The following is a 56,211-nucleotide window of genomic DNA, read 5'->3' on the forward strand; positions in this document are numbered from 1 at the left end:
CCGGCGGCAGGGCCGCGGACCGCAAGGAGCCGAAGAAGGCCGCCCCCAAGGCGTCCTCCGGCGCGAAGGCGCAGCAGGCCCAGCGCAAGAAGCCGACCGCCGACGACGCCATCGAGGTCGCCCGCGACCAGGTCGGCATCTCCGAGAACGGCGACGGCCAGACCAAGTTCCAGGACTGGTACATGTCCACCGAGCGGGCCCAGCAGACCGTGCAGCGCGACGGCGGCTCCATCAAGGGCTACGACGACGCCCAGTGGTGCAGCATGTTCATCTCCTGGATCGGCGAGCAGATCGGCTTCACCGACCAGATCGGCAGCGACGCCTGGACCATCGCGCACGCCCGCTGGTTCCAGGACAACGACCGGTGGGGCGACGAGCCCGAGCCCGGCGCCATCGTCTTCTTCGCCTGGGACGGCGGCAAGGGCCTCGGCGACATCCAGCACGTCGGGATGGTCGTCGAGGACCTCGGCGACGGCCGGGTGCGGACCGTCGAGGGCAACACCAGCAACGCCGTCAAGGTCCGGGAGCGGTCCGCCGGCCAGATCGTCGGCTACGGCTACCCCGACTACGCCAAGTGAGGCGAGCACCCGTGAGACGAACACCGTGAGACGAGCCCTGTGAGGCGCTCACTCCGGGCGCGAGCCGTGCGCGGGGCTCAATAGGATCGCGCGCATGGACGAACGGCGCGTACGGGGCGTCCCGCGGCGCAGGACCCTGGCGGTCCTCGCCGCGGGCGCCGCCGCCTGCGTGCTCGCCGGGCTCGGCCTGACCGCCGCTCGTTCCGGCGATACCGGTTCCGGCACGCCGTCCTCGGCCTCCGCATCGGCGGCGGATGTCGGGCGCCCGGACGAGCGGGCCATCGCGACCGTCCTGGCCAACCGGGCCGACGCCGTACGCAAGCGCGACCGGGCCGCCTTCATGGCCACGGTCGCCACTGCCCCAGCCGCCTACCGGCAGGCGCAGTCCACGATGCTCGACAACCTGCTCAAGCTGCCCCTGGACGGCTGGCGGGAACGCTTCGAGCGGGTCGAGTCCACCACCGGCGGCGCCGCTCTCGTCCAGGTGAACCTGCGGTACCGGCTGCGCGGCCACGACGACGCCCCGCTGACACGGACGCGCCATCTGGCGTTCGCACCGCGCTCGGGGCTGTGGGTCATCGCCGGCGACGGTACGTCCCGGGGCCGCCCCGACGACGCCGCGATCTGGGACGGCGGCCCGCTCACCGTCGTCAAGGGGCGGGCCGGCCTGGTGATCGGGGACGCCCCGGGGCTGGACGAGATCGCCCGCCGGCTGGACGAGGCCGTCCCCGCCGTCTCCAGGGTGGCGGGTCCCCTGGCCGGCCGGGACTGGTCCCGGCGGGCCGTCGCGCTGGTACCCGCCGACTCCGCGCGGGCCGGCGCGCTCGCGGGCGGCGGCGGCCTGGAACTGGGTGAGATCGCCGCGCTGGCCACGGTCGTCCCCACCGCAGGCGGCCCGGGCGCCGACCGCATCGTCATCGCACCGGACACCTTCGGCCGCCTCAACGACCTCGGCCGCGACGTCGTCCTGACCCACGAGCTCACCCATGTGGCCACCGGCGGTGCCCGCGACGGCCGCACCCCGCTCTGGCTGATCGAGGGCTTCGCCGACTACGTCGGCTACAAGGGCCGGGCGGTGAGCGTACGGTCGGCGGCCCGCGAGCTGCACCGCGACGTGGCCGCCGGGCGGCTGCCCGCCGCGCTGCCCGGCCGCGCCGCGTTCGACGGCGGCTCCGGACGGCTCGCGCAGTCGTACCAGGAGGCCTGGCTGGCCTGCCGGATGATCGCCGACCGGTACGGTGAGGCGGCGCTGGTGCGGCTCTACCGGACCGCGGGCGAGCGCCCCGAGGCCGCCGCGCTGCGCGAGGTCCTGGGCCTGAGCCCGGCCGGTCTCACCGCCGCCTGGCGCGACCACCTGCGGAAGGAACTGGGATGACCGGAGCGGGACCCGACGGGCGGTCCAGGAAGGCGGCCGCGTTCACCGCCGTCGCGCTGTTCGCGGCCGTGGGCGCGGTGCTGGCCCTGACGACCCCGTGGAACCCGCTGGAGGGCGACGTCCCGGGCGGGTCCGTACCGGTGGACCCGGCCCGCGACTTCAGCGCCTCGGAGATCGCCCGGTCCCGCGCGTTCGACGCCGCGCTCGCCCCCCGCGCGTACACGAGCCTGTTCACCGGCCTCGCCGTGGTGCTGGTGCTCGGACTCACCCCGCTGGGCGCGCGCCTCATCTCCTGGTCCACCGCGCGGGTACGGCGCCGCCCGCTCCGGGTCGCGGTGGCGGCCGTCGTGCTGACGACGGTCGTCCATCTGGCCGGGCTGCCGTTCGCCGTCTGGGGCGAGGTCATCCTGCGCCGGTACGGCCTTTCCACCCAGTCCTGGCCCGCCTGGATCGTCGACGACCTCAAGTCGCTCGCCATCACGTGGGTCATCTGGTCGGTGGCTCTGCTGCTGCTCTACTGGGTGCTGCGGCGCTTCCCCCGGTACTGGTGGACGGGCGCGGCGGCCGGCGGCTTCCTCCTGGTCGTGACGATCTCGTTCCTCTATCCGGTCGCGTTCGAGCCGGTCTTCAACAAGTTCCACTCGCTGCCGCGCGGGGAGCTGCGCACCAGCCTGCTGGCGATGGCCGAGCGCGACGGCGTGCCGGTGAAGGACGTCCTGGTCGCCGACGCGTCCCGGCGCACCACCGCGCTCAACGCCTACGTCTCCGGGTTCGGCTCGACGCGCCGGATCGTCGTGTACGACACGCTGCTGAAGTCGACCCCGCGCGCCCGGATCGAGACGATCGTCGCGCACGAGCTGGGGCACGCCAAGAACGGGGACGTGCTCTCCGGGACGCTGATCGGCGCTCTCGGCGTCTCCGGTGCCGTCTGCCTGTTCTACCTCATGCTCGGCTCGCCGCGCCTGCTGCGCCGCGCAGGTGTCCCCGCCGAACCGGGCGAGAAGGCACCGAACGCGGCCGACCCCCGCTCGGTGGCGCTGCTGGTGGCGATGGTGGCGGTGGCGATGCAGATCGGCGGGCCCGTCCAGAACCTCATCAGCCGGCGGATCGAGGCCCGCGCGGACGCCCACGCCCTGAACCTGGCGCGCGATCCCGCCACGTTCGTGTCGATGCAGCACGAGCTGTCGGTACGGAACATCTCCGACCTCGATCCGGACATCGTCGAGCGCGTCCTGTGGATGAGCCACCCCTCGGCTCCCGAACGGATCGCCCTGGCGCGCGAGTGGGCGCGACTGCACGGCGTCCCGGAGCCTCCGCCACTGCGTCCTTAGGAGGCACTGCGTCCCTAGCAGGCGGCTAGGCGGCGGGCAGCGGGACCGAGCCCTGCGGTCCGATCTTGAAGCCCTGCTTGAGGGCGCTGCCCTTCACCCAGTCCTTCCAGGACAGCTGCCAGTAGCCCCAGCCGTTGTCCGGTTCGAGCTCCCGCTTGCTCCCCGTCACCTCGTACGGGTCGCCCCGGTGCGAGAAGTTGTAGAACCACTTCGCGTGGGACGGGCTGATGTTGATGCACCCGTGGCTGACGTTGTCGCTGCCCTGCGAGCCCACCGACCAGGGCGCGCTGTGCACGTACTCGCCGCTGTTGGAGATGCGGACCGCGCTGTAGACCGTCAGGCTGTAGTAGCCGGGAGAACCGGGCCCGATCCCTTCCCAGTCCGACGACATGGTGACCGGGCTGCCCTTGTCCATCGTGAGATGGACGCCGTTGGTCGTCGTGTACTTGGTGACCCCGCCCTTGCCCATGCTGACCGGGATCTTCCGGACGACCTTGCCGTTCTTCTTCACCACCATCTTGTGCGTGTTCTCGCTGGCCGTACTGATGTGCGAGTCCCCGACGCGGAACTTCAGCGACTGGTTCTTCGTCCCGTACACGCCCTTGGCCCCCTGCACGCCGGTCAGATGCGCGTTCACGGTGACGTCGGTGTGCGCGGGCCAGTACTCCTTGGTACGGAACACGACGCTCGGACCGAGGTAGTCGTCCTCGAACCAGTGCCAGGCGCCCTCGACCGGCTTGCTCGACCGGACCTCCAGGGCCCGCTCGACCGCCGCCTTGTCGGTGATCTCCCGATCGAACCGCAGGATGACGGGCATCCCGACGCCGACGACCTCCTTGGCGTTCGGAGCCTCCATCTTGGTGGCCAGCTCCTTCTTGGCCTCGGCCGTGGTGAACCTGGTGCTCACCGTACGGGTGCGCCCGTCCAGGCCGACCGCCGTCGCGTGCACCGCGTACTCGGTGCCGGGCGCCAGCGTCCAGCGCGAGCGCCACTGGGTCCGGTCGGCGTTCAGCGCGCCCTCGACCGCATCCCCCTTGGTCGTGACCGTGACGTTCGCGATCGTTCCCCGCTCCGCCTGCACGGCGATCGGGCTGTCCGGCCGTTGCGGCTCCGCGCCGCCCACCGGGGTGACGGCCACGTTCACCGCGCCGCCCCCGGGTACCGTCGTGGCGTCCGAGGAGCAGCCCGCCAGGCCCGCCCCCGCCGCCACCGTCACGCCGAGCAGCGCCGCACCGGCGCGCCCGCCCCGTTCTCGTCCCCCTGCCACACCGAACCGCACGTCGTCCCCCCCGCTCGTCGTGTGATCCACGCCGTTTCCTCCGGATGAGGAGTGCCGCGTCCGATGTGCCCCTACAAAGACGCACCTCGTGTAAAAGACGCACCTCATCCGAAAGGGCCGGTACCCGGGAAATTCCCTGGTACCGGCCCTCTGGGGGTTCTTTTACCGATCAGTGGGCGAAATGCCCCCGGTAGTACTCGAAGACCAGCCCGATGGTGGACATCAGGATCGCGAACGTGCCGAGGATGACCATCCACCAGCCGAACACCACGCCGAGCGCGATGCAGGCGGCCGACAGCCCCACGAACAGCGGCCACCAGCTGTGCGGGCTGAAGAAGCCCAGCTCGCCGGCCGCGGACGCGATCTCGCCCTGGGGGTCGTCCTCGTAGAGCGGACCCTGGTTGGCCTTCTCCAGCCGGCGGACCGTGAAGTGGACGTAGAAGCCGATCAGGCCCGCCAGGCCGACCGACAGCGACAGCGCGGTCGTACCCGTCCAGTCACCCGACCAGAGCCAGTAGACGACGGTGGTGGCGAGGAAGAAGACCGCACACCCGTAGAACAAGAACGCCTGTACGCGCATCGGCTACCCCTTCGTCCCGGTGAGTTCGCCCTTGGCCCCGACATGCGGATGGTGCAGGTCGAAGGCCGGCCGCTCGGAACGGATCCGCGGAATCGAGTTGAAGTTGTGCCGCGGCGGCGGGCACGACGTCGCCCACTCCAGCGACGCCCCGTAGCCCCACGGGTCGTCCACCTCGACGCGCTTGCCCTTCTTCCACGTGATGTACACGTTGTAGAAGAACGGCAGCATCGAGAGGCCGAGCAGCAGCGAGAACACCGTCGACACCTGGTTCATGCCGGTGAACTCGCTGGCGTAGTCGGCGTACCGGCGCGGCATGCCCGCGGCGCCCAGCCAGTGCTGGATCAGGAACGTGCCGTGGAAGCCGATGAACAGCATCCAGAAGTGCACCTTGCCGAGCCTGTCGTTCAGCATCTTGCCGGTGAACTTCGGCCACCAGAAGTAGAAGCCGGCGAACATCGCGAACACCACCGTGCCGAACACCACGTAGTGGAAGTGCGCGACCACGAAGTAGGAGTCCGACAGCTGGAAGTCCATCGGCGGCGAGGCCAGGATGACACCGGTCAGGCCACCGAACAGGAAGGTGACCAGGAAGCCGATGGACCAGAGCATGGGTGACTCGAACGTGAGTTGGCCCCGCCAGATGGTTCCCACCCAGTTGAAGAACTTCACCCCCGTGGGCACCGCGATCAGGAAGGACATGAACGAGAAGAACGGCAGCAGTACCTGGCCGGTCACGAACATGTGGTGGGCCCAGACGGTGATCGACAGGCCGGTGATGGAGATGGTGGCGAACACCAGGCCGATGTAGCCGAAGACCGGCTTGCGGCTGAACACCGGGAGGATCTCGGTCACGATGCCGAAGAAGGGCAAGGCGATGATATAGACCTCCGGATGCCCGAAGAACCAGAACAGATGTTGCCAGAGCAACGCCCCGCCGTGCGCCGCGTCGAAGACGTGCGCGCCGAGCTTGCGGTCGGCCTCCAGCGCCAGCAGCGCGGCCGCCAGGACCGGGAACGCCAGCAGCACCAGGATCGAGGTCAGCAGGATGTTCCAGGTGAAGATCGGCATCCGGAACATCGTCATGCCGGGAGCGCGCATGCACAGGATCGTGGTGATGAAGTTGACCGCGCCCATGATGGTGCCGAAGCCCGACATGGCCAGGCCCATCACCCACATGTCGCCGCCGATGCCTGGCGAGCGGACCGCGTCCGACAGCGGGGCGTAGGCGAACCAGCCGAAGCTGGCCGCGCCGCCCGGCGTCAGGAAACCGGCGATCACGATCAGGCTGCCGAACAGGAACAGCCAGTACGCCAGCATGTTCATCCGCGGGAACGCCACGTCCGGCGCGCCGATCTGCAGCGGCATGATCACGTTGGCGAAGCCGGCGAACAGCGGCGTCGCGAACATCAGCAGCATGATCGTGCCGTGCATGGTGAACATCTGGTTGAACTGCTCGTTGCTCACCACCTGCAGCCCGGGCTGGAACAGCTCGAGCCGCATCACCAGCGCCATCACGCCGCCGAGCAGGAACATCATGAACGAGGTGATCAGGTACATGTACCCGATCACCTTGTGGTCGGTGGACGACATCCAGGAGGCGATGATGCGCCCCTTGCTCGTCCGCGCCCCGGCAACCGACAGGCTGCCCGGAGCCTCACTGACCGTGGTCATCGGGCACCCCCTGCGGCCTTGGCCTTGGCATCGGCGATGAACTTCTCGTAGTCCGCGACGGAGACGACCTTGAGCTGGAACAGCATCCGGCTGTGGTCGACGCCGCAGAGCTCGGCGCAGCGGCCCTCGTACGTACCGAGCTTGCGCGCCGTGAACTCGAACTCGTTGGTGTAGCCCGGCATGACGTCCTTCTTGTACAGGAGCGCCGGAACCCAGAACGAGTGGATGACGTCATTGGCGTGCAGCCGCACGCGGACCGTCTTGTCCTGCGGGATCGTCAGCACGGGCTTGGCGCCCGTGGTGGCGTTCGGGTCGACCGGAGTGCCGACGACGGACGCGACGGTCTTCTCCTGCCCCGCGGCGTCCTTCTCCCGGTAGTCGAACTGCCAGCTCCACTGGAACCCGGTGACGTCGACGACGACCGCCGGATCCTTGGTGGTCTTCTCGACGTAGTTCTGGTCCCGGGCGGTGAAGTAGAACAGCACGCCGATGATGACGAACGGGACCGCCGTATACAGGATCTCGATCGGCATGTTGTAGCGCACCTGCGGCGGGAGGTCATCGGAGCGCTTGCGGTGGAACACCACCGCCCAGATGATCAGGCCCCATACCACGATGCCCACGGCGAACGCGGCGATCCAGGACCCCTGCCAGAGCGTCAGCATGCGCTCGGCCTGGTCACTGATCGGCTCGGGCATGCCCAGGCGGGCCACCTCACCGCTGCACGCGGTGGCGGTCAGCGCCAGCAGGCCCAGCGCGCCGGCGCTCGTCAATGCACGGCGACCGCGCACAGGCGTACGCCGCTCCCTAGAGCGGGTCGGACTCACGGAATGCCTTCCCCACGGATTGAAAGCCCGGACTGGCGGGCGGTGAGATCAGTTGGTACACGTGTGGTGGACACATTAGCGCGAGGGTGCCGCACACCCCTGATCGGGTGCCCGGTTAGAGTTCCCACGTGGCCGAACGCAACGCCCCCGGCACCTACTTCGACGCCGCGTCCACCGAGCCGCCGCATCCCGCGGCCCGCTCGGCGCTGATCGGCGCGCTCGACGCCGGCTGGGCCGACCCCGCCCGCCTGTACGGGGCGGCGCGCGGCGCGCGCGTCCTGCTGGACCGTGCCCGCGCCCAAGTGGCCGGCGTCCTGGACGTCCGTCCCGACGAGATCTCGTTCACCACCTCCGGGACCCAGGCGGTGCATCTGGCGGTCCTCGGAGCGCTGCGCGCGCGACGGCGTGTCGGACGCCACCTGGTCGTGAGCGCGGTGGAGCACTCCAGCGTGCTGCACGCCGCCGAGGCGCACGAGCGCGACGGCGGCACGGTCACCACCGTGGGAGTGGACCGGTACGGCCGCGTCGACCCGGCCGAGTTCGCCGCCGCGCTCCAGCCTGACACCGCGCTGGCCTGCCTGCAGTCGGCCAACCACGAGGTCGGCACCCTGCAGCCGGTCGCCGAGGCCGCCGAGGCCTGCCGCGCCGCCGGCGTACCGCTGCTGGTGGACGCCGCGCAGTCCGCCGGCCGGATGGACGTCCCCGCCGGCTGGTCGTTCCTGGCCGCCAGCGCGCACAAGTGGGGCGGCCCGCCCGGCGTCGGCCTGCTGGTGATCCGCAAGAACACCCGCTGGCGCTCCCCCCTCCCCGCCGACGAGCGCGAGGGACGCCGCGTACCCGGCTTCGAGAACGTCCCGTCCGCCGTCGCCGCCGCCGCCGCGCTCGCCGCGTACCGCGACGAGATGACCGCCGAAGCACCCCGCCTGTCGGCCCTGGTCGAACGGATCCGCACCGAGGTCCCGCGCCGCGTCCCCGACGTCGAAGTGGTCGGCGACCCCGACCGGCGGCTCCCGCACCTGGTCACGTTCTCCTGCCTCTATGTGGAGGGCGAGGCCCTGCTCACGGAACTGGACCGGGCCGGTTTCGCCGTTTCCTCCGGAAGCTCCTGTACGGCGGATACGCTGCGACCCAGTCACGTCCTCGAAGCGATGGGAGTGATTACCCATGGCAACGTCCGGGTATCGCTGCCGCGTGGCGCGAATTCGACCGACGTCGACCGCTTCCTCGCCGTGCTCCCCGACGCCGTCGCCCGCCTGCGGCGGACGGCGGGGGTGAGCACACCATGAGCTGCACGATCACGACGCCAGGAAGGCGGGCGCGCCCATGAGGTTCCGAGGCCGTGCGAAGACCGGCGCCCACCGCGCCGCCGCTCCGTCCGGTGCCCCCGCGCGGCCGGCCCGGCCGCCGCAGGCCGCGCCGCCCGAGCAGCCCGTCCCGGCCGGGACTCCCCCGGTACTGGTGATCGACGCGCTGGGCCGCAAGTGCCCGATCCCGATCATCCTGCTGGCCGAGCGGATCCGCGAGATCCCGGTCGGCGAGATCGTCGCCGTACTGGCCGACGACGTGGCGGCCCGTACGGACGTCCCCGCCTGGTGCCGGATGAAGTCCCAGGACTTCGTCCGCGAAGAGACCCTCCCCCAAGGCGGCTGGGCCTACCACATCCGCAGAAGCTACTAGCTGTGCTCATTGTCGCGCCTCCGGCACGACGGCTCGCGGGCGCTTTTACGCGCCGCCTTCCCTCGTCACGGTGGAGGGCTCGTTCTCGCCCATTGCCTCGCCTCCGCTCGGCAGCGAGCGGGCGCTTTGACGCACCGCCTTCCCTCGTCACGGTGGAGGGTTCGTTCCTCACCCTCCACCGCTCCTCAGTCCAGGCGGCGCGGCGCCCGCTCGCGTGCGGGCTGAGGTCAGCGACAGCCTCGACCCCTTATGCCTACGGGTTCGGGCAAACGAGGTGGGGGGCTACTTCGGTCGCGGCTTCTTGGCCGTAGACGTCGGTGAGGCGGGTCAGGAACGCCTGCTTGGCGAGGCGGTACTCCTGGGGGCCGGCGGCCTCTAGAACGTGGGCGGCGATGGTGTTGCCGACCTGGGCGGCGCGTTCCAGGGTCAGGCCCCAGGCGACCGCCGACAGGAAGCCGGCGCGGAAGGCGTCGCCGCCGCCGGTGGGGTCGACGACCGAGGGGACGGGTGTCGCCGGGACGTGCAGGCCCTGCTCGCCCTTGCGGTCGATGACCACGCCCTTGGCGCCGAGGGTGGTGACGCGGACGGCGACCCGGTCGAGGATCTCATCGCCGGACCAGCCGGTCTTCTCCTCGCAGAGGGCCTTCTCGTACTCGTTGGTGAACAGGTACGCGGCGCCGTCGATCAACTTGCGGACCTCGGTGCCGTCCATCCGGGCGAGCTGCTGGGACGGGTCGGCGGCGAAGGCGTAGCCGCGGGTACGGCACTCCTCGGTGTGCCGGACCATGGCCTCGGGGTCGTTCGCGCCGATCAGGACCAGGTCGAGGCCGCCGACCCGGTCGGCGACCGGCTTGAGCTCGATCTGGCCGGCCTCGCTCATCGCGCCGGCGTAGAACGTGGCGATCTGGTTCTGGTCCTGGTCGGTGGTGCACAGGAACCGGGCGGTGTGGTGCAGCTCGGAGACGTGCACCGAGCCGGTGTCGACGCGGTGGCGCTCCAGCCAGGAGCGGTAGTCGGCGAAGTCGTCGCCGACGGAGCCGACCAGGATCGACTCGGTGCCGAGGCTGCCCATGCCGAAGCAGATGTTGGCGGCGATCCCGCCACGGCGGATGTCCAGCTCGTCCACCAGGAAGGACAGCGAGACCCGATCGAGCTGATCGGGGATGAGCTGGTCGGCGAACCTGCCGGGGAAGGTCATCAGGTGGTCGGTCGCGATGGAGCCTGTCACGGCGATGCGCACGGCGTCGCTCTCCTCATGGGTGTCGTCCGGCTATGTGTCCGGCTGTCGTACAACCCGGAAAGACTACTTGCCCATCGCATCACAGGACCCGGCCGCCGGCACAGCCGGGCGACATGACACGAACGGCCCGGACACACTCGTCCGGGCCGTTCGTCAAGATGTCGGCCTCAGCCGGCGCGTGAGCGCGTTACCTGTCCGGTGAGGTGATGCCGGAGGCGAGTCTCACCGGACAGATCGCGAAGCGATGCCGCGCTCACACAAGAACCGGTCAGGTACGAGCCGCCAGGCGAGTACCTGAGCCGGGTCTTCAGAAACACTGCTTAGTTGAAGGAGTCGCCGCAGGCGCAGGATCCCCCCGCGTTGGGGTTGTCGATCGTGAAGCCCTGCTTCTCGATCGAGTCCACGAAGTCGATGGTGGCGCCGGTCAGGTAGGGCGCGCTCATCCGGTCGACCCGGACGTTGAGTCCGTCGAACTCGTGGACCTCGTCGCCGTCCATCTCACGCTCGTCGAAGAAGAGCTGGTAGACCAGGCCCGAACAGCCGCCCGGCTGCACGGCGACACGGAGCGCGAGATCGTCACGGCCCTCCTGCTCGAGCAGGCCCTTGGCCTTCGCCGCGGCGGTGTCGGTGAGGTTGACGCCCTGCTGCTGCGTGGTCTCCTGCTTGGTCGTCTCGCCTGCCGTCATGTGTTCAGCTCCCGGGTCTCGCTGCGCCGCGCACGCGGCGATCTGGTGCATGTCATCGAGGACGCCGTGACGTCTCTTCCGTTGCCAACGTACCTCGCGTGGAGGCCATTCCCTCTGCGGGCCAGTGTTTCACATCCCCCGGAGGGGACCCTGCCCGGAAGCGGGAGGTTCCCGGTATGCGATGATTAGTCGTCAAAGCGACGATAAGCCCCGTCGCAGGAGGGAGACTCCCCGTGACCACCCCTGTGCGTGACCTTCCACTGCTCTTCCTGGGCGAGGGGTCCGATCCGGCCAGTGAACGCGGCGTGGACTGCCCCGGCGAGCTTCCGCCCGCCTCTGATCCCGGCCTGGTGGAACGGGCCATCGCGGCCAAGGCGGCCCTGGGCGACCAGGTGTTCGTCCTGGGCCACCACTACCAGCGCGACGAGGTCATCCGGTTCGCGGACGTGACCGGTGACTCGTTCAAGCTGGCCCAGCAGGCCGCGGCCCGTCCCGAGGCGCCCTACATCGTGTTCTGCGGTGTGCACTTCATGGCCGAGTCGGCCGACATCCTCACCGCACCGCACCAGCAGGTCGTGCTGCCCGACCTGGCGGCCGGCTGCTCGATGGCCGATATGGCGGCCTTCGACCAGGTCGAGGAGTGCTGGGAGGTCCTGGAGGACGCCGGGATCGCCGATGACGTGATTCCGGTCACCTACATGAACTCCTCGGCCGACATCAAGGCGTTCGTGGGACGCCACGGCGGCACGGTCTGCACCTCGTCCAACGCCAAGCGCGCGCTGGACTGGGCGTACGGCAAGGGCAAGAAGGTGCTGTTCCTGCCCGACCAGCACCTGGGGCGCAACACGGCCGTGCTGGACATGGGGCTCTCCCTGGACGACTGCGTGGTCTACAACCCGCACCGGCCGGACGGCGGGCTCTCCCAGCAGCAGATGCGCGACGCCAAGATGATCCTGTGGCGCGGGCACTGCTCGGTGCACGGGCGCTTCAGCAAGGAGTCCGTGGACGATGTGCGCGCCCGGGTGCCGGGAGTCAACGTGCTGGTCCACCCCGAGTGCAAGCACGACGTCGTCCTGAGCGCCGACGAGGTGGGGTCGACCGAGTACATCATCAAGGCGATCGAGGCGGCGCCGTCCGGCTCGGCCTGGGCGATCGGGACCGAGCTCAACCTGGTCAAGCGGCTGGCGAACGCGCACCCGGACAAGAACGTGATGTTCCTCGACAAGGCCGTGTGCTACTGCTCGACGATGAACCGCATCGACCTGCCGCACCTGGTCCGGTCGCTGGAGACGCTGGTCGCCGGCGAGGTCGTCAACCGCATCGAGGTGGAAGGGGAGATCGCCCGGTACGCGCGGACGGCCCTCGACCAGATGCTCGCCCTGCCCTAGTGTTTCAAAGTCCCGGCCCACGGTGCTCGCCTGGCGGCTCGCACCGTGACCGTGCCTGTGCGAGCGCGGCATCGCTTCGCGATCTGTCCGGGGAGGCTCGCCTCCGGCATCGCCTCCCCGGACAGGTAACGCGCTCGCGCGGTGGCTGAGGGCCACTTTGAGACACTGCCTAGATGGCGCTGTTCTCCACCCAGTGGATCAGCAGCGCGTCGTCGCCGGAGAAGTCCAGCCTGGGGTCGCCGAGCTTTCGGCGGCCCCAGAGGAACAGGTAGACGTCGGCGGCGTCGCCCCGTACGGCGGCGTCGGCCTTCCCCGCGTCCTCGAAGGGCTCGGGCGTCCACTCGAACCGGTCCGGCCACATCCGGAACGTCCAGCGGATCCCGGCGTCGGCGGCGACGAAGGCCAGGGCGGTGCCGTCGCCCCTGAGGTGGTCGACCTTGGGGGCGAATCCGGCCGCGCTCCGCAGGTTGGCCAGCAGTTCGTCGATCCCGTCCACCGCGATCCTGGCGTCGATCACCGGCTCGCGGCCGAGCGCGATGTCCAGGTCGCAGCGGTGCACGAGCGTCTCATACAGCATCCGGCGGGACCAGAACCGCACGTGCGGGTCGGGGCCCCATCCCCACACCGGCCGGTCTCCGTCGGCCGCGCGCAGCGTCTTGATCAGCCGTTCGCCGCCGTCCACGTACCAGGACAGGATCTCGCCGGGCTCCGCCGGGAAGGTGACGCCGAGGTCGCGCCTGCTCCGGCGCTCCTGCGCGCCGGTACGCACGATGCCCTCCGCCCAGCGCTGCGTACCGCCGAGATGGGTCGCGAGGTCGGCCACCGACCAGCCCGGGCAGCTCGGCACCGGAAGGTCCGGGTCGGCGCCCTCCAGCCCGGCGGCGAACGCGGCGGTCTCGGCCTCGGCCGCGTCGCAGTGGCGGGCATGGGTCCAAGGCTCTGCGGTCATGTCACGAGCGTGTCATATCGGGAGCGGGGGCGTCAGAGCCCGGGAGCGCCCCAGACCGGGAACCAGCGGGATAGATCGTCCTCGAACGGCAGGTCGGCGCCGATCGCGCCGCGTACCTGCAGCTCCAGCGCATTGTCCCGGCGCTCGCCGGGGAGCGGGGCGAACGGGTAGAACGTGCCGCGCTTGTAGAGGTAGACCAGCGCCAGCCGCTGCCCCTCCGGCCCCTGGAAGCCGGCCAGCGAGCACAGCAGGTGCGGGCCGAAGCCGTTGGACTCCAGGGTCGCGTTCACCGCGTGCAGGTCGGTGACCACCGAGACCAGGTCCTGCGGGTCCTGCCGGGTCAGCAGCCAGGTGTAGCCGTACGAGTCGTTACTGAGCTCGACCGCGGGCCCCTCGTCGGCGTCCAGCAGCTCCTGGATGTCGCGCTGGAGCCGGACGAACGCGCCGCCCTCGGGCGCTCGAAAGCACACCGACCCCAGGCCGGTGGGCGTGAACGCCGTCGCCGCCTCCAGCGTCACCGCCGCCGTGGACAGCCCGAACAGCCGGTCGAGATCGGGCTGGACCGGCTTGGACCGGCCGAGCAGCGCGTCCAGGAACCCCATGCTCACGCTCCCCTGCTGAGCTGTCCGGAGATCTCCTGCAGCTGCGCCAGCCGCTTGTCCAGCGGCGGGTGCGTGGAGAACAGCGAGGAGACGCTGAAGCCCTTGCCGAACGCGGGCGCGAAGAAGAAGGCGTTGAACGGCTCGGCGGCGCGGAGGTCCTTGGTGGGGATCTTGGCCATCTCGCCGGAGATCTTGGTCAGCGCGCCGGCCAGCGCCGAGGGGCGGCCGGTCAGCAGCGCGGCGGCGCGGTCGGCCGACAGCTCGCGGTAGCGCGACAGGGCCCGGGTGAGCAGGAAGCTCACCGCGTACGCGACGGCGCTGACGGCGATCACCGCGAGCAGCACCAGCCCGGTGTTCTGGTCACGGTTGCGGCCGAAGCCGCCGAACAGCCCCATCTGGAGGCCGAACCGGGTCAGCAGGCCGGCCACGATCCCGAGGAACGAGGCGATCGTCATGACCGCCACGTCGCGGTGCGCGATGTGCGCCATCTCGTGCGCGAGCACGCCCTCCAGCTCCACCGGCTCCAGCCGGCGCAGCAGGCCGGTGGTGACGCAGACGACGGCCTTCTTCTGGTTGCGGCCGGTGGCGAACGCGTTGGGCACGTCGGTGTCGGCGATCGCGACCCGCGGCTTGGGGGCGTCCGACATCGCGCAGATGCGGTCGACGACGCCGTGCAGCTCGGGGAACTCCTGCGGCGAGACCTCGCGGCCCCGCATCGCGAACATGGTGAGCCGGTCGGAGAAGAAGTACTGGGCCAGCAGCAGCCCGGCGGCCACCACCAAGGCGACCAGTCCCCAACTCGGCGCGATCACATAGAAAGCCGTCACGAAGACGACATAGACGAGCCCCAGCAGGAACATCGTCACGAGCATCCGCGACGTGAGTCCCCGATCGGAGGCGTAGCGCGTGCGTGCCATCCGGACCCCCTCCACCGGCAGTGCATTCCCGGTTCCTTAAAGACAACGCACAAGGACCGGTATTTGTGCCTTGACCAGGTCGGGAAGCACTGTCGGGGAGAGTTGCCCGCCCGCTCGCCGTCGTGCCGGAGGCGCGACGATGAACTCAGTCGGGGATGAGGCCTTCGTCGCCGAGCATCTTCCTGACCTCGTCCATCGCCGCGTCGGCGGGAGGCAGGATGAGTTCGGAGGGTTCCAGGCTGTCGGCCGGCAGCGACTTGCCCACCGTCCGCGCCTTGCCGAGCAGGTCGTGCAGCGCGGTACGGAACCGTGCCTCGTCGCCGGACTCGATCGCCGCCTCGAGCAGATCGTCCAGCTCGCCGAGCGCGGTGAGATCATCGGCGGCGATGTCGAGCTGTCCCTCGCCCATGATCCGTACGATCATTGCGCACCGCCGGGCTGCTGCGGCCACTGCTTGGCCTGCGGGACGTCCACGTCCTGCTCGTGCGCCTGGCCACCGGGGGTGCCCTGGTTGAGCTCCTTGGGCGCGGGGCCCTGGCCGAGTTCGGCCTTGAGCCGCTCCAGCTCCAGATCGACGCCGGGACCGGAGCCCATCCGGTCGAGCTCGGCCTGGATGTCGTCCTTGGGCCCGCTGAAGTCCTCCAGCGCGCCCGAGGCCAGCAGGTCGTCGATGGCGCCGGCGCGCGCCTTCATGTTCTCGGTCTTCTCCTCGGCGCGCTGGATCGCCAGGCCCACGTCGCCCATCTCCTCGGAGATGCCGGTGAAGGCCTCATTGATCTTGGTCTGCGCCTCGGCGGCCGTATAGGTGGCCTTGATCGTCTCCTTGCGGGTACGGAACGAGTCGACCTTGGCCTGCAGCCGCTGCGAGGCCAGCGTGAGCTTCTCCTCCTCGCCCTGCAGCTGCTGGTACTGCGCCCGCAGATCGCCGAGCTGGGAGTCCAGCCCCGACCGCCGGGTCAGGGCCTCGCGGGCCAGGTCCTCGCGGCCCACCTGCAGCGCCTTCTTGCCCTGGTCGGTCAGCTTGTTCTGCTGCTGCTCCAGCTGGTTGATCTGCAGCTCGAGGCGCTTGCGCGAGGTGGCGACGTCGGCGACACCCCGACGGACCTTCTGCAGCATCTCCAGCTGGCGCTGGTAGGAATAGTCCAGGGTCTCGCGGGGATCCTCCATACGGTCCAGGGCCCTGTTCGCCTTGGACTTGAAGATCATCGACATTCGCTTCATCACGCTCATCGCGCGGCGCCGGTCCCTTCGTGTGCTGTGCTCAGTCACAAACTGGGCTCAATGACCACTGCTGGGGTTCTTATCACCCTACGCGTTAACGCGCGAGGCAGCCACGATGTTCGCAGCCGGTAGGCTTATCCCGTGTTCCGACGTCGTACCCAGGAAGCCCCCGAGAATCCTCCGCAGGCCGCAAAGCCGGGAGGAAAGGGCCGTCCCACGCCCAAGCGTGCGGAAGCCGAGAAGCGCCGCAGGCAGCCGATCACCGCGCCGTCCAACCGCAAGGAAGCCTACAAGCGCGTGCGCGAGCGCCAGGCCACCGAGCGCGTCAAGGCGCGCGCGGGGATGGCCAAGGGCGAGGAGAAGTACCTCCTCAAACGCGACAAGGGCCCGGTGCGCCGGCTCGCCCGCGACTACGTCGACGGCCGCCGTACCGTCGGCTCCTACCTGATGTACGCGATGTTCGCCATCGTGGCGCTCAGCCTGATGCCGGTCACCGCGGCCAGGCTGCTGGTGCTGTTCGCGCCGCCGCTGCTGCTGGGCGTGGTGTTCATCGAGGGCATCCTGCTCTCGCGCGGGATCAAGAAGCTGGCCGCCGAGCGGTATCCGGACGAGGACACCAAGGGCGTCGGCCTGTACGCGGCGATGCGCGCCATGCAGATCCGGCGGCTCCGGGTCCCCGCGCCGCAGGTCAGGCCCGGCGGGAAGCCGGTCGTCAAGAAGGGCGACAAGGCGGACGAGGACGACCGGGCGGGCTCGGGCGTGGCCAAGGGCGAGTAGTCGCGTTCACCCGATCATGTGCGGTTAGGGTCGGGCCATGGAGTTCCGAAACCTTGGCCGCAGCGGTCTGAAGATCAGCGAGATCTCGTACGGCAACTGGCTCACCCATGGCTCCCAGGTCGAGGAGGACGCCGCGCGCGAGTGCGTGCGGGCGGCCCTCGACGAGGGCGTCACCACGTTCGACACCGCGGACGTCTACGCCGGAACGCGCGCCGAGGAGGTCCTCGGACGCACGCTGGACGGGCAGCGCCGCGAGGGTCTGGAGATCTTCACCAAGGTCTACTGGCCGACCGGTCCCGGTCCCAACGACCGGGGCCTGTCGCGCAAGCACATCATGGAGTCGATCAACGGCTCGCTGCGCCGGCTGCGCACCGACTACGTCGACCTCTACCAGGCGCACCGGTTCGACTACGAGACGCCGCTGGAGGAGACCCTCCGGGCGTTCGACGACCTGGTCCGGCAGGGCAAGGTGCTGTACGTCGGCGTGTCGGAGTGGCGGGCCGACGAGATCGAGCGGGCCCTGAAGATCGCCGACGAGATGGGCTTCGACCGGATCGTCTCCAGCCAGCCGCAGTACTCGCTGCTGTGGCGGGTGATCGAGGAGCAGATCGTCCCGCTGTGCGAGCGGGAGGGCGTCGGGCAGATCGTCTGGTCCCCGATCGCGCAGGGCGTCCTGTCGGGCAAGTACCTGCCCGGTCAGCCGCTGCCCGCCGGGTCGCGCGCGACCGACGACAAGGGCGGCGCGGACATGATCAAGCGCTACCTGACCGACGACCTGCTCACCCGGGTCCAGGAGCTCAAGCCGGTCGCGGCCGACCTCGGGCTGACCATGGCGCAGCTGGCCGTGGCGTGGGTCCTGCAGAACCCGAACGTGGCCTCGGCGATCGTGGGCGCGTCCCGTCCCGAGCAGGTGCGCGACAACGTCAAGGCGGCCGGGGTCAAGCTGGACGCCGACGTGCTGGAGCGCATCGACGGCATCCTCGGCCCGGTCGCCATCCGCGACCCGGAGAAGACCGGCAGCCCCGCCAAGCGCCCCTGACCAACGAGCCGCCCTGATCCACCGGCCGTACGAGAGCCGCCGGTACGCGCGTACCGGCGGCTCCGTCGTCACATCAGGGGCACTCGTCCCATCACAAGCGCCCGTCACATCAGAAGCGCTCCGGGATCACTCCGGGTCGTGCAGGCTCATCGGCCCGTAGACGGCCTTCTCGCCGTCCAGGAGCTTCACCTGGTCGATCCCTTCGTCCCGGAGCCCGCGCCAGTTCTCCCCCAGCCACGTCTCGGCGTCGGCCTGCGTGGTGAAGGTCTCCTCCGCCACCCCGGCCGCCTGCCCGTCGGACTTCTCCAAACGCCAGCTCCACGCCATCGCGCTCTCGCCCTCCCTCGTCGCGGTGAGACTAGTCCTAGCCGTCGGGGCGGGCCCTAGCCCCGGCTCTCGATGGCCGCGCGGACCTGGTCCGCGGTGCCCACCTCGCTGCTGGACAGGGGCCGCCCGTCCACCCGTACGGACGGCGTCCCCTGAACCCCGTCGGAGATGTAGCCGCGGCTGGCCTCGAGCACGGCCGGGGCGCGCTGCTGCTCCTTCACGCACGTCTCGAACGTGTCGCCGGTGATGCCCAGCGGCGCGGCGTACGAGATCAGGTCGGCGGTGGCGTAGCCCTTCGTGTGCTCGCTCGCCGGCTGATGCTCGTAGAGCGCGTCCTGGTAGGCCAGCCAGCGGGCGCCGTCGGTCATGCAGCGCATCGCCGACGCGGCGCGCAGGGAGTTGCCGTACATCGGCTCCAACCCCTTGCTGAAGACGACCATGGGCCGGTAGACCACCTTCGCCTTCCCCGCCACCGCCAGTTCCTTGAGCACGGGGTCGATCATCCGGTCGAACTTCCCGCAGGGCGGGCAGGCGAAGTCCTCGTACACCTCCACCAGCGGCCGCTCGACACCGGGCCGCGTCATCGTCAGGCTTCCGTCCGTACCGGGCCTGGCCTCCGCGCCGCCGGCGATCTGGCCGACCTTCAGCTCCTCGGCCGGCGTCTCACCACCGCCACCGCCGTCGCCACCGGTGAGCACGGCCACCCCGACGACCGCGACCACCACGAGCGCCAGCCCGGCGGCCACGAGCCCGATCACCAGTCCTGCTCGTCCCGCCTTGTTGGGGGGTGGAAGCGGCGGGCCGGGAGCTCCCCAGGGCCCGGGCGGCCCCAGGGGCGGCGGGCCTGGCGGGCCCAGCGGACCCCCTGGGGGGCCGGGCGGGGGTCCCGGGGGCTGCGACCACGGCGTGTTCGGGGGATGTCCCACCGTGCCTCCTGTCCATCGTCGTGCAACGCCTGCGTCGGCCACACACTGTGTCGGCCTCACACTGAGTCGGCCACACACACTGTCACGTGCGTGTCGTCGAGTGCCTATTGTTTCGGACGGCATGAACATCGACCTTCCCGGCACCGCGAGTACCTCCGGCTGGCCGGCTCCCGGCTGCCCCTGCGCATCCTGCGGGCGGCTGCGTACCGGCGGTGTCCGGTACGAGCCGTTCCGCGTCCGCATCGACGGCGTCGCCCTGCACGACTGCGTCCAGGACGAGATCCCCGGCGGCCTCGACGTCCGCGGACCGAACGGGGGCCGGCTGCTGATCGCCGATCCGGACGGCCGCCCCGAGCCGCGGACCGTGTACGACGCCGTACTGCTGGACCTGATCGGCTGCCCCGACCACCTGGGACGCCTCCGCGATCTGGGCGCGGTGAGATCCCACACGGAGATACGCGCGATCCACCTGGACCACCGGATCCGCTCCCCACAGGAGTTGGAGCGGCGTCTCGCCTACTGGCTCGCGCCCCGCGAGGGTCCGCATCGCACGCTGCTGCTGGGCGGGACACGTTCCGGCAAGTCGGCGGAGGCCGAGCTTCGCCTGATGGCGTGCCCGGACGTCACGTACCTGGCGACGAGCGCGCCGCGTACCGACGCCGAGTGGGCCGACCGCGTCGAAGCCCACCGGCGGCGCCGCCCGTCCTGGTGGAAGACCATCGAAACGATCGCCCTGCCCGAGGCCCTGCGATCCGCCCAGGGCGCCGTGCTCGTGGACGGCATCGGCACCTGGCTCGCGGCGGCCGTCGACGAGGCGAACGCCTGGGACGACCCGTACTCGATCCGGCCACGCCTGGAGGAACTGATCGACGCCTGGCGCACCACGCCCGCCCGGGTCATCGCGGTCAGCGACGAGGTCGGCCTGTCGCTGGTCCCCACGACCTCGTCGGGACGGGCGTTCCGCGACCTGCTCGGCCATCTCAACCAGGGCCTGGCCGCCGAATCGGAGGAGGCCGCGCTCGTGGTGGCCGGCCGGGTCATGGAGCTGCCGTGATCGCCGGACTCCGCCTCTCGGTCTCGCTGCTGACCATCGTCCCGGTGCGGGCCACCGGCACCGGCCGGGACGCCGCCCGCCAGGCCATGCTGCTGGCCCCGGTCATCGGCCTGATCGTCGGCGCCGCCGCGGCGATCCCGCTGCTGCTGGGGCCGCTCGGCCTTGATCCCCTCCCCCGCGCGGTGCTCGCCGTCGCGGCCATGGCGTTGATCACTCGTGCCCTGCATCTGGACGGCCTGGCCGACCTCGCCGACGGCCTGGGCAGCGGCCGTCCGCCCGAAGAGGCGCTGGCCGTGATGAAGCGGTCCGACATCGGCCCGTTCGGCGTCGTGACCCTGCTGCTGGCCCTGCTGCTCCAGGTAGCCGCCCTGGCGGCCACGCCCGACGCGGCGGCCGCCGTACTGATCGCCGCCGTGACCGGGCGGCTGGTCCTGGCCTGGGCCTGCCGGTCCGGTGTCGCCTCGGCCCGTCCCGGCGGACTGGGCGCGCTGGTGGCCGGAACGATCTCCACCCGCGCCGCCCTGGCCGCCACGGTCCTGGTCCTGATGGCCGCAGCCGCCACCGGCGCTGCCTTCGACCTCGGCGCCCTCCGCGCCGTCCTGGCCGTACTGGCGGCCCTCGCGGTCGCCCTCCTCATGCTCCGCCACGCCACCCGGCGTCTGGGCGGGGTCACCGGCGACGTCTTCGGCGCCCTGGTCGAGCTGGCCACGACCACGACCCTCGTCGTGCTTTCCACCGCCTGAGCCCTCGCCACCGCCGAGTCCTCGCCAGCGCCTGGGCGGAGGTTCAGGCGGCGGTCTCGCGCTCCCGCAGGGAGTTGAGGAGGGCGGCGCCGCGCTCGGCGTCGTCCACGCTGACCGCGAACCGGTCGTCGCCGGCGCCGTACTGGACGACCAGGCACTCGCCCTTGCGCAGCATGACCGTCGTGCCCTGCCCGCTGATCCGGTAGCCCCAGCCGCCGACCTGGGCGGGACGGCGCTGCTCCGCCCAGGCGGTGGAGACCGACTCCAGCGGGATCCGCCGGACCGGACGGCCGAGCGGGCCGAAGGCCACGGCGAGGCCGCGGGCGTCCACGGTCACCTGGGCCGAGGACAGCGTGAGGCCGACCAACCCCACGGCGGACAGTCCCAGCAGCGGCCCGGCCAGCGGCCAGCCCGGGGTGAGCGGCTCGGGCAGCAGGACGACGAGCAGCGCGCCGATCGCGCCCGCCACGGCGAGCAAGCCCCCGGCCAGGAACGCCCAGCGGCTGCGCACGTACCCGATCCAGACGGGACGCTGCCCCTCGCGCACGCCCTCCCGCAGCCGCGGCGCCTCGCCGGGCGGCCGATCCACCTGGTCGGCGCCGGTGCTGCCGACCAGCCAGCCGATGAGGCCGATCACCGCGGCGCCCCCGATCGCCACCAGGATCACCCCGGGACCGAGGTCGGCGGCCTGCCGGTACGAGTCGCGGTCGAGGTTGGCGCGCAGGGTGCCGGCGATCATGGCCGCGGTCACCCCGGCGCCGAAGCCGAGGGTCGCGCCGGCCATGCCCCGTACGCGGCGGCGGCCCCAGCCGGACAGGCCGACCGCCACCGCGCACGCGCAGAAGACCAGCCAGGTCGCGGCGCAGACCAGGGTCCAGGCGGTGAACGAGGAGTGCCCGTCGGGGACGCCCGCGCCGCTCCAGTGCGTGGCCAGCGGGTCGGGCAGGCGGTCCCGCAGCGCCAGCGGCGCGATCGGGATCAGCGCGGACCCCGCCAGGGCGGCGGCGCCGGCGACCAGGAACAGGGGCCGTCGGGAGGTCATGGTCGTACTCCTTCGATCATCGCCGTACTCCTTCGATCATCGTGACGAGTTCGGCACGGGTGACGCCCAGCCGCTCGGCGTCGGCGACCAGCTCGCGTACGCGTTCGGTCAGCTCGCCCGTCTCGGGACGGGCCGCGACCCGGATCCCCCGCCCCCGGCGGAAGTCCAGCAGACCCTCGTCCCGCAGCTGCCGTAACGCGCGCAGGACGGTGTTGGGGTTGATGTCGAGCGCGGTGGCGAGCTCGCGTGCGGGGGGCACGCGCTCGCCCGGCGCGCACTCGCCGGTGGCGATCGCGCGCCGGATCGCCGCGGCCACCTGCTCGTGCAGGGCGCGCGGATCGTCGTCGGTGAGTCGCAGCAGCATGATGCTAATGACACTAGCACCATTAGCTTCATATGGGCTCCGAACCGGCTCCAGTACGGCTTCGTACCGGCGCCGCCACGCCGCCCGGACGGCCGTCCGCGGCCGGTCACGAAGCCGTCCGCGGTGGCGTTGCGGGAGGTAAGGCTTGCTCCAAAAGGGCGAAACCGGTCAGCCGTAGGACTAACATCGGGCTACGTGACGAGCATCAGCCTGGACAGCGCAGACCCCGCCACTCTCGACGTCGACGCGATCATCATCGGCGTCGCTCCCGCCGGCTCGGATCCGGGCTCCGGCACGGGTGCGCGGCCTCGCGCGGAGAACGCCGCCGGCCTCGACCAGGCCCTCGGCGGCCGGCTCGCCGAGGCGCTCGCGGCGCTGGGCGCCACCGGCAAGGCCGGCGAGATCACCAAGCTTCCGACACTGGGCGCCGTGCCCGCCTCCGTCGTGGTGGCGGTCGGGCTGGGCGAGTCCCCCGACGCCGAGGCCCTGCGCCGGGCCGCGGGCGCGGGCGTGCGGGCGCTGGCGGGCACCGCCAAGGTCGCGGTCGCGCTGCCCGCCGCCTCCTCCGAGGAGATCGAGGCCGTCGCGCTGGGCGCGCTGCTGGGCAACTACAGCTTCGGTACGTACCGCACCGGCGAGCAGAAGGAGCCGGTCGCGGAGATCACCGTCCTCGGCGACGCGGGCGATGCCTCCGTCGAGCGCGCGCGCACGCTGGCCGACTCCATCTCGCTGGCCCGCGACCTGGTCAACACCCCGCCGTCGGACCTCGTCCCCGAGGACCTGGCCGGCGCGGCCGAGCGGGTCGCCGGCGAGACCGGGCTGGCCATCGAGGTCCTGGACGAGAAGGCGCTGGTCGAGGGCGGCTACGGCGGCATCGCCGGGGTCGGGCAGGGCTCGGTCAACCCGCCCCGCCTGGTGCGGCTCTCCTACACCCACGCCGAGGCGGCCAAGACGCTCGTCCTGGTGGGCAAGGGCATCACGTTCGACTCCGGCGGCCTGTCACTCAAGCCCGCCGAGGCGATGGACTGGATGAAGTCCGACATGGGCGGCGCCGCCGCGGTGCTCGGCGCGATGGCCGCCATCGCCGGGATCGCCCCCAAGGTGAACGTGGTCGGCTACCTGGCCATCGCCGAGAACATGCCGAGCGGCACCGCGCAGCGCCCGTCCGACGTGCTGCGGATCTACGGCGGCAAGACCGTCGAGGTCCTCAACACCGACGCCGAGGGACGGCTCGTCCTGGCCGACGCCCTGGTCCGGGCGGGCGAGGACTCCCCCGACCTGATCGTGGACGTGGCCACGCTGACCGGCGCGCAGCTGGTCGCGCTCGGTACCCGGACCACCGGAGTCATGGCCAACGACGACGGCGTCCGTGAGAAGGTGGTGGCGGCGGCCGACCGTGCCGGGGAGCAGTCCTGGGGGATGCCGCTGCCGGCGGAGCTGCGCAAGGGGCTCGACTCCGCGGTGGCCGACATCGCCAACATCAGCGGCGAGCGCTGGGGCGGCATGCTGGTGGCGGGCGTGTTCCTCAAGGAGTTCGTCCCCGACGGCGTCCGCTGGGCCCACCTCGACATCGCCGGTCCCGCGTTCAACAAGGGCGAGCCGTACGGCTACACCCCCAAGGGCGGCACGGGAGCCGCGACACGTACGTTGGTGCAGATCGCCGAGGATCTCGCTGCCGGGATTCTCTAGCGACCGGCCGGCGTTGACCCGGCTGGACGGGCGAAGTGGTTCCCCGGCACCGTCCGGGGCACCATGAGTCCGGGGCACATGAGTCCGGGACAGCATGGGTCCGGGGCACCATGAGGAAGCGCGAGACGGGAAAAGGGAGCGTCCAGTGGCCAACAGCGGCCCCTTCGACATCGTCGTCCTAGGTGGTGGCAGCGGCGGTTACGCGTGCGCGCTGCGAGCGGCCGAGCTCGGCCGCTCCGTCGCGCTGATCGAGCGCGACGTGCTCGGTGGTACCTGCCTCAACCGGGGATGCATCCCCACCAAGGCGTTGCTGCACGCCGCGGAGGTCGCCGACCAGACCCGCGCGGCGGCGACGTTCGGGATCAAGGCCAGTTTCGAGGGCATCGACGTCGCGGGCGTCAACGCCTACAAGGACAAGATCGTCTCGGCCACGGTCAAGGGCCTGACCGGGCTGATCAAGTCCAAGGGCATCACGGTCATCGAGGGCGAGGGCCGGGTGGCCGGGCCCGACGCGGTGACCGTCACGGCCGCCGACGGCGGCACGAGCACGGTCGAGGGCGCGCATCTGGTGCTGGCCACCGGATCGCGGCCCAACAGCCTGCCCGGGCTGGCGATCGACGGCGAGCGGATCATCTCCAGCGACCACGCGCTCAAGCTGGAGCACGTGCCCGGCTCGGTGGTCGTCCTCGGCGGCGGCGTGATCGGCGTGGAGTTCGCCAGCGTCTGGCGCTCGTTCGGCGCCGAGGTCACGATCGTCGAGGCGCTGCCGCACCTGCTGCCGCTGGAGGAGGAGTCCAGCTCCAAGCGGCTGGAGCGCGCCTTCCGCAAGCGCGGGATCAAGTACGAGCTGGGCACCCGGTTCCAGGAGGCCAAGACGACCCAGGGCGGTGTCGCGGTCACGCTGGAGAACGGCAGGACGATCGACGCCGAGCTGCTGCTGGTCGCCGTCGGCCGCGGGCCGGTCTCCGAGGATCTGGGCCTGGACGCCGCGGGCGTCGAGACCGAGCGCGGGTTCGTCAAGGTCGACGAGTTCTGCCGCACGAACGTCCCGACGATCTCGGCGGTCGGCGACCTGATCCCGACGCTGCAGCTCGCGCACGCCGGCTTCGCCGAGGGCATCCTGGTGGCCGAGCGGCTCGGCGGGCTCAGCCCGGCGCCGATCGACTACGCCGGGGTCCCCCGGATCACCTACTCCGACCCCGAGGTCGCCTCGGTGGGCCTGACCTCCGCGATGGCCCGCGAGCGCGGGCACGAGATCAACGAGGTCAGCTACGATCTGGCCGGGAACCCCAAGAGCAAGATCTTGGGGACGCAGGGCGAGATCAAGGTGATCGCCGCCGTGGACGGCCCCGTCCTCGGCGTCCACATGGTCGGGGCCCGCGTCGGCGAACTGATCGCGGAGGGCCAGCTCATCTACAACTGGGAAGCGCTCCCCGCGGAGGTCGCCCAGCTGATCCATCCCCACCCGACACAATCCGAAGCGCTCGGCGAGGCACACCTGGCGCTCGCCGGCAAGCCATTGCACGTGCACGGCTGAACGCCGGTACGGGAAACATCTCTAAAGGAGTCGCTGAGAGCCATGCCGGTCTCCGTCACTATGCCCCAGCTCGGCGAGAGCGTCACCGAGGGCACCGTCACCCGCTGGCTGAAGAAGGAGGGTGAGCACGTCGAGACCGACGAGCCGCTTCTCGAAGTATCGACCGACAAGGTCGACACCGAGATCCCCTCCCCCGCTTCGGGCACCCTGACCAGCATCAAGGTCGCCGAGGACGAGACCGTCGAGGTCGGCGCCGAACTGGCGATCATCGGCGAGGGCGGGGAGTCCGCACCGGCCCCCGCCGCGCCGCAGGAGCAGGCGCCCGCGCCGCAGGAGGCGGCTCCGCAGGAGCAGCCGACCTCGCAGCCGGCACCGCAGGCCGAGGCGCCCGCCCCGGCGCAGCCGGAGCCGCAGGGCCCGCCGCCGTCGGCGTGGCCGCCGCCGGCCGCTCCGCAGCAGCCTTCGCCGCCCGCCCCGGCGCCCGCTTCGCAGGAGCAGGCGGCCCCGGCACCCGCACCCGCACCCGCCGCGGCCCCGTCCGGTGACGGCCCGTACGTGACCCCGCTGGTGCGCAAGCTCGCCTCCGAGCACGACGTCGACCTGAGCACCGTCAAGGGCACCGGCGTCGGCGGCCGCGTCCGCAAGCAGGACGTGCTGGAGGCCGCCCGCGCCGCCCAGCAGGCCGCCCCGGCCCCCGCGGCCCCGGCCCAGGCACCCGCTCCGGGCGGTGCCGCTCCGGCCGGTGCCCCGGCTCCGGCCGCGGCCCCGTCCGCGCCGCGCCGTACGGCTCCGGCGACCGCCCCGGCCGAGCAGATCGCGCTGCGCGGCAAGACCGAGAAGATGAGCCGCATACGGCAGACCATCGCCCGCCGGATGGTCGAGTCGCTGCAGGTCTCGGCCCAGCTCACCACCGTGGTCGAGGTCGACATGACCAAGGTCGCGCGGCTGCGCGACCGGGCCAAGGCCGACTTCCTGGCCCGCGAGGGCGTGAAGCTGTCGTTCATGCCGTTCTTCGCCCAGGCGACGGTCGAGGCGCTCAAGGTCCACCCCAAGCTCAACGCGGTCATCAACAGCGAGACCAACGAGGTCACCTACCACGACGTGGAGAACCTCAGCCTCGCCGTCGACGTCCCCGAGCGCGGGCTGATGGTCCCGGTCATCCACAACGCCGGCCAGCTCAACCTGGGCGGCCTCGCCCAGCGGATCGCCGATGTGGCCGAGCGGACCCGCACCAACAAGGTCAGCCCGGACGAGCTGGCGGGCGGCACGTTCACGCTGACCAACACCGGCAGCAGGGGCGCGCTGTTCGACACCCCGATCCTCAACCAGCCGCAGGTCGGCATGCTCGGCACCGGCTCCGTCGTCAAGCGCCCCGCCGTCATCGACGACCCCGACCTGGGCGAGGTCATCGCGGTCCGCTCGATGTGCTACCTGGCACTGAGCTACGACCACCGCCTCATCGACGGCGCCGACGCGGCCCGCTTCCTGGGCACGATCAAGCACCGTCTCGAGGAGGGCAACTTCGAGTCCGAGCTCGGCCTCTGAGCCGCGTTCGAGCCTGACGGGCCCTCACCCGGATCGAAGAACCCCGCCGCTCCCCCGGGAACGGCGGGGTTCTCCCGTTCCCGGCATGGCCCGTTCTAGGGTGTGGAGCATGAAGGTGATCGTGTCCGGCGCGAGCGGGTTGATCGGGACGGCTCTGGTGCGGAGCCTGCGGCTCGACGGGCATCAGGCCGTACGCCTCGTACGGCGCGCGCCCCAAGGCGCGGACGAGGCGCGCTGGGACCCGCGCGGCGTGGTCGACCATGGCGCCCTCGAAGGGGCCGGCGCCGTCGTCCATCTGGCCGGGGCCGGCGTGGGCGACCGGCCGTGGACGGCGGCGCGCAAGCGGCTGATCCGCGAGAGCCGGATCGCGGGTACGCGGACGCTTGCCGAGGCCGTCGCGCAGGTCAGGCCGGGCGTGTTCGTCTCGGGGTCGGCGATCGGCTTCTATGGCGACACCGGCGACCGGGAGGCCGACGAGTCCGCGGAGCTGGGCAAGGGATTCCTCGCCGAGCTGGTACGCGACTGGGAGGCCGCGGCGGCTCCGGCGGCGGGCGCGGGCGTACGGGTCGTCCACCCGCGCACGGGCGTCGTGCTCGCGCCCCGTGGCGGGCTGCTCGGCCGCACCCTCCCCCTGTTCAAGCTCGGGCTCGGCGGGCCGCTCGGGAACGGGCGCCAGTGGCTCAGCTGGATCACGCTCCACGACACCGTCGCCGCGCTGCGCCACCTGATCGAGCGCGACATCGAGGGCCCCGTGAACGTCGTGGGGCCGAGGCCGGTCACCAACGCCGCGTACACCAAGGCGCTAGGCCGGGCCCTGCACCGCCCGGCGGTGATACCGGTGCCCGCGTTCGCGCTGCGGGCGGCGTTGCGGGGCTTCGCGGACGAGGGGCCGCTGATCAGCCAGCGGGTCGTGCCGCGGCGGCTGGAGGAGAGCGGGTTCTCCTTCGCCCACCCGGAGATCGGCGGCGCCCTGGACTCCGTCCTGAAGGAGCGCTGAACGCCGTCCCGGAGCAGCGCCGAACCGGCGCTGCCAAGAATCATCAAAGTCACCCTCCGCTCCCGCCCATGGCCGTACGGTGACGACATGAGCACCGACGGACAGCCCCACATCCTGGCCATCGGCGGCGGGGACTTCGTCCCCGACGACCGCGACGGGATGATCCCGAGTCCCCTGATGCGCTACGCCTTCGACCTGACCGGGCAGGACCGACCCCGGGTCTGCTTCCTCGCCACCGCGACCGGCGACGACCAGGCCCGGATCGGGCGCGCGTACGCGGCGTTCGCGCGGACCGACGCCGAGGTCAGCCACCTGGCGCTCTTCCCGATGCCCAACATCGCCGACATCCGCGCCCACCTGCTGGCCCAGGACCTGGTGTACGTGTTCGGCGGCAGCGTGGCCAACCTGCTGGCGGTCTGGCGGACGCACGGGCTCGACGAGATCCTGCGCGAGGCGTGGACGGCGGGCGTGGTGCTGGCCGGGCAGAGCGCGGGCGCGCTGTGCTGGCACGTGGGCGGCAACACCGACTCGTTCGGGCCGCAGCTCCAGCCGACGACCGACGGGCTCGGCTTCCTGCCGTACTCCTGCGGCGTCCACTACGACAGCGACAAGCAGCGGCGCCCGCTGCTGCAGCAGCTCGTCGGGGAGGGCACGCTGCCCGGCGGGTACGCGGCCGACGAGGGCGTCGCGCTGCACTACGTGGGCACCGAGTTCGTCCAGGCGGTCTCGTACGTCAAGACGGCCGGGGCCTACCGGGTGGAGCCGGACGGGCCGGGCACCGCCAAGGAGTACCGGATCGACCCGAGGCTGCTCGCGTCCCTCTGAGGGGCGGATGTGCGGTTTGAGCAGGTGTGCGGCATAAGCTGGACGGCGTGAGCGACGTGGAGGTACGCGCCCAGGCGCGTGAGCTGGTGTTCGTGCACGCGGGGTTCGGCACCGCGGCGGTCCCCTACGAGGACGGCTGGGCCCTGCAGCGGCGCACGCACGAGCGGCGCGTGAACGACGAGATCCCCGACACCGTCCTGCTGCTGGAGCACGAGCCCGTCTACACGGCGGGCAAGCGCACCGAACCCCTCGACCGCCCGTTCGGCGACCCGGGCGCCCCGGTGGTGGACGTGGACCGGGGCGGCAAGATCACCTGGCATGGTCCCGGGCAGCTCACCGGCTACCCGATCGTCCGGCTGGCCGACCCGGTCGACGTGGTCGCGTACGTGCGGCTGCTGGAGCGGATGATGATGGACGTCTGCGCCGAGTTCGGGCTGCCGACCGCCACGGTCGAGGGGCGCAGCGGGCTGTGGGTGACCGGGACCCCCGACCGCAAGATCGGTTCGATCGGGATCCGGGTCTCGCGCGGGGTGGCGATGCACGGCTTCATGCTCAACTGCGATACCGACATGAGCTGGTTCGACCGGATCGTTCCGTGCGGGATCCGGGACGTGGGCACCACCTCGCTCAGCGCGGAGCTGGGCCGCCGGATCACGGTGGCCGAGGTGACGCCCATCGTGGAACGGCATCTGGCCAAGGTCCTGGGCGCGCCGGAGTACGTCCACCGCACCACCGCCCAGCTCGGCGGCCGGGCCACCGGCGCCTAGCCGGGCTCTGCCCCGCTTAGCCGCGCTCGGCCATCACCTTGTAGAGCGCCTGGCCCTCGTCGGACGCGGCCCGGAAGAAGCGGGTCAGCCCGTCGTAGGCGGGCTTCAGCGCCACGGCGTCGGGCTTGAGCGCGGCCGCGTCCTGGACGCCGGCGGCGGCCATCGCGGCCGGGTCGTACCGTTCGGCGATGCTCCCGTACGGGGTACCGGCCAGATGGTCGGCGGCGGACTTCACCCGGTCGGGGGCCAGGTAGATCACGTCCAGGCCCAGCTCGGCCGCGCCGTCCTCGGTGAGCAGCCGGCCGCCGCAGACCACGTCGGCCTCCGGCGGGCGCCCGTCCCACGGGTCGCCGGTGATGAGGAAGTGCAGCGCCTGCCAGCCGCCGCCGAGGTCGAGGACCTGCGGGGCGGGCTGCCGGCGCCGCCAGTCGGAGGCACCGAAGATCAGGCGGGCGATCGCGCCCGGATCCTGCTCCCCCTCCAGCACGGGCGGCACCCTGAGGTACGACATGGCCAGGCCCACGGTGGATCCTCCTGCGAAGGGCTCTTGTACGACGACAGGGAGTCACCATAGGAGATCGGGTGGTGTCCAGGGGAGAAAACCGATATCGGCCTGGTTGCGAACGTGTGATCTTGACCGCCGATGCGGGGGCACCGGTCAACCGGACGTAACCTGGACACGTGACTACGGTGACACCTGAGGGGCGCAGGCTCCTACGCGTTGAAGCCCGCAACAGCCAGACCCCCATCGAGCGCAAGCCCGACTGGATCAAGACTCGGCTGAAAATGGGACCTCAGTACCGAGAGCTCACCAAGCTGGTGAAGTCCGAGGGCCTGCACACGGTGTGCCAGGAGGCCGGCTGTCCCAACATCTACGAGTGCTGGGAGGACCGCGAGGCCACGTTCCTCATCGGCGGCGACCAGTGCACCAGGCGCTGCGACTTCTGCCAGATCGACACCGGCAAGCCCGCCGCGCTCGACCGCGACGAGCCGCGCCGGGTGGCCGAGTCGGTGGCGACGATGGGCCTGCGGTACGCCACCATCACCGGGGTCGCCCGCGACGACCTGGAGGACGGCGGAGCCTGGCTGTACGCCGAGACCGTCCGGCAGATCCACGCGGCGGTGCCCGGCTGCGGCGTCGAGCTGCTGATCCCCGACTTCAACGCGGTGCCCGAGCAGCTGGCCGAGGTGTTCGGCTCGCGGCCCGAGGTGCTGGCGCACAACGTCGAGACGGTGCCCCGGATCTTCAAGCGGATCCGTCCCGGGTTCCGGTACGAGCGCTCGCTCGAGGTCATCACCCGCGCCCGCGAGGACGGCCTGGTCACCAAGTCCAACCTCATCCTCGGCATGGGCGAGACCCGCGAGGAGGTCTCCGCTGCGCTGCGCGACCTGCACGAGGCGGGTTGCGAGCTGATCACGATCACCCAGTACCTGCGGCCCTCCCCGCGGCACCACCCGGTGGAGCGCTGGGTCAAGCCCGAGGAGTTCGTGGAGCTGTCGGCCGAGGCCGAGGAGATCGGCTTCACCGGGGTGATGTCCGGCCCGCTGGTGCGCTCCAGCTACCGCGCCGGCCGCCTCTACAAGCAGGCCATCGAGGCCCGTACCGGCTGATTTCCCGTCCCCGGCCACGGACACCGTGGCCGGGACGTGGCCCAACCGGACTATCCTTATAGGCATGTCGAAAAAGCCCACGGACGGAGCCCAGGAGCGTCCGGGCCGCCTCAAGCAGATCCGCATGGTCGCCCAGATGCTCCGCAAGGCCGACCCGAAGGCCCTGCCGATCGTGTTGGGCGCCGCGATCGGCACGCTGGTCGTCGTCATCCTGATCGGCCTGGTCATCGGCCAGACGTGGTTCTTCATCCCGCTGGGGGTGCTGGCCGCGATCGCCGTGGGCATGATCGTGTTCGGTCAGCTGGCCCAGCGCGCGCAGTACAAGGTGATCGCCGGGCAGCCGGGCGCCGCCGCCGCGATCCTGAAGAACATGCGCGGCGGCTGGACGATCACCGAGGCGGTCAGCGGCAACCGCAACCTGGACATGGTGCACCGCGCGGTCGGACGGCCCGGCGTCGTGCTGGTCTCCGAGGGCCCGCGCAACCGGGTGGGGCCGCTGCTGGGCGCGGAGAAGAAGCGCATCTCCCGCGCGGCCCAGCAGGTCCCGATCTACGACGTGCAGGTCGGCGACGACGAGGGCCAGATCCCCGTCGGCAAGCTGCAGCGGCACCTGATGAAGCTGCCGCGCAACCTCACCAAGGGCCAGGTCGCCGAGCTGAACGACCGGCTGCAGGCCCTCCCGCGCAACATGCAGATGCCCAAGGGCCCGATGCCCAAGGGCGCCAGAATGCCCAAGAGTCCCAAGCCGAAATCTCGTTAAGACCCGGCCCACGGTGCTCGCCTGGCGGCTCGCACCGTGACCGTGCCTTGTGCGAGCGCGGCATCGCTTCGCGATCTGGCCGGGTGAGGCTCGCCTCCGGCGTCGCCTCACCCGGCCAGGTAACGCGCTCGCGCGGTGGCTGAGCCAAAAGAAAGCGCCCGTCGCCGGGCGCTTTTCTGTATGAACGGGCCTTTGGCTCAGGTCATGGGCACCGGCTAGTTGTTCACGACGATCGTGTTGGCGGCGCGGTCGTGCATGCCGCGGTAGTCGCGGTCCCAGATCAGCGCCGGGACGACCAGCAGGACGAGGGCCGTACGGGCCAGCGCCCACACCGGGCCGACCGGGCGGCCGTCGAGGCGGGCCACCCGGATCCTGGTCAGCCGCTTGCCGATGGTGGTGCCGAGCAAGCCGATCAGCAGCCAGATCTGGACACCGAAGATCACCAGCGTCCACATGCTGCGCTGCGGGGGCGACCACTCCAGGAGCCGGGTCAGGAAGCTCGCGATGAGCAGGGACACGCCCCAGTCGATGAACAGGGCCAGGAGCCGGCGGCCGTAGCCCGCCGCCGCGCCGCTGCCCTTCTCCGGCAGGCCGAGCCGCTCCCCCGGATAACCGAGGTCGGCCCCGGCCGCGCGCGCGCCGCCCAGCCACGTCTGCGTCCACCGCTGGCCCTGGGGCTGGGGCTGGCGCTCCTTACCGGTGCTCATGACCATACGTTATCCGGTCCCTGGACACGGGCTTACCCGGGTCGGGGCACAGGCCCTTGGTGACGTGACGCAAAGCACAGAGTGATGCGTAACACAGTCGAAACATATGAGACACGGCCGGGAAACGGCCGCTCCCTAGGCTGCCAGGAGCCAAAGAGCGCCCCAAGGAGGCTGGATGTTCAGCAGCGCCGATGAGGTCCTGAGCTTCATCAGGAACGAAGGTGTGCGATTCGTCGACTGTCGGTTCGTTGACCTGCCGGGCAAGATGCAGCACTTCACGTTCCCCGTGGAGAGCTTCGGCGAGAGCGTCTTCACCGAGGGGCTGATGTTCGACGGGTCGTCGGTCCGCGGATTCCAGGAGATCCACGAGTCCGACATGCTCCTGCTCCCGGATCCGAGCACCGCCGTGCTCGACCCGTTCCGGCAGCACAAGACGCTGATCCTGAACTTCTTCGTGCACGACCCGCTCACCGGCGAGGCCTACAGCCGGGACCCGCGCAACGTCGCCAAGAAGGCGCAGGACTACCTGCGCGGTACGGGGATCGCCGACACCTGCTACTTCGGTCCCGAGGCCGAGTTCTACATCTTCGACGACGTCCGCTTCGAGACCAAGGAGAACGCGGGCTACTACTTCCTGGACTCGATCGAGGGCGCCTGGAACACCGGCCGCGAGGAGGCGGGCGGCAACCTCGGCGCCAAGCCCCCGTACAAGGGCGGCTACTTCCCGGTCCCCCCGATGGACCACTACACCGACCTGCGCTCGGAGATGGTCTCCCAGCTGATCGCCTCCGGCATCCAGGTCGAGATGCAGCACCACGAGGTCGGCACGGCGGGCCAGGCGGAGATCGACTTCCGCTTCGACACGCTGCTGAAGACGGCCGACAACCTGATGCTCTACAAGTACATCGTGAAGAACGTCGCCCGCGCCGAGGGCAAGACGGTGACGTTCATGCCCAAGCCGATCTTCGGTGACAACGGCTCGGGCATGCACTGCCACCAGTCGCTGTGGAAGGACGGCTCGCCGCTGTTCTACGACGAGGTCGGCTACGCCGGGCTGTCGGACAACGCGCGCTACTACATCGGCGGCCTGCTCCGGCACGCGCCGTCGCTGCTGGCGTTCACCAACCCGACGGTCAACTCGTACCACCGCCTGGTGCCGGGCTTCGAGGCGCCGGTCAACCTGGTGTACTCGCAGCGCAACCGGTCGGCCTGCATCCGGGTGCCGATCACCGGCTCCAACCCGAAGGCCAAGCGGATCGAGTTCCGGGTCCCCGACCCGTCCTGCAACCCGTACCTGGCGTTCTCGGCGATGCTGATGGCCGGCCTGGACGGCATCAAGAACAAGATCGAGCCCGCCGAGCCGGTGGACAAGGACCTCTACGAGCTGCCGCCCGAGGAGGCCCGCGCGATCCCGCAGGTGCCCGGCTCGCTGGAGGGCGTGCTCGTCTCGCTGGAGGCCGACCACGACTACCTGCTGGAGGGCGGCGTCTTCACGCCGGACCTGGTCGAGACGTACATCGCGATGAAGCGCGAGTTCGAGATCGACCCGATCCGCCTCCGGCCGCACCCGCACGAATTCGAGCTCTATTACGACATCTAGTACGACATCTAGGCCACCGGGCCCACCGGGGAGCCCCGCCGCCTGTTCCAGGGCGGCGGGGCTCCGCCGTGTCGCCGGGCGGGAAGAACGCGGGGCGCCCCTGCTGCGATGATCGAACCTGCGGAACGATCACCGTGACGAATGAAGGAGCTCCCATGACCGCCGTGAACGTGCAGCGGACCGAGGACGGTTTCGAGGCCACCAACGACCGCGGGGCGCGGGTGGCGATCGGCTCGCCCGACGAGGAGGGCGTGTTCTCGCCCGTGGAGCTGCTGCTGGCGGCGCTGGGCGGGTGCGAGCTGGTCACGGTGGAGCCGCTGACGGCCAAGCGCGGGCACCGGCTGGTGCGGCTGGCGGCGACCGTACGGGCCGACAAGATCGCGACCAGCACGCTCGGCACGATCACGATCGAGTACGACGTGGAGCTGCCGGAGGGGGACGAGAAGGCGGCGGAGGTGTTCCAGGCGGTGGCCCGCCGGGTGAACGAGCGGTACTGCACGGTCGGGAACGCGCTGAAGAACCCGATGGAGGTCGAGCAGCTCCTGCCGTAGACCGCGCTTGTCCTAAGTGCAGGTCGTGCCGTTGCGCGGGACCTTGCCCTCCAGCAGGTAGGCGTCAACGGCCCGGCGTACGCAGGCGTTGCCCGTGTCGTACGCGCCGTGCCCTTCCCCCTTGAGGGTGAGGAGTGTGGCCTTTCCGCCGAGTTCCTTCGTCAGGGCCGGGGCCCAGGCGTACGGGGTGGCAGGATCGCCGGTGTTGCCGATGACCAGGATGGGGGCGGCGCTTGGGGCGCTCACCTCGCCTGCCTTGGCGTCGCCCCGTACCGGCCAGCCCGCGCATTGCAGCAGTCCCCAGACCATCGAGGGTCCGAACACCGGCGAGGCCTTCCTGAACCGGGGCAGCAGCCGCCGCACGTCCCCCGCCGTCGGGCGCTCGGGGGTGTCGGCGCAGGTGATCGCGGTGTTGGCGGCCACCGAGTTGGTGTAGCGGCCGTCCGGCCGGCGGCCGAGCTGGAGGTCGGCGAGGGCGAGCAGGGTACTGCCGTCCTCGGCCTCGGCGGCCTCGGTCAGCCCGTCCCGGAGCACGTGCCACAGCTCCTTGGAGTAGAGCGCCGCCATGACGCCGGTGACGCCGAGGCTCTGGGTGAGCCGCCGCCCTCCCGGGTCGTCGGTGCGCAGCGGTGCGGTGTCCAGGCCGCCCAGCAGCCCGCCCACGGCGCCGACGACCTGGTCCTTGCTGCGGCCGAGCGGGCAGGCGGTGTCGCCCTGCGTGGCGCAGTGCGCGGCGAAGGCGCCGAGGGCGCGCTCGAACGCGGCGGTCTGCTGGAGGTCCAGGTCGATCTCGCTGATCTCGGTGTCCACGGCGCCGTCCAGGACGGCCCGTCCGACGTCGCCCGGGGTCCGGTGGGCGTAGGCGCCGCCGAGCCACGTCCCGTACGAGATCCCGAAGTAGTGCAGCCGGGCGTCGTCCAGCGCCATCCGGATCACGTCCAGGTCGCGGGCGGCGGAGTCCGTCCCCACGTGCGGCAGGAGCTTGCCGGCGTGCCGGCCGCACCCTGTGCTGTACGAGAGGCGCGCGTCGACGAAGGCCCGTTCCTCGGCGGCGTCGTCGGGCGAGTCGTCCATGGCGGCGAGCCCGTCCATCCGGCGGTCGTCCACGCAGGTGACCGGGGAGCTGCGGCCCACCCCGCGCGGGTCGAAGCTCACCAGGTCGTACCGGGTCCGCAGGTTCTTGTAGTGGTCGAGGGACCCGGCGAGCATGTCGACGCCCGCGGCGCCCGGCCCGCCGAAGTTGAACACCAGCGAGCCGATCCGGTCGCCGTCGCCGGTGGCCCTGGCTCTGATCAGCGCGATGCGGATCGTGTCGCCGCCGGGCTCGCCGTAGTCGAGGGGCACCGTGACGCTGGAGCATTCCAGGCTCGCCGGCCGCGCGGCGGTCGGGGCCGGCGAGGCCGTGGGCAGGTCGCGGCAGGGACCCCAGGTCGGCCGCTGGCCGGTGATGGAGACCGGCAACCCGTGGCCGCGGCCCGTGTCCGGCAGGCTGCCGGCGCCGTCGGAGCAGCCGCCCGAGCCGAAGGCGAGGCCGCACGCGGTCAGGACCGTGAGAATGATCTCCCTCCGCGCCATCGCCCCTCCGCTCCGATCGCGGGGGGACGTCCCGGGCCTACCCATCGTCCTGGAGGACGATGCCTGCCCCCACCCTGACCTTGGTCTACTCCGGAACCCTGAGATCCATCCCCCGAAAGACCGGGGACGGCGTCAGGGTCGTACTCCTCAGGTCTGAGACGAAGACCGTTCGGTGCGGTGATCTCAAACGGACGGTCGCGCGGCAGAGTTACGAGCATGGCGCAAACCGCCCCGCCGGCCCCCCACAGCCGCACCGACCAGGCCCGCCGCGCCATCCCGCGGCGGGACACCCGCCTTCCCCTTCCCCGGGCGCTGACCGCGCCCCCGCTCTGGCGCGAACTGCTGCTCATCGCGTTCTTCTATGCCGCTTATACGCTGACGCGCATCGTGCTGGTTCAGGACGGCACCGGCACGGCCTTCGCGAACGCCGACCAGATCCTCGGACTGGAACGGCTCATCGGCATCGACATCGAACTGGGCATGAACCAGGCGCTGCTGTCGGTGCCCTGGCTGGCGCGTACCGCCAACGTCTTCTACGCCACCGCGCACTTCGGGGTGACGCTCGTCGTGGTGGTGTGGCTCTACCGGAGCCGCCCGCACGACTACCGCTGGCTGCGTACGGGGCTCATGTCGGCCACCGGGCTCGCGCTGATCGGCTACTGGCTCTACCCGCTCGCGCCGCCGCGCTTCCTGCACGACGAGGGCTTCGTCGACCCGGTCACCGCGCTGCACTCGATGGGCCTGTACGCCAGCGACGCGTCCGCGACGTTCACCAACCAGTACGCGGCGATGCCGTCGATGCACGCCGGCTGGGCGCTGTGGTGCGGGTTCGTGCTGGTCCGGCTGGCCTCCCGGCGCTGGATCAAGGTGCTGGGGGTGCTCTACCCGCTCGCCACGGTCGCGGTCATCCTGGCCACCGCCAACCACTACCTGCTGGACGCGGTCATCGGGTTCGCCCTGATCGGCGCCGCGCTGGGCCTGTCCTGGCTGCTCTACCACCGCTACCCGGCCCAGCTGAAGCGGCTGGGTGCGCAGGCGGCGGGCCTGGCGCTGCAGCGGGTCGTGTTCCTGCTGATCGTGCCGCCGGGCTCGCGGCTGCGTGAACGGTTCGCGCCCGCCCGGCGCACCCGGGCGACCCACATACCGGTCCCGCCACCGCTACCGTCTCCGGAGACCCTCGGGGGCGTCTCCGGAGACCGCGCCGAACGGCCGTCCCGCGTACCCGATCAGGTGACGCCGTAGAAGACGCGGTCGACGACGGCCCTGGCCCGGCGGGCGTGCCGGCGGTAGTCCTCCAGCAGGTCGCCCGTACCGGGGTAGCCCAGGACGCGGGTGACGGCGCTGCGCTCGTGGTGGTGGTCGGTGGGGAGCAGGTCCGAGGCGCGCCCGCGTACGAGCATCACGGTGCCCCGGATGCGTGTCGCCAGCTGCCACGCCTCCGACAGCACCGCCACGTCGTCGGCCTCCAGCAGCCGCGCCGCCTCCGCCGCCTCAAGGGCGGCCAGCGTACGCGTCGTACGCAGCGCCGGGACGTCGTGCCCGTGCCGCAGCTGGAGCAGCTGGGCGACCCACTCCACGTCCGACAGGCCGCCCGGGCCGAGCTTGGTGTGCAGCCTCCGGTCGACGCCGCGGGGCAGCCGTTCGGACTCCATCCGCGCCTTCAAGCGCCGGATCTGCCGTACGGCGTCGTCCCCGATGCCGTCCTCGGGCCAGCGGACCGGGTCGATGAGGGCGCGGAAGCGCTCGCACAGCTCCGGATCGCCGATGATCGGGTCGGCGCGCAGCAGCGCCTGGCTCTCCCAGGGCGCCGACCAGCGCGCGTAGTACGCGGCGTACGAGGCCAGCGTGCGCACCAGCGGCCCCTGGCGGCCCTCGGGCCGCAGGTTGGGGTCGATCTCCAGGGGCGGGTCGGGGGCGGGCAGCGCCAGCAGCCTGCGCAGCTCCTCGGCGACCGCGTGCGCGACCCGTCCCGCCTCGCGCTCGTCGGCGCCGGGCAGCGGATCGTGCACGAACATCACGTCGGCGTCGCTGCCGTAGCCGAGCTCGTGGCCGCCGAAGCGGCCCATCGCCACCACCGCCAGCCGGGTCGGCAGTGGCTCCCCGCGGTCGAGCTCGATCTTGGCGGTCGCGGCCCGCAGCGCGGCCTCGATGGTGACGGCGGCGATGTCGGTCAGCGCCTCCCCGATCGCGCTGACGTCGGCCAGGCCCAGCAGGTCGGCGACGGCCACCCGGAACAGCTCCCGGCGGCGCAGGCCCCGGACGACCGCGACGGCGTCCTCGGCGGTGCCCTTGGCGCCTGCGGCGGGCTCGCTGCGGCGGCGCACGGCGGCGAGGGCCTCGGTACGCAGCGACTCGTACGGGCGCGGGGTGAGCTCGGCGGAGTCGCCCAGCATCGTCACGGCCTCGGGGGCGCGCAGCAGCAGGTCGGTGGCGTAGCGGCTGGAGCCGAGCACCCACGCCATCCGTTCGGCGACGGTCACCTCGTCGCGCAGCAGCCGCAGGTACCACGGGGTGGTGCCGAGGGCGTCGCTCACCTGGCGGAAGCCGAGCAGGCCCGCGTCGGGGTCGGGCGCGTCGGCGAACCAGCCCAGCATCACCGGCAGCAGCGTCCGCTGGATGGCCGCGCGCCGCGACACCCCCGAGCTGAGCGCCTCGATGTGGCGCAGCGCCCCGGCGGGGTCGCTGTAGCCGAGCGCCACCAGACGGGTGCGGGCGGCCTCGGGAGTGAGCCGCGCCTCCTGTCCGGGGAGCCGGGCCACGGCGCGCAGCAGCGGGCGGTAGAAGAGCTTCTCGTGGATGCGGCGGACCTCGCGGGCGTGCCGCCGCCACAGTGCGGTGAACTCCCCGACCGGCTCGGTGCGCAGGCCCAGGGCCCGGCCGAGGCGGCGCAGGTCGGCGGGGTCGTCCGGGACCATGTGGGTACGGCGCAGCCGGTGCAGCTGGACCAGGTGCTCCACCCGGCGCAGGAACCGGTACGCCGAGGCGAGCGCGGCGGCGTCGTCGCGCCCGACGTACCCGCCCTCCGACAGCGCGGTCAGCGCCCCCAGCGTGCTGGAGGCGCGCAGTGACTCGTCCGTACGGCCGTGCACGAGCTGGAGCAGCTGGACGGCGAACTCCACGTCCCGCAGGCCACCCGGGCCGAGCTTCAGCTGGCGCTCGGCCTCGGGGTTGCGCTGGTTGAGATGGGCCTCCACCCGGCGCCGCATGCCCTGGACGTCCTCGACGAAGCGCTCCCCCGCCGCCGCCTTCCAGATGAGCGGCGTGATCGTGGCGAGGTAGCGGGCACCGAGCTCGGCATCCCCGGCCACCGGGCGCGCCTTGAGCAGCGCCTGGAACTCCCACGTCTTGGCCCAGCGCTCGTAGTAGGCGCGGTGGCTGGCCAGGGTCCGGACGAGCGGCCCGGCCTTGCCCTCGGGACGGAGGTTGGCGTCCACCTCCCACAGGGCGCCCTCGGACGTGGTGGCCGAGCAGGCCCGCATCATGGCCGACGCCAGGCGGGAGGCGGTCCGCAGCGCGGCGTCCTCCCCCTCGTCCTGGCCCGCGTCGTGGCCCGTGGCGTGGCCCGTGTCATGGCCCGTGTCCCGGCCCGTGGCGCCGGCCGCGCCCTCCCGGGCCTCCGCCACGAAGATCACGTCCACGTCGCTGACGTAGTTGAGCTCCCGGCCGCCGCACTTGCCCATGCCGATCACCGCGATCCGGCAGGTCTCGTGCTCGGGGACCTCGGCGCGGGCGATGGCCAGCCCCGCCTCCAGCGCCGCGGCGGCCAGGTCGGCCAGCTCGGCCGCCACCTCCGCGACACCGGCCACGCCGGTCAGGTCGCGGCCCGCCAGCGCCAGCAGATGCCGCCGGTACTCGGCCCGCAGCGCCAGCAGTGTGTCGGGTTTTGTGTTCCCTGACCCCGTGCTTGCTGACCCCGTGCTTGCTGACCCCGTGCTTGCTGACCCCGTGCTTGCTGAGCCCGTGCCGCCTGACCCGGTGCCCCCTGCGTGCGTGGGACGCGCCACCGGCTCGGCCGCCGCCGGATCGGCCCCCACGGCAGTCAGCAGCGCCGCGCGCAGCAGCATCGGCCGCGCCTCCGGACTGGCCTCCGTGGCTTCCGTGGCTTCCGTGGCTTCCGTGGCCCCGAGGACCTTCGGGGCGCCCGGGTGCACCGTTCCATCCTCGCCGAGCGCCCGCCAGTGGTCGGGATGGCGGGCGAGATGATCGCCGAGCGCCGCGCTCACCCCGAGCACCGCCGGCAGCCGGTCGCGGACCGCGCCGTCCTTGCGCAGCGCCGCGCGCAGCTCGCCGCCCTGGCCGGCCGCGTCCGCCGCCGCCAGCAGCCGCAGCAGGCCGTCCAGCGCGAGGTCGGGATCGGCGGTACCGCCCAGGGCGTCCAGCACGTCGTCGTCCGGCGCGGTGCCCGCCTCCCGCCCGGCCGCCAGCAGCGCCCGCTCGGCGCGGCCGGCGTCGGTGAATCCCAGCCTGGCCAGGCGGCCGGTCAGGGAAGGGCGGCGTTCGGGTGTCCACGGCTCGCTCACGGCCTCAACCGTAATCCGGGCGGGCCCGCCACCGAGCGCGAACCGGGCGGCGAACGGTCTCGATTTCGCTGCGTTACCCTCACCGCCCCGCCCACCAGGCGTTATGACGTCCAGGCCCGATGGCGTCTGGCCGGTTCCGGCGCCTAAAGGACGGCCAGCATCCGCTTCCGCTCGAACTCGGTGACCTGGCGGCGGTACTCCTCCCACTCCGCGCGCTTGTTGCGCAGGAAGAAGTCGAAGACGTGCTCGCCCAGCACGTCCGCCATCAGCTCGCTGCGCTCCATCGCGTGGATGGCCTCGTCCAGGCTCTGCGGGAGCGGCTCGATGCCCAGCGCGCGGCGCTCGGCGGACGTCAGCGCCCACACGTCGTCCTCGGCGCCCGGGGGCAGCTCGTACCCCTCCTCGATGCCCTTGAGGCCGGCGCCCAGGATGGCCGCGAACGCCAGGTAGGGGTTGGCCGCGGTGTCCAGGGAGCGGAACTCGATCCGGGTCGCGTGCCCCTTCTGCGGCTTGTACATCGGGACCCGGACCAGCGCGGAGCGGTTGTTGTGGCCCCAGCAGATGTAGGACGGGGCCTCGCCGCCGGCACCCGCCGTCGAGCCGACGCCGCCCCACAGCCGCTTGTACGAGTTGACGAACTGGTTGCAGACGGCCGTGATCTCGGCCGAGTGCCGCAGCACGCCCGCGATGAACGCGCGGCCGACCTTGGACAGCTGGAACTCGGCGCCCGGCTCGTAGAAGGCGTTGCGGTCGCCCTCGAACAGCGACATGTGGGTGTGCATGCCCGAGCCCGGGTGCTCGGTGAACGGCTTGGGCATGAAGGAGGCGAACACGCCCTGCTCCAGGGCGACCTCCTTCATGATCAGCCGGAACGTCATGATGTTGTCGGCCGTGGTGAGCGCGTCGGCGTACCGCAGGTCGATCTCCTGCTGGCCCGGGGCGCCCTCGTGGTGGCTGTACTCCACCGAGATGCCCATCGACTCCAGCATCATGATCGCGTTGCGCCGGAAGTCGTGCCCGGCGCTGTGCGGGGTGTGGTCGAAGTAGCCGCCCGAGTCCACCGGCTCCGGCACCCGCCCGTCCTCGGGCTTGTCCTTGAGCAGGAAGAACTCGACCTCGGGATGGGTGTAGAAGGTGAAGCCGAGATCGGCGGCCCGGGCCAGCGCGCGCTTGAGCACGTACCGGGGGTCGGCGAAGCTGGGCGTGCCGTCGGGCATCAGGATGTCGCAGAACATCCGGCCGACGCCCGGCGCCTCGCTGCGCCAGGGCAGCACCTGGAACGTGGCGGGGTCCGGCTTGGCGATCATGTCGGCCTCGTAGACCCGGGCGAAGCCCTCGATCGCCGAGCCGTCGAACCCGATGCCCTCCGCGAACGCCCCCTCCAGTTCGGCGGGCGCGACCGCCACCGACTTCAGGAACCCGAGCACGTCGGTGAACCACAGCCGGATGAAGCGGATGTCGCGCTCCTCCAGCGTGCGGAGCACGAACTCCTGCTGACGGTCCAAAGCCTTCTCCTCTGACGATGCCGTGCCTGCGGCGTACCCGTCGCCGGTGGTGCGGCGGGCGGGTGTTTCCGCAGGTGCCGACAGGCCTGCCTAGCCTGCAGTATGCCCCGCCGCTGTTACCGCGACGTTACGTACGACGGTCGCCGCTTCGGCCTGGAGCGAAACCGCTCATCACACCGTTCCAAACTCTGCCATACCCACCGGTGTGCCCCGCACGGGCGCCCGGCACGGGCCTTCACCACGGGCCTCCACCACGGGCCTCCACCACGGGCTCCCACCACGGGCGTACGGGGCACACCGGCGGGTCTCAGGCCCTTCCCTCCGGGACCTCACCGACGCGGGCGGCGGCCGGGTCCAGGACGCGGGACAGGAACGTCCGGGTGCGCTCGTGCCGGGGGTCGTCGATCACCCGGGCCGGCGGGCCCTCCTCGACCACGACGCCGCCGTCCATGAACACCACCCGGTCGGCCACCTCGCGGGCGAAGCTCATCTCGTGGGTGACCACCAGCATGGTCATCCCCTCCTCGGCCAGCTCCCGCATGACGCCGAGCACGTCGCCGACCAGCTCGGGGTCCAGCGCGGAGGTCGGCTCGTCGAAGAGCATCACCTCGGGGCCCATCGCCAGGGCCCGCGCGATCGCCACCCGCTGCTGCTGCCCGCCCGACAGCTGGGCCGGATAGGCGGCGAACTTGTCGGCCAGCCCGACCCGTTCCAGCACCTCGCGGGACGTGCGCTCGGCCTCGGCCTTGCCGCGCTTGAGCACCTTGCGCTGCGCGATCGTCACGTTCCCGAGCGCCGTCAGGTGCGGGAAGAGGTTGAACGACTGGAACACCATGCCGATCCGGCGCCGTACGGCGTCGATGTCGACCTCGGGGTCGGTGATCTCCGCGCCGACGACCCGTACCGACCCGGCGTCGGGCTCCTCCAGCAGGTTGACGCAGCGCAGCAGGGTGGACTTGCCCGACCCGGAGGGGCCGATCACGCAGACCACCTCGCCGGGATCGACGTGGAAGTCGATCCCGCGCAGCACGTGGTTCGTCCCGAACGACTTGTGCAGGTCGGTGATGTTGACGGCACCGCCGGCCGCCGCCGCGTCCTGGGGCCCGACCGCCGCGTCCCGGGGCTCGCCGCCCGTGTCCATCGGGTCCTTCGTGTCCTTCGGTTCCTGAGCGTCCGTCATCGTGCCGCCTTCCGCTGCCGTGCCTCCAGCCGCCGGGCCAGCAGGCTCAGCGGGATCGTGAGCAGCAGGTAGCAGATGCCCGCCACGACGATCGGCGTGGTGTTGCCCTGCTCGCCCGCCAGGTCACGCCCGAACTTGGTCAGCTCGCGCTGGTCCAGCGTGACGCCGAGGAAGAGCACCAGCGAGGAGTCCTTGCACAGCAGCACCAGCTGGTTGGTCAGCGGCGGGATGATGATCCGGAACGCCTGCGGGATGACGATCGAGAACATCGCCCGGCCGTGCGACATGCCGAGCGAGCGCGCCGCCTCCCGCTGCCCGGGCGGCACCGCCTCGATGCCCGCCCGGATCGTCTCGGCCATGTACGCGGTCGCGGTCAGCCCGAGCGCCAGGCCCGCCTGCCCGGCCACGCCGCCCGGGACGTTGACGCCCGGGAAGGCCAGCGGTACGCCGACGCCCACGAAGATGAAGATCAGCAGCAGCGGCAGGCCGCGGAAGACCTCGATGTAGACGGTGGCGAACCAGCGGTACGGGGCCACCGACGACAGCCGCATCAGGGCCACGACCAGCCCCGCCACCAGTCCGAGCGCGAAGCCGAGCCCGGTGTAGGCGGCGGTGTTGAGCAGCCCGACCGACAGGATCTCCGGGAACAGCTCCCTGGCCACGTCCATGTTGGCGAAGTTCTCGCGCAGCTGCGGCCAGTCGGCCAGCAGCACGATCACCACGACGACCGCGGCGAACAGCCCGTACTGCCCGCCCAGGGTGAGCTGACGGCGGCGCCGCCGGGACATCCCGGCCGGCGCCGCCACCTTGGCGGGCTCAGCCGTCACGGAGTCCCGCCGGAGCCGTCGGCCTTGGGCATCGGACCGATCCACTTCTCGTAGATCTTCTTGTACGTGCCGTCCGCCATGGCGTCGGCGATGGCCTTGTTCGTCATCTCGACGAGCTTGGGATTGTGGCCCTTGCGCATCCAGAACCCGTACTGCTCACCGGTCTCCAGGTTCGCCACGATGGCGTACTTGGCGGCGTTGGCCGAGTCCTTCAGCCAGCCCTGCACGACCGGGTAGTCCTGGACGATCACGTCGACCTGGCCGGTGCGCAGGCCGTCCAGCTCGGCCAGCGAGTTGTCGAAGGAGCGCGGGTCCATCCCCTTCTCCTTGACGAAGCCCTCACCGGTGGTGCCGGCCTGGGAGCCCAGCTTGAGCTTCTTGGTCTTGACGTCGTCCAGCGAGGTGATCCCGCTGTCCTTCTTGGCCATCAGCGCCTGGGTGGCGTCGAAGTACGGCTTCGACACGTCCATGAACTTGACCCGATCGGGCTTGATCGTCATGCCGCCCATGACGATGTCGCACTTGCCGGCGTTCAGCGCCGAGCCCGTCTTCATGGTCTCGAACGGGGTGTCGATGATCTTCTGGGTGACGCCGAGCTTCTTGGCCACCAGATCGACCATGTCCACGTCGAACCCGACCACCTTGCCGTTCTTCTCCTCCTGGAACGGCGGGTAGGGCAGGTGCGTGCACGAGGTCAGCGTGCCCTGCTTGATGAGCTTGACGCCCTGCACCGTGGCACCTTCGTCGCCGCCGCCACAGGCGGTGGCCGTCGTCAGCGTCAGCGCGATCGCCGCCGTGCCCAGCGCGAGGCGCCGGGGGGTAGATCCGGACACGATTCCTCCTGTTTTTCCTGCAGATCGCCGGACCATACCGCGCGGTGCGCCGATCGAACGGTCCGCCTCCCCCTTCCATTTCCCGAAATTTGACGTGGCGATCGTCGGCTCGGTCTCAGAATGATCAATAACGTGGTTCGTGTCGTGGACGCCTCAATGCTGCTCTCGCTCGCCGACCGGGCCACCGCCCTGTCGGCGCCCTCGGTCATGCGCGCCGACGCGTGGCGGCTGGGCGAGCGGGTCGACTCCTGGGCGCGGGGCCGTGGCCTGGTGCTGGGCGACCCGGACAACTCGCCGCTCGGCCGGGCCCGCTGCGAACGGCTGGCCGGCCGGCTGTTCCCGTCCGCCGACCCGTCCCGGGTCGATCTCTTCGCGCGCTGGCTGACCTGGACGTTCGCGCTCGATGACACGCTCGACGAGGCCTCGGTGTCGGGCAGCGCCACCGCCGTCCACGCGGTGTTCGAGGACCTGCTGAAGGCGATCAGGCGCGGCCACGCCAGTCCCGGGGCCCGGCCGCTGGAGACCACGATCGTCGAACTGTGGCGGGCGACCGGCGGCCTGATGACCCTCGAGTGGCGCCGCCGCTTCCTGGCCCACCTCGACGAGCACCGGACGGGCTGCGCGGACCAGGCCGTCCACCGCCGGATCCGGCAGATGCCGTCCCCCGACACGTACCCGGCCCTGCGCCGCCGCGGCGCCGCCCCGTTCCTGTACGACCTGGTCGAGGCCGTGCTCGGGGTGGAACTGCCCGAACGGCTGCTGGCGCTGCCCGCCTGGACCTCCCTGCTGGAGGGCACCGCCGACGTGCTGACCTGGTCGAACGACATCGCCTCGTACAGCCGCGAGTCCGTGCTCGGCGACGTGCACAACCACGTGATCGTGCTGGCCGCCGCGTACGGCGTCGAGCCCGCCCAGGCCGGCGCCCAGGTCGCCGACCGCATCGCCGTCAAGGCCGACGAGGTCCTGACCGGGACCCGCGCGATGGTGAGCACCATCGGCAAGCTGCGGCTGTCGGCCGCCGAGTGCGCGGCCGCCCGCCAGGTCGTCCGGGTCCTGCTGGGGGCCCCGCGCGCGCACATCGACTGGCTCGCCGAATCCGGCCGGTATACCTCCGGTTTCAGCGGGCATCGTCTGGACGCACTGGCCTCGCTGCGCTGACGGCTGGCGCGCGACGGCACTTCTCGTCATAATGACGATACCTATTCGCCTCCTTTAGGCTGGTTGATGTGGCACAGCTACGGATCGCACTCGCACAGGTGAACCCGACGGTCGGCGATCTGGAGGGCAACGCCGACCTGATCGTCGACCGGACCCGGCGTGCCGCCGACGCGGGCGCGCACCTGGTCGCCTTCCCCGAGATGGCCCTGACCGGCTACCCGGTCGAGGACCTCGCACTGCGCTCCTCGTTCGTCGAGGCCTCCCAGCGCGCGCTGGAACGCACCGCCCGCCGGCTCGCCGACGAGGGCCTCGGCGACATCCCGGTCGTCACCGGCTACCTCGACCGCCGCCCGGTCAGCCAGGCGCGCGCGGGCATGCCCGCCGGCTCCCCCCTCGACGCCGCCGCCTGGCTGCACCGGGGCGAGGTCCTGATCCGTTCCGCCAAGCACCACCTGCCCAACTACGGCGTCTTCGACGAGTACCGCATCTTCGTCCGCGGCGACACGCTGCCCGTCATCCGGGTGAACGGCGTGGACGTGGCCACCGTGATCTGCGAGGACCTCTGGCAGGACGGCGGCCCGGTCAGCGTCACCTCCACCGCCGACGCCGGCCTCCTGCTGGCCATCAACGCCTCCCCGTACGAGCGCAACAAGGACGACGTCCGGCTGGAACTGTGCGCCGACCGCGCCCGCGAGGCCGGCTGCGCCCTGGCCTACGTCAACATGGTCGGCGGCCAGGACGAGCTGGTCTTCGACGGCGACTCCCTGATCGTCGGCGCCGACGGCGCCCCGCTCGCCCGCGCCCCCCAGTTCGTCGAGCACCTCCTGCTCGCCGACCTGGACCTGCCCGCCGCGGCCCTGGAACCCGTCACCGGCCCGGTCAACGCCCTCGACGGCACCACCATCACGATCGACCACCGGGTCGTCGGCGAGAGCGTCCCGCCCCGCTACCGCCCGAACCCGCACACCGCCGTCACTCCCCTGGACGACCTGGCCGAGGTGTACGGGGCGCTCGTCCTCGGCACCCGCGACTACACCCGCAAGAACGGCTTCCGCTCAGTCCTCCTGGGCCTGTCCGGCGGCATCGACTCCGCCCTGGTCGCCACCATCGCCGCCGACGCCCTCGGCCCCCAGGACGTCCACGTCGTCCTGCTCCCCAGCCGCTACTCCACCGAAGGCTCGGTCACCGACGCCGAAGAGCTGGTCAAGCGCCAGGGTCTGCACTCCCGGATCGTCCCGATCCGCGGCATGGTCGACGCCTTCGAGGCCGAACTCGACCTGCACGGCCTCGCCGACGAGAACCTCCAGGCCCGCATCCGCGCCACCATCTGGATGGGCCTGTCCAACGAGCACGGCCACCTCGTCCTCACCGGCGGCAACAAGAGCGAGCTGGCCACCGGCTACTCCACCCTCTACGGCGACTCCGCCGGCGGCTTCGGCCCCATCAAGGACCTGACCAAGACGATGGTCTGGGCCCTGGCCCGGTGGCGCAACACCCAGACCGGCACGAGCCTGCCCTTCCTGCACCCGTTCGAGCAGGAACCCATCCCCGAGGCCATCATCGTCAAGGAGCCCTCCGCCGAACTCCGCCCCGACCAGAAGGACCGCGACACCCTGCCCCCCTACGACGTCCTCGACCCCCTCCTGGTCGACTACGTCGAGCGCGACATGGGCCGCGACGCCCTGATCGCCGCCGGCCACGACACCGCCCTGGTCGAACGCGTCATCCGCCTGGTCGACCTGGCCGAGTACAAGCGCCGCCAGTACCCGCCCGGCCCCAAGATCACCGCCAAGAACTTCGGCCGCGACCGCAGACTCCCCATCACCAACCGCTGGCGCGAGGTGTTGTAAGAGACCTTAGAAACTCACGCTCGGTGGTGGTTCTGGCCTGGCCAGGTGGACATGGGTTCGTGGGGGTCGGGGTCGACGCCGGGGACGATCTGCTCGCACCAGACGACCTTGCCGGCGGCGGTACGGCGGGTGCCCCAGCGGTGGGCGAGCTGGCTGACGACCAGGAGGCCACGGCCGTTCTCGTCGTCGTCGGCTGCGCGGCGGAGCCGGGGCAGGGCGGCGGAACGGTCGAGGACCTCGCAGACGAGGGTGCGTTCCAGCAGGAGGCGCAGCTGGATCGGCTCGTCGGGGGCGTAGCGCAGGGCGTTGGTGATGAGCTCGGAGGCCAGCAGCTCGGTGGTGTAGGCCAGCTCGCCGAGGCCCCATTCCTCCAGGCGGGTGCGGACCAGGCCGCGGGCGCGGCGTACGGCGGCGGGGTCGGAGGGGAGCGTCCAGGAGGTCCAGCGGTCCTCGGGGAGGCGGCGCAGCCGGGCGAGCAGGACGGCGATGTCGTCGCGGTGGTGGTCGGCGTAGACGCCGGCGAGGGTGGCCTTGGCGAGGTCCTCCATCGAGCGGTCGGCGGTGTCGGGGCCGAAGATGCTCTGGAGCCGGGCCAGGCCGTCGTCGATGTCGCGGCCGCGGTTCTCCACCAGGCCGTCGGTGTAGATGACGAAGACGCTGCCGTCCTCGACCTGGAACTCGCGGCTCTCGATGGTGGCCGTGCCCGCGACGCCGAGCGGCGGGGCGGGCGGGACCTCCAGGTAGTCGTTGGTGCCGTCGGGGCCCACCAGGAGGGGCGGCAGGTGGCCGGCGGAGGCGACCTCCAGGGTGCCGGAGGTGGCGTCGTAGACGGCGTAGACGCAGGTGGCGAAGTGCGGCTCCTGCTCGCCGAGCTCCATCATCAGCTCGTGCATGACGTGCAGCGCGTCGGCGGGCGGCAGCTCGAGGTTGGCCAGCGTGTGCAGCGCGGTGCGCAGCCGGCCCATGGTGACGGCGGCGCGCACGCCATGGCCGGCGACGTCGCCGACGATCAGCGCGACGCGGGCGCCGGGCAGCGCGATCGACTCGTACCAGTCGCCGCCGACCTCGACCAGCTTGCTGCCGGGCAGGTAGCGGTGCCGGACCTCGACCGAGGAAGGCGCCGACAGGCGGTGCGGGAGCAGGCTGCGCTGCAGGGCGAGGGCGGTGGCGCGTTCCCGGCTGAACAGCCGGGCGTTGTCGACGACGATGGCGGCGCGGGCGGCGAACTCCATGCCGATCTCGACGTCGTAGGCGTCGAACCGGCGGAAGCCCGGCACCCGGGTGCAGGCGATGAAGCCCAGCAGGGTGTCGCGGGCGATCAGCGGCAGCAGCACCATCGAGACGCCGGTGAGCAGCTCGCCCGCCGGGGTGCGGCGCCACCGGGACGCGATGTCGGCGGCCTTGTCGACGTCGACGTGCGGTACGTGGACGGGGCTCGCGGTCTCCAGGACCTCGCGGTACGGCGTGCCCTCCGGGTAGACCAGGACCTCGCCGACCGGGAACGTGGCGGTCCACATGGGGTTGCCGTCGTCGGAGGTGACGGCGATCCGGCGCAGCACGGCCGCGCCCGATTCGCTGTGCACCTCGTCGGCGGCCACCAGGCTCTCCAGGACCAGGACGGAGGCCGTGGTGCAGTAGTGCGGGACGATGACGTCGACCAGGCCTTTGGCGGACTGGTCGAGGTCGAGGGAGGCGCCGAAGCGGGTGAGCGGGTCGTCCATCAGGGCCCGCCGCATCAGCGCGGGGTCCTGGTAGCGCTCGCTGGGCGGCAGTGCCACCCGGACGTGCAGCAGGCCCAGCGGGGCCTCGCCGCCGACCATCGGCTGCGCGGTGACGATGGCGTCGGTGGTGGCCGGCTTGGCCGGGTGGGCTCCGTTGGCGTCGGTGCCGTGGTCGCCGCGGCGCACGCACAGCACGGCCCTGCGCTCCTGGCCGGAGGCGATCGCCTCCAGCAGGATGTCCATCTCGGCCTTGGACTCGTCGTCGGCCAACTCCCCCGCCGCACGGCCGATCAGATCGGCGGGCGCGTAGCCCAGCACGGCGCGGGCGTTGGGCCCGCACTGCACGATGCGTCCCGCACCGTCGATCGCCAGGACCAGGGTCCGGGACGCGGAATCGGCTCCGGCCGCATCGCCGCGTGCCGCCATGACGGATCTCACCAGACGCGCTCCAGACAGCCGGTCGACCTATCACTCCCGAGCGCCAGTATGAGGCATCGGGCACGTTCCAGGGAGAAGATCACGTCGCACAGGCCGAAATAGTGCAGAACTTCTATCTCCGCGGACCATGCTTCTGTCTGCTCGGTCATTCTGGGACGCTCTGCGGCGTCCACTATCGGCCTTTATGTGTTTCGTGTCGTGTTCGCCATTCCGTCGAGCAGGGTGTCCACCACCGCCTCGGCGAAGCCCTCCGGGAACCGGTCCTGCGGGGCCTTGTGGGCCAGCGAGCCCACCAGGAGGGCGATGGCCACGTCCAGATCGAGGCCGGGACGCAGTTCGCCGCGCTCGACCCCCTTTTCCAGAACGCGGCGGAGTACTTCACGGCGAGGCGAGATCACGTCGTGGTAGTAGCGGGCGTAGAGCTCAGGGTGCTTCTCGGCACTGCCCACCACGTTCCAGAAGCAGCGCGCGTGCCGGTGCGCGCGCTCGGTGCCCATGGACCGCGCGATGGTGAGCAGGTCGGCGCGTACCGAGACGCCCGCCGGCTCGCTCAGCGGGGTCTTGGCGGCGGCCAGGGCGCCGACGATCAGCGCCTCCTTGTTGGGCCAGCGGCGGTAGATCGTGGTCTTGCCCACGCCGGCGCGGGCCGCCACGGCCTCGATCGAGACCCCGGCCACCCCCGACTCAGCGGCCAGCAGGTCGAGCGTGGCCTCGATGATGGCCTTCTCAGCCCGCTCACTGCGGGGCCTGCCGGGGCGGCCCGTCGTCGTCTCGGTCATCGCGGCATCCTTCTCCCCACCTGTCTCCCCACCTGTTCTCCCACCTGTCCTCACACCCGCGCGCTCTCCCGCTCGTCCGCCTGGGCCGCGGCTGCGGAGGCGGTACGGCCGGGCATCCACTTCAGCACGACCAGGGCGCCGATGAGCGCGACCACGGCCGCCGCGCCCGCCGCGGTCTGCATCGCGTTGACGAACGCGGTGTCGGCGGCGCCGGTGAGCCCGTGGGCCGCCGCCCCGAGCCGTTCGGCCACCGCGTGGGCGCCCTCGATCGACTCGCCCGCGGCGGTACGGAGGCCGGGCGGAAGGGCTTCCAGCTGAGCCGACAGCTCGTCGCGGTAGATGGAGGCGACGACCGAGCCGAGGACGGCGACGCCCATCGCGACCGCGACCTGCCGGGCGGTGTTGTTGAGGGCCGAGCCGGCACCCGCCTTCTCGCGGGGCAGCGCGGACATGACCGACTCGGTGGCGGGCGGCATCACATTGGCCATCCCGGCGCCCTGGACGAAGAACACCGCGCCCATCACCCAGAGCGGGGTCTCGGTGCCGATGCCGAGCACCGGGTACGCGGCGAGCGCGGCGGCGACCAGGAGAAGGCCGACCGTGCAGACCGCCCTGGCGCCGAAGCGGCGGACCAGCGCGGCGCTGCGGGGCGAGAACATCAGCTGCGCGGCGGCGAACGGCAGCAGCATCGCGCCGGACTCCAGGGCCGACAGCCCGCGGACGGACTGCAGGTAGAAGCCGGAGAAGAAGAACACGCCCGCGGCGGCGAAGAAGCACAGCGCGATCGCGGCCACCGCGGCCGACAGCCGCGGGTCGCGGAACAGCCGGACGTCGAACGCGGGGTTGTCGGAGCGCGCCTCGTGCCGGGCGAACAGCGCCAGCACGGCCACGCCCGCCGCGATCGGGCCGAGCACGCCGGGCTCCAGCCAGCTGCCGCGCTCGCCGCCCTGGATGATCCCGTACGAGAGGGCGACCAGGCCCACGATCGACATCAGCACGCCGGCCGGGTCGACCCTGCCCGGCTCGGGGTTGCGCGACTCGGGCACCAGGAACGCCATCAGGACGGCGCCGAGCGCGATGACCGGCACGTTGACCAGGAACACCGAGCCCCACCAGAAGTGCTCGAGCAGCAGGCCGCCGGTGACCGGGCCGATGGCGATGGCGAGGCCGACCGCGCCGCTCCAGATCCCGATCGCGCGGGCGCGCTCGTGCGGCTCGAACACGTTGGTGATGATCGACAGCGTCTGCGGCATGATCGCCGCGCCGCCCAGCCCCATCAGCGCGCGGGCCCAGATGAGCTGGTCGGGCGACCGCGAGTACGCCGAGAGCAGCGAGGCCACCGCGAACATGACCATCCCGGCGACCATGACCCGCTTGCGCCCGAGCCGGTCGCCGATCACCCCGAAGGTGAACAGCAGCCCGGCGAAGACCAGCGTGTAGGAGTTGATCGCCCACTCCAGCTGGCTCTGGGTGGCGCCGAGCCCCACCTCCGGATCGGCGATGGTCTTGAGGGCGACGTTGAGGATGGTGTTGTCCAGGACCACGACGAGCAGGCTGAACGTCAGCACGCCGAGGATGTACCAGCGCCTTCGATGGATGGTCTCGGGTGTCACGGAGGGTCCTCCCTGGGTCCCGGGGCGGGGTTCCCGGGGAAGATCGTTCGATCCGGCGTTGGCCGATCCGGCGTCGTTCGACACTGCGTCGTTCGACACGGGGGCGTTCGACACGGGGGCGTTTCGTATTTCGAGCGTACGCCCGGCCTCATCGATACGCAACCGTATCGTTTCGCAATCACCGAGCCCCGCGACGGTCCCGTTCGGACGGGCGGGAATCTGGGGGGTAGGCGAATCGTTGGGTGAGTGGGATCATCGAACCCGTCCGGGTACGCCACCGTGGCGCCTCGAGACTGGAGGTACACCGTGTCTTCTTCCGCTGCCCCCTCGCAGCAGAGCATCCAGCAGAACGCCCAGCCGACCGGCCTGTACGGCGGCAAGGGCGAACGGCGGGTCACCGTCCGCGACATCGCGGCCGCCAAGGAGCGGCACGAGAAGTGGCCGATGCTGACCGCCTACGACGCCCTCACCGCGCGGGTCTTCGACGACGCCGGCATCCCGGTGCTGCTCGTCGGCGACTCCGCCGCCATGGTCGTGTACGGGTACGACTCGACGATCCCCGTCACCGTCGACGACCTCATCCCGCTGACCGCGGCCGTCGTCCGCGGCTCCAAGCGCGCCATGGTCGTCGCCGACCTCCCGTTCGGCTCGTACCAGACGGGCGTGGCCGAGGGACTGGCCACCGCGACCCGCTTCCTCAAGGAGACCGGCGCGCACGCCGTCAAGCTGGAGGGCGGCCGCCGCGTGCTGCCCCAGGCCGAGGCGATGGTCGCCGCCGGCATCCCGGTGATGGCGCATCTCGGCCTCACCCCGCAGTCGGTGAACGCCTTCGGCGGCTACCGCGTGCAGGGCCGCGGCCAGGCGGGCGACGAGCTGATGGCCGACGCCAAGGCGCTCGAGGCGGCCGGCGCGTTCGCGGTCGTCCTGGAGTGCGTCCCCGAGGACCTGGCCGCCAGGGTCACCGCCTCGCTGTCGATCCCGACCATCGGCATCGGCGCCGGCGACCACACCGACGCGCAGGTACTGGTCTGGCAGGACATGGCCGGACTGTCGCCCCGTACCGCCAAGTTCGTCAAGAAGTACGCCGACCTGGCGACCATTCTCGGCGACGCCGCCCGCAGCTACGCCGACGATGTCGTAGGGGGCGTGTTCCCCGCGCCCGAGCACGCCTACCACTGAGCACGGCGCCCACCAGGCGCGGCGCCCACCGGGCGCGGCGCCCACCAGGCGCGGCGATCCAGGCGCGGCGATCCAGGCGGTCCCTCCCAGGAGGGATCGCCTGGGCGTCACGAAAGCCCGCCCCGGCGCGAGGACATGCCTTCGGGCCTGCCTCGCGCCGTTGCTTTCCTGCCAGAGTCGCTTTCGGCCAGGGGGCGGTTTCCGGTCAGGAGGCGGGGCGTCCGCCGCCGTCCTTGCCGGGGGTGTGCCGTACGCGGCGGGAGGAACGGGCGACGATCAGGCGGTCGCCGGGCTCCAGGCGGGCGCACGCGGCGTCGTCGTACGGCAGCGTCCGCCCGTCCCGGACGACCGCGATCGCGGGCTCTCCGACGGCACTGGCCGGGCCGCCCACCTCCTCCGGGCGCACATCGCGTTCCACCAGGTCCAGGCCCGAGCCCTGGACCAGCAGCTCTTCGATGATCTCGCTGACGTAGGGCTGGCTGGTGGAGACGCCGAGCAGCCGGCCGGCGGCCTCCGACGAGGTGATGACGTGGTCGGCGCCGCTCTGCCGCAGCAGCGGCACGTTCTCGGACTCGCGGACCGACGCCTGGATCTTGGCGTCCGGGTTGAGCTGCCGCGCGGTGAGCGTGATCAGCACGGACGTGTCGTCGCGCGCGCTGGCCACCACGACGACGCGGGCCCGGTCGACCGCCGCCTGGCGCAGCACCGAGCTGCGGGTGGCGTCGCCGACGATCCCCACCAGGCCCGCCTCGGCGGCCTCGGCGACGATCCGCGGATCGGGGTCCACCACGACGATGTCGTCGCGGTGCACGCCCGTCGTGAGCAGGGTCTTGATGGCGCTACGGCCCTTGGTTCCGTAGCCGGCCACCACGATGTGGTCGCGCACCCGTGCCCTCCAGCGGGACAGCCGCCAGTCGGCGCGGGTGCGTTCCGCCAGGACCTCCAGGGTCGTGCCCACGAGGACGATGAGGAACAGCACCCGCACCGGAGTGACGAAGACGATGTTGACCAGCCGCGCGGACGCGCTGACCGGCGTGATGTCGCCGTAGCCGGTCGTGGAGACGGTGACCGTGGCGTAGTAGAGGCAGTCGAGCGGCGACAGCGGCCCGCCGGCGCTGTCGCGGTACCCGCTCCGGCCCGCGTAGACGACCCCGACCACCGAGAACAGCAGCAGGAGCGCGATCCCGACCCGTTTCAGGACCGCGCTCACCGGTCCGGTACGGGTCGAGGGCAGCAGGACCGGTGGTCCGGCCGCGGCGTCCTCGTCGGCTTTCACGATCAGAACCGTACTGCCAGAACCGTCGTGGCGGACGGGATCAGACGTCGGTGATCCGCAGCCCGGCGTGCGCCTTGTAGCGGCGGTTCATCGAGATCAGGTTGGCGGTGAACGCCTCGACCTGGCCGGCGTTGCGCAGCCGCCCGCCGTACACGCCGCGCATCCCGGGGATGCGGCCGGCCAGCGCCTGCACCAGGTCGGTGGCCTCCCGGTCGTCGCCGAGCACCAGGACGTCCAGCTCCATCTCGCCGACCTCGGGATCCAGCAGCAGCTTGGCCGACACGTGGTGGAACGCGGCCACGACGCGGGCCTCCTCCAGGACGGCCGCGGCCTGCTGGGCGGCGCTACCCTCCTCGACCGGCAGCGGGAACGCGCCGCGCTTGTCGAAGCCCAGCGGGTTGACGCAGTCGACGACGATCTTCCCGGCCAGCTCGGTGCGCAGCGACTCCAGCGTGGCCTTGTGGCCGTCCCACGGAACCGCCACCACGACCACGTCGGACTCGCCGGCGGCGACCGGGTTCTCGGCGCCGCGTACCGGCAGTCCCTCGCCCAGGTCGTCGGCGGCCTGCTGGGCG

General features: G+C 71.6%; 52 protein-coding genes (2 of these 52 running past the window's edge). 24 read left to right on the top strand and 28 right to left on the bottom strand.

All coding sequences use genetic code 11. The features are described from left to right. From ACH34Q_RS05065 to ACH34Q_RS05075, 3 genes are all read left to right on the top strand, one after another. On the top strand, positions 1 to 578 hold the 3' portion of the coding sequence (locus ACH34Q_RS05065) for a CHAP domain-containing protein (protein WP_395981539.1). The gene continues 193 nt to the left of window position 1, outside the view; the window shows 578 of its 771 coding nt (coding positions 194-771); the start codon falls outside the window, past its left edge; it ends in the stop codon at positions 576 to 578. Positions 579 to 672: 94 nt separating this feature from the next. After that, positions 673 to 1,953, top strand: coding sequence for a hypothetical protein (locus ACH34Q_RS05070; protein ID WP_395981540.1), 1,281 nt, complete (start codon positions 673 to 675; stop codon positions 1,951 to 1,953). Then, on the top strand, positions 1,950 to 3,284 hold the full coding sequence (locus ACH34Q_RS05075) for a M48 family metallopeptidase (protein WP_395981541.1): 1,335 nt from the start codon (positions 1,950 to 1,952) through the stop codon (positions 3,282 to 3,284). The genes ACH34Q_RS05070 and ACH34Q_RS05075 overlap by 4 nt, the downstream gene beginning before the upstream one ends. Positions 3,285 to 3,309: 25 nt before the next feature. On the opposite strand, the gene ACH34Q_RS05080 is transcribed toward ACH34Q_RS05075, so the two are convergent. From ACH34Q_RS05080 to coxB, 4 genes are all read right to left on the bottom strand, one after another. Beyond that, the gene (locus ACH34Q_RS05080) at positions 3,310 to 4,593 is read right to left on the bottom strand and encodes an Ig-like domain-containing protein (protein ID WP_395981542.1); all 1,284 of its coding nucleotides are present in this window, start codon (positions 4,591 to 4,593) and stop codon (positions 3,310 to 3,312) included. Positions 4,594 to 4,732: 139 nt separating this feature from the next. Next, positions 4,733 to 5,143, bottom strand: a complete 411-nt coding sequence (locus ACH34Q_RS05085) for a cytochrome c oxidase subunit 4 (RefSeq protein WP_395981543.1) — start codon at positions 5,141 to 5,143, stop codon at positions 4,733 to 4,735. Between the two features lie 3 nt (positions 5,144 to 5,146). Continuing rightward, positions 5,147 to 6,814, bottom strand: coding sequence for a cytochrome c oxidase subunit I (gene ctaD / locus ACH34Q_RS05090; RefSeq protein ID WP_395981544.1), 1,668 nt, complete (start codon positions 6,812 to 6,814; stop codon positions 5,147 to 5,149). Beyond that, the gene (gene coxB / locus ACH34Q_RS05095; RefSeq protein WP_395981545.1) at positions 6,811 to 7,605 is read right to left on the bottom strand and encodes a cytochrome c oxidase subunit II; all 795 of its coding nucleotides are present in this window, start codon (positions 7,603 to 7,605) and stop codon (positions 6,811 to 6,813) included. Before coxB ends, ctaD begins: the two co-directional genes overlap by 4 nt. 164 nt (positions 7,606 to 7,769) lie before the next feature. On the opposite strand from coxB, the gene ACH34Q_RS05100 reads away from it, so the two are divergent. Continuing rightward, positions 7,770 to 8,927 (top strand): cysteine desulfurase family protein, encoded by a 1,158-nt coding sequence (locus ACH34Q_RS05100; RefSeq protein ID WP_395981546.1) that lies wholly within the window; start codon positions 7,770 to 7,772, stop codon positions 8,925 to 8,927. Between the two features lie 37 nt (positions 8,928 to 8,964). Next, positions 8,965 to 9,318, top strand: a complete 354-nt coding sequence (locus tag ACH34Q_RS05105; RefSeq protein ID WP_395981547.1) for a sulfurtransferase TusA family protein — start codon at positions 8,965 to 8,967, stop codon at positions 9,316 to 9,318. A gap of 253 nt (positions 9,319 to 9,571) precedes the next feature. Here ACH34Q_RS05105 and ACH34Q_RS05110 read toward each other — a convergent pair whose 3' ends face one another. Together ACH34Q_RS05110 and ACH34Q_RS05115 are read right to left on the bottom strand one after the other, a co-directional pair. Further along, complete coding sequence (locus tag ACH34Q_RS05110; RefSeq protein WP_395981548.1) at positions 9,572 to 10,558, bottom strand: carbohydrate kinase family protein; 987 nt, start codon at positions 10,556 to 10,558, stop codon at positions 9,572 to 9,574. Between the two features lie 320 nt (positions 10,559 to 10,878). Beyond that, complete coding sequence (locus ACH34Q_RS05115; protein WP_395981549.1) at positions 10,879 to 11,244, bottom strand: HesB/IscA family protein; 366 nt, start codon at positions 11,242 to 11,244, stop codon at positions 10,879 to 10,881. A 233-nt stretch (positions 11,245 to 11,477) separates the two neighbouring features. On the opposite strand from ACH34Q_RS05115, the gene nadA reads away from it, so the two are divergent. Beyond that, positions 11,478 to 12,632 carry a quinolinate synthase NadA gene (gene nadA / locus ACH34Q_RS05120; RefSeq protein WP_395981550.1) on the top strand — a complete coding sequence of 385 codons (1,155 nt, stop codon included), beginning with the start codon at positions 11,478 to 11,480 and terminating at the stop codon, positions 12,630 to 12,632. Between the two features lie 169 nt (positions 12,633 to 12,801). Here nadA and ACH34Q_RS05125 read toward each other — a convergent pair whose 3' ends face one another. The 5 genes from ACH34Q_RS05125 to ACH34Q_RS05145 all read right to left on the bottom strand — a co-directional run bounded on the left by ACH34Q_RS05125 (position 12,802) and on the right by ACH34Q_RS05145 (position 16,330). Next, on the bottom strand, positions 12,802 to 13,581 hold the full coding sequence (locus ACH34Q_RS05125; protein WP_395981551.1) for a maleylpyruvate isomerase family mycothiol-dependent enzyme: 780 nt from the start codon (positions 13,579 to 13,581) through the stop codon (positions 12,802 to 12,804). Positions 13,582 to 13,613: 32 nt separating this feature from the next. Then, entirely contained in the window at positions 13,614 to 14,183 is a 570-nt protein-coding gene (locus ACH34Q_RS05130; protein ID WP_395981638.1) for a hypothetical protein, read from the bottom strand. 2 nt (positions 14,184 to 14,185) lie between these two features. Beyond that, positions 14,186 to 15,100 (bottom strand): zinc metalloprotease HtpX, encoded by a 915-nt coding sequence (gene htpX / locus ACH34Q_RS05135; RefSeq protein ID WP_395981552.1) that lies wholly within the window; start codon positions 15,098 to 15,100, stop codon positions 14,186 to 14,188. Between the two features lie 145 nt (positions 15,101 to 15,245). Then, positions 15,246 to 15,524, bottom strand: coding sequence for a hypothetical protein (locus ACH34Q_RS05140; RefSeq protein ID WP_395981553.1), 279 nt, complete (start codon positions 15,522 to 15,524; stop codon positions 15,246 to 15,248). Then, a complete protein-coding gene (locus ACH34Q_RS05145; RefSeq protein WP_395981554.1) occupies positions 15,521 to 16,330 on the bottom strand; it encodes a PspA/IM30 family protein in 810 nt (269 codons plus the stop codon). Before ACH34Q_RS05145 ends, ACH34Q_RS05140 begins: the two co-directional genes overlap by 4 nt. 132 nt (positions 16,331 to 16,462) lie before the next feature. Here ACH34Q_RS05145 and ACH34Q_RS05150 point away from each other — a divergent pair, with 132 nt between their 5' ends. Both ACH34Q_RS05150 and ACH34Q_RS05155 read left to right on the top strand, forming a co-directional pair. Further along, positions 16,463 to 17,098: a DUF3043 domain-containing protein gene (locus tag ACH34Q_RS05150; RefSeq protein ID WP_395981555.1), complete on the top strand. Its 636-nt coding sequence runs from the start codon at positions 16,463 to 16,465 to the stop codon at positions 17,096 to 17,098. A 37-nt stretch (positions 17,099 to 17,135) separates the two neighbouring features. Then, on the top strand, positions 17,136 to 18,137 hold the full coding sequence (locus tag ACH34Q_RS05155) for an aldo/keto reductase family protein (RefSeq protein WP_395981556.1): 1,002 nt from the start codon (positions 17,136 to 17,138) through the stop codon (positions 18,135 to 18,137). A 126-nt stretch (positions 18,138 to 18,263) separates the two neighbouring features. On the opposite strand, the gene ACH34Q_RS05160 is transcribed toward ACH34Q_RS05155, so the two are convergent. Together ACH34Q_RS05160 and ACH34Q_RS05165 are read right to left on the bottom strand one after the other, a co-directional pair. Further along, positions 18,264 to 18,446, bottom strand: a complete 183-nt coding sequence (locus ACH34Q_RS05160) for a hypothetical protein (RefSeq protein WP_395981557.1) — start codon at positions 18,444 to 18,446, stop codon at positions 18,264 to 18,266. Positions 18,447 to 18,520: 74 nt separating this feature from the next. Continuing rightward, positions 18,521 to 19,222, bottom strand: a complete 702-nt coding sequence (locus ACH34Q_RS05165; RefSeq protein ID WP_395981558.1) for a DsbA family protein — start codon at positions 19,220 to 19,222, stop codon at positions 18,521 to 18,523. A gap of 289 nt (positions 19,223 to 19,511) precedes the next feature. On the opposite strand from ACH34Q_RS05165, the gene ACH34Q_RS05170 reads away from it, so the two are divergent. Together ACH34Q_RS05170 and ACH34Q_RS05175 are read left to right on the top strand one after the other, a co-directional pair. Continuing rightward, the gene (locus ACH34Q_RS05170) at positions 19,512 to 20,444 is read left to right on the top strand and encodes a bifunctional adenosylcobinamide kinase/adenosylcobinamide-phosphate guanylyltransferase (protein ID WP_395981559.1); all 933 of its coding nucleotides are present in this window, start codon (positions 19,512 to 19,514) and stop codon (positions 20,442 to 20,444) included. Further along, the gene (locus ACH34Q_RS05175; RefSeq protein WP_395981560.1) at positions 20,441 to 21,187 is read left to right on the top strand and encodes an adenosylcobinamide-GDP ribazoletransferase; all 747 of its coding nucleotides are present in this window, start codon (positions 20,441 to 20,443) and stop codon (positions 21,185 to 21,187) included. Before ACH34Q_RS05170 ends, ACH34Q_RS05175 begins: the two co-directional genes overlap by 4 nt. 43 nt (positions 21,188 to 21,230) lie before the next feature. Here the strand turns inward: ACH34Q_RS05175 and ACH34Q_RS05180 are convergent, their stop codons facing one another. Together ACH34Q_RS05180 and ACH34Q_RS05185 are read right to left on the bottom strand one after the other, a co-directional pair. Continuing rightward, positions 21,231 to 22,229 (bottom strand): DUF1648 domain-containing protein, encoded by a 999-nt coding sequence (locus tag ACH34Q_RS05180; protein WP_395981561.1) that lies wholly within the window; start codon positions 22,227 to 22,229, stop codon positions 21,231 to 21,233. Positions 22,230 to 22,245: 16 nt separating this feature from the next. Beyond that, on the bottom strand, positions 22,246 to 22,593 hold the full coding sequence (locus ACH34Q_RS05185) for a GntR family transcriptional regulator (RefSeq protein ID WP_395981562.1): 348 nt from the start codon (positions 22,591 to 22,593) through the stop codon (positions 22,246 to 22,248). Positions 22,594 to 22,788: 195 nt separating this feature from the next. On the opposite strand from ACH34Q_RS05185, the gene ACH34Q_RS05190 reads away from it, so the two are divergent. From ACH34Q_RS05190 to lipB, 6 genes are all read left to right on the top strand, one after another. Continuing rightward, positions 22,789 to 24,282, top strand: coding sequence for a leucyl aminopeptidase (locus ACH34Q_RS05190; RefSeq protein ID WP_395981563.1), 1,494 nt, complete (start codon positions 22,789 to 22,791; stop codon positions 24,280 to 24,282). 94 nt (positions 24,283 to 24,376) lie between these two features. After that, entirely contained in the window at positions 24,377 to 25,819 is a 1,443-nt protein-coding gene (gene lpdA / locus ACH34Q_RS05195; RefSeq protein WP_395981564.1) for a dihydrolipoyl dehydrogenase, read from the top strand. Between the two features lie 42 nt (positions 25,820 to 25,861). Continuing rightward, positions 25,862 to 27,364, top strand: a complete 1,503-nt coding sequence (sucB, locus tag ACH34Q_RS05200) for a 2-oxoglutarate dehydrogenase, E2 component, dihydrolipoamide succinyltransferase (protein WP_395981565.1) — start codon at positions 25,862 to 25,864, stop codon at positions 27,362 to 27,364. A gap of 109 nt (positions 27,365 to 27,473) precedes the next feature. Then, complete coding sequence (locus ACH34Q_RS05205; protein WP_395981566.1) at positions 27,474 to 28,361, top strand: TIGR01777 family oxidoreductase; 888 nt, start codon at positions 27,474 to 27,476, stop codon at positions 28,359 to 28,361. 87 nt (positions 28,362 to 28,448) lie between these two features. Continuing rightward, a complete protein-coding gene (locus tag ACH34Q_RS05210; protein ID WP_395981567.1) occupies positions 28,449 to 29,186 on the top strand; it encodes a Type 1 glutamine amidotransferase-like domain-containing protein in 738 nt (245 codons plus the stop codon). 47 nt (positions 29,187 to 29,233) lie between these two features. Beyond that, positions 29,234 to 29,953, top strand: coding sequence for a lipoyl(octanoyl) transferase LipB (gene lipB, locus ACH34Q_RS05215; RefSeq protein WP_395981568.1), 720 nt, complete (start codon positions 29,234 to 29,236; stop codon positions 29,951 to 29,953). A gap of 16 nt (positions 29,954 to 29,969) precedes the next feature. On the opposite strand, the gene ACH34Q_RS05220 is transcribed toward lipB, so the two are convergent. Next, positions 29,970 to 30,476: a DUF1877 family protein gene (locus ACH34Q_RS05220; protein ID WP_395981569.1), complete on the bottom strand. Its 507-nt coding sequence runs from the start codon at positions 30,474 to 30,476 to the stop codon at positions 29,970 to 29,972. Between the two features lie 158 nt (positions 30,477 to 30,634). Between ACH34Q_RS05220 and lipA the strand changes: the two genes are divergently transcribed. Continuing rightward, the gene (gene lipA, locus ACH34Q_RS05225; RefSeq protein WP_395981570.1) at positions 30,635 to 31,564 is read left to right on the top strand and encodes a lipoyl synthase; all 930 of its coding nucleotides are present in this window, start codon (positions 30,635 to 30,637) and stop codon (positions 31,562 to 31,564) included. A 64-nt stretch (positions 31,565 to 31,628) separates the two neighbouring features. After that, positions 31,629 to 32,324, top strand: a complete 696-nt coding sequence (locus tag ACH34Q_RS05230) for a DUF4191 domain-containing protein (RefSeq protein WP_395981571.1) — start codon at positions 31,629 to 31,631, stop codon at positions 32,322 to 32,324. A gap of 215 nt (positions 32,325 to 32,539) precedes the next feature. On the opposite strand, the gene ACH34Q_RS05235 is transcribed toward ACH34Q_RS05230, so the two are convergent. After that, the gene (locus ACH34Q_RS05235; protein WP_395981572.1) at positions 32,540 to 33,031 is read right to left on the bottom strand and encodes an RDD family protein; all 492 of its coding nucleotides are present in this window, start codon (positions 33,029 to 33,031) and stop codon (positions 32,540 to 32,542) included. Between the two features lie 175 nt (positions 33,032 to 33,206). Here ACH34Q_RS05235 and glnA point away from each other — a divergent pair, with 175 nt between their 5' ends. Both glnA and ACH34Q_RS05245 read left to right on the top strand, forming a co-directional pair. After that, positions 33,207 to 34,631 carry a type I glutamate--ammonia ligase gene (gene glnA, locus ACH34Q_RS05240; protein ID WP_395981573.1) on the top strand — a complete coding sequence of 475 codons (1,425 nt, stop codon included), beginning with the start codon at positions 33,207 to 33,209 and terminating at the stop codon, positions 34,629 to 34,631. 155 nt (positions 34,632 to 34,786) lie between these two features. Beyond that, positions 34,787 to 35,182, top strand: coding sequence for an OsmC family protein (locus tag ACH34Q_RS05245; RefSeq protein WP_395981574.1), 396 nt, complete (start codon positions 34,787 to 34,789; stop codon positions 35,180 to 35,182). A gap of 12 nt (positions 35,183 to 35,194) precedes the next feature. Here ACH34Q_RS05245 and ACH34Q_RS05250 read toward each other — a convergent pair whose 3' ends face one another. Then, the gene (locus ACH34Q_RS05250) at positions 35,195 to 36,757 is read right to left on the bottom strand and encodes an alpha/beta hydrolase (protein ID WP_395981575.1); all 1,563 of its coding nucleotides are present in this window, start codon (positions 36,755 to 36,757) and stop codon (positions 35,195 to 35,197) included. A gap of 216 nt (positions 36,758 to 36,973) precedes the next feature. On the opposite strand from ACH34Q_RS05250, the gene ACH34Q_RS05255 reads away from it, so the two are divergent. Next, positions 36,974 to 37,999 (top strand): phosphatase PAP2 family protein, encoded by a 1,026-nt coding sequence (locus ACH34Q_RS05255; RefSeq protein WP_395981576.1) that lies wholly within the window; start codon positions 36,974 to 36,976, stop codon positions 37,997 to 37,999. Here ACH34Q_RS05255 and ACH34Q_RS05260 read toward each other — a convergent pair. From ACH34Q_RS05260 to ACH34Q_RS05280, 5 genes are all read right to left on the bottom strand, one after another. Continuing rightward, on the bottom strand, positions 37,984 to 41,277 hold the full coding sequence (locus ACH34Q_RS05260; protein ID WP_395981577.1) for a bifunctional [glutamine synthetase] adenylyltransferase/[glutamine synthetase]-adenylyl-L-tyrosine phosphorylase: 3,294 nt from the start codon (positions 41,275 to 41,277) through the stop codon (positions 37,984 to 37,986). The genes ACH34Q_RS05255 and ACH34Q_RS05260 overlap by 16 nt on opposite strands. A 143-nt stretch (positions 41,278 to 41,420) precedes the next feature. Continuing rightward, positions 41,421 to 42,782 (bottom strand): glutamine synthetase family protein, encoded by a 1,362-nt coding sequence (locus tag ACH34Q_RS05265; RefSeq protein WP_395981578.1) that lies wholly within the window; start codon positions 42,780 to 42,782, stop codon positions 41,421 to 41,423. Between the two features lie 307 nt (positions 42,783 to 43,089). After that, complete coding sequence (locus ACH34Q_RS05270) at positions 43,090 to 43,962, bottom strand: amino acid ABC transporter ATP-binding protein (RefSeq protein WP_395981579.1); 873 nt, start codon at positions 43,960 to 43,962, stop codon at positions 43,090 to 43,092. Further along, the gene (locus tag ACH34Q_RS05275; RefSeq protein WP_395981580.1) at positions 43,959 to 44,789 is read right to left on the bottom strand and encodes an amino acid ABC transporter permease; all 831 of its coding nucleotides are present in this window, start codon (positions 44,787 to 44,789) and stop codon (positions 43,959 to 43,961) included. The genes ACH34Q_RS05270 and ACH34Q_RS05275 overlap by 4 nt, the downstream gene beginning before the upstream one ends. Next, entirely contained in the window at positions 44,786 to 45,622 is an 837-nt protein-coding gene (locus tag ACH34Q_RS05280; RefSeq protein WP_395981581.1) for a transporter substrate-binding domain-containing protein, read from the bottom strand. The genes ACH34Q_RS05275 and ACH34Q_RS05280 overlap by 4 nt, the downstream gene beginning before the upstream one ends. A gap of 132 nt (positions 45,623 to 45,754) precedes the next feature. Between ACH34Q_RS05280 and ACH34Q_RS05285 the strand changes: the two genes are divergently transcribed. Together ACH34Q_RS05285 and ACH34Q_RS05290 are read left to right on the top strand one after the other, a co-directional pair. After that, positions 45,755 to 46,780, top strand: a complete 1,026-nt coding sequence (locus ACH34Q_RS05285) for a terpene synthase family protein (protein WP_395981582.1) — start codon at positions 45,755 to 45,757, stop codon at positions 46,778 to 46,780. 68 nt (positions 46,781 to 46,848) lie between these two features. After that, positions 46,849 to 48,630 (top strand): NAD+ synthase, encoded by a 1,782-nt coding sequence (locus ACH34Q_RS05290; protein ID WP_395981583.1) that lies wholly within the window; start codon positions 46,849 to 46,851, stop codon positions 48,628 to 48,630. A 14-nt stretch (positions 48,631 to 48,644) separates the two neighbouring features. Here the strand turns inward: ACH34Q_RS05290 and ACH34Q_RS05295 are convergent, their stop codons facing one another. From ACH34Q_RS05295 to ACH34Q_RS05305, 3 genes are all read right to left on the bottom strand, one after another. After that, a complete protein-coding gene (locus tag ACH34Q_RS05295) occupies positions 48,645 to 50,789 on the bottom strand; it encodes a SpoIIE family protein phosphatase (protein WP_395981584.1) in 2,145 nt (714 codons plus the stop codon). A 182-nt stretch (positions 50,790 to 50,971) separates the two neighbouring features. After that, the gene (locus ACH34Q_RS05300) at positions 50,972 to 51,568 is read right to left on the bottom strand and encodes a TetR/AcrR family transcriptional regulator (protein WP_395981585.1); all 597 of its coding nucleotides are present in this window, start codon (positions 51,566 to 51,568) and stop codon (positions 50,972 to 50,974) included. 50 nt (positions 51,569 to 51,618) lie between these two features. Then, positions 51,619 to 53,181, bottom strand: coding sequence for an MFS transporter (locus ACH34Q_RS05305; RefSeq protein WP_395981586.1), 1,563 nt, complete (start codon positions 53,179 to 53,181; stop codon positions 51,619 to 51,621). A 306-nt stretch (positions 53,182 to 53,487) separates the two neighbouring features. On the opposite strand from ACH34Q_RS05305, the gene panB reads away from it, so the two are divergent. Continuing rightward, on the top strand, positions 53,488 to 54,360 hold the full coding sequence (panB, locus tag ACH34Q_RS05310; RefSeq protein WP_395981587.1) for a 3-methyl-2-oxobutanoate hydroxymethyltransferase: 873 nt from the start codon (positions 53,488 to 53,490) through the stop codon (positions 54,358 to 54,360). A 205-nt stretch (positions 54,361 to 54,565) separates the two neighbouring features. Here panB and ACH34Q_RS05315 read toward each other — a convergent pair whose 3' ends face one another. Together ACH34Q_RS05315 and npdG are read right to left on the bottom strand one after the other, a co-directional pair. Beyond that, positions 54,566 to 55,636 carry a potassium channel family protein gene (locus tag ACH34Q_RS05315; RefSeq protein WP_395981588.1) on the bottom strand — a complete coding sequence of 357 codons (1,071 nt, stop codon included), beginning with the start codon at positions 55,634 to 55,636 and terminating at the stop codon, positions 54,566 to 54,568. Positions 55,637 to 55,676: 40 nt separating this feature from the next. Further along, a protein-coding gene (gene npdG, locus ACH34Q_RS05320) for an NADPH-dependent F420 reductase (protein WP_395981589.1) crosses the window boundary here: on the bottom strand, positions 55,677 to 56,211 show its 3' portion. 158 nt of this gene lie beyond the right edge of the window; the window shows 535 of its 693 coding nt (coding positions 159-693); its start codon lies off the right edge, out of view; the stop codon is at positions 55,677 to 55,679.

The organism is Actinomadura sp. 9N407 (genome assembly GCF_044326315.1).
Classification (GTDB): domain Bacteria; phylum Actinomycetota; class Actinomycetes; order Streptosporangiales; family Streptosporangiaceae; genus Spirillospora.

Coding starts and splice junctions, on each gene's coding strand:
- ACH34Q_RS05070 (WP_395981540.1), top strand. CDS start 673: ATGGACGAACGGCGCGTACGGGGCGTCCCGCGGCGCAGGACCCTGGCG.
- ACH34Q_RS05075 (WP_395981541.1), top strand. CDS start 1,950: ATGACCGGAGCGGGACCCGACGGGCGGTCCAGGAAGGCGGCCGCGTTC.
- ACH34Q_RS05085 (WP_395981543.1), bottom strand. CDS start 5,143: ATGCGCGTACAGGCGTTCTTGTTCTACGGGTGTGCGGTCTTCTTCCTC.
- ctaD (WP_395981544.1), bottom strand. CDS start 6,814: ATGACCACGGTCAGTGAGGCTCCGGGCAGCCTGTCGGTTGCCGGGGCG.
- ACH34Q_RS05105 (WP_395981547.1), top strand. CDS start 8,965: ATGAGGTTCCGAGGCCGTGCGAAGACCGGCGCCCACCGCGCCGCCGCT.
- ACH34Q_RS05115 (WP_395981549.1), bottom strand. CDS start 11,244: ATGACGGCAGGCGAGACGACCAAGCAGGAGACCACGCAGCAGCAGGGC.
- ACH34Q_RS05125 (WP_395981551.1), bottom strand. CDS start 13,581: ATGACCGCAGAGCCTTGGACCCATGCCCGCCACTGCGACGCGGCCGAG.
- ACH34Q_RS05130 (WP_395981638.1), bottom strand. CDS start 14,183: ATGGGGTTCCTGGACGCGCTGCTCGGCCGGTCCAAGCCGGTCCAGCCC.
- htpX (WP_395981552.1), bottom strand. CDS start 15,100: ATGGCACGCACGCGCTACGCCTCCGATCGGGGACTCACGTCGCGGATG.
- ACH34Q_RS05140 (WP_395981553.1), bottom strand. CDS start 15,524: ATGATCGTACGGATCATGGGCGAGGGACAGCTCGACATCGCCGCCGAT.
- ACH34Q_RS05145 (WP_395981554.1), bottom strand. CDS start 16,330: ATGAGCGTGATGAAGCGAATGTCGATGATCTTCAAGTCCAAGGCGAAC.
- ACH34Q_RS05155 (WP_395981556.1), top strand. CDS start 17,136: ATGGAGTTCCGAAACCTTGGCCGCAGCGGTCTGAAGATCAGCGAGATC.
- ACH34Q_RS05170 (WP_395981559.1), top strand. CDS start 19,512: ATGAACATCGACCTTCCCGGCACCGCGAGTACCTCCGGCTGGCCGGCT.
- ACH34Q_RS05180 (WP_395981561.1), bottom strand. CDS start 22,229: ATGACCTCCCGACGGCCCCTGTTCCTGGTCGCCGGCGCCGCCGCCCTG.
- ACH34Q_RS05185 (WP_395981562.1), bottom strand. CDS start 22,593: ATGCTGCTGCGACTCACCGACGACGATCCGCGCGCCCTGCACGAGCAG.
- lpdA (WP_395981564.1), top strand. CDS start 24,377: ATGGGTCCGGGGCACCATGAGGAAGCGCGAGACGGGAAAAGGGAGCGT.
- sucB (WP_395981565.1), top strand. CDS start 25,862: ATGCCGGTCTCCGTCACTATGCCCCAGCTCGGCGAGAGCGTCACCGAG.
- ACH34Q_RS05205 (WP_395981566.1), top strand. CDS start 27,474: ATGAAGGTGATCGTGTCCGGCGCGAGCGGGTTGATCGGGACGGCTCTG.
- ACH34Q_RS05210 (WP_395981567.1), top strand. CDS start 28,449: ATGAGCACCGACGGACAGCCCCACATCCTGGCCATCGGCGGCGGGGAC.
- ACH34Q_RS05230 (WP_395981571.1), top strand. CDS start 31,629: ATGTCGAAAAAGCCCACGGACGGAGCCCAGGAGCGTCCGGGCCGCCTC.
- ACH34Q_RS05235 (WP_395981572.1), bottom strand. CDS start 33,031: ATGAGCACCGGTAAGGAGCGCCAGCCCCAGCCCCAGGGCCAGCGGTGG.
- glnA (WP_395981573.1), top strand. CDS start 33,207: ATGTTCAGCAGCGCCGATGAGGTCCTGAGCTTCATCAGGAACGAAGGT.
- ACH34Q_RS05245 (WP_395981574.1), top strand. CDS start 34,787: ATGACCGCCGTGAACGTGCAGCGGACCGAGGACGGTTTCGAGGCCACC.
- ACH34Q_RS05250 (WP_395981575.1), bottom strand. CDS start 36,757: ATGGCGCGGAGGGAGATCATTCTCACGGTCCTGACCGCGTGCGGCCTC.
- ACH34Q_RS05255 (WP_395981576.1), top strand. CDS start 36,974: ATGGCGCAAACCGCCCCGCCGGCCCCCCACAGCCGCACCGACCAGGCC.
- ACH34Q_RS05270 (WP_395981579.1), bottom strand. CDS start 43,962: ATGACGGACGCTCAGGAACCGAAGGACACGAAGGACCCGATGGACACG.
- ACH34Q_RS05300 (WP_395981585.1), bottom strand. CDS start 51,568: ATGACCGAGACGACGACGGGCCGCCCCGGCAGGCCCCGCAGTGAGCGG.